At 59.6% G+C, this 55,485-nt stretch carries 58 protein-coding genes (1 of these 58 only partly in view); 24 read left to right on the top strand and 34 right to left on the bottom strand.

Translation table 11 applies throughout. The annotated features are described in order from the left end of the window. Positions 1-334 precede the first annotated feature (334 nt). Positions 335-790: a GNAT family N-acetyltransferase gene (locus tag O8B93_RS22185; RefSeq protein WP_269712061.1), complete on the bottom strand. Its 456-nt coding sequence runs from the start codon at positions 788-790 to the stop codon at positions 335-337. A gap of 106 nt (positions 791-896) precedes the next feature. On the opposite strand from O8B93_RS22185, the gene O8B93_RS22190 reads away from it, so the two are divergent. Next, positions 897-1,316, top strand: coding sequence for a hypothetical protein (locus O8B93_RS22190; RefSeq protein ID WP_269712062.1), 420 nt, complete (start codon positions 897-899; stop codon positions 1,314-1,316). Positions 1,317-1,526: 210 nt separating this feature from the next. On the opposite strand, the gene O8B93_RS22195 is transcribed toward O8B93_RS22190, so the two are convergent. The 3 genes from O8B93_RS22195 to O8B93_RS22205 form a co-directional block, all read right to left on the bottom strand. Further along, positions 1,527-2,681: a DUF2336 domain-containing protein gene (locus tag O8B93_RS22195; RefSeq protein WP_269712063.1), complete on the bottom strand. Its 1,155-nt coding sequence runs from the start codon at positions 2,679-2,681 to the stop codon at positions 1,527-1,529. A 105-nt stretch (positions 2,682-2,786) separates the two neighbouring features. Continuing rightward, entirely contained in the window at positions 2,787-3,404 is a 618-nt protein-coding gene (locus O8B93_RS22200; protein WP_269712064.1) for a flavin reductase family protein, read from the bottom strand. Beyond that, positions 3,404-3,985 carry a nitroreductase family protein gene (locus O8B93_RS22205; protein ID WP_269712065.1) on the bottom strand — a complete coding sequence of 194 codons (582 nt, stop codon included), beginning with the start codon at positions 3,983-3,985 and terminating at the stop codon, positions 3,404-3,406. Before O8B93_RS22205 ends, O8B93_RS22200 begins: the two co-directional genes overlap by 1 nt. Positions 3,986-4,094: 109 nt before the next feature. Between O8B93_RS22205 and O8B93_RS22210 the strand changes: the two genes are divergently transcribed. Further along, the gene (locus O8B93_RS22210) at positions 4,095-5,075 is read left to right on the top strand and encodes a hypothetical protein (RefSeq protein ID WP_269712066.1); all 981 of its coding nucleotides are present in this window, start codon (positions 4,095-4,097) and stop codon (positions 5,073-5,075) included. Positions 5,076-5,277: 202 nt separating this feature from the next. Here O8B93_RS22210 and thrS read toward each other — a convergent pair whose 3' ends face one another. From thrS to O8B93_RS22230, 4 genes are all read right to left on the bottom strand, one after another. Beyond that, positions 5,278-7,281 (bottom strand): threonine--tRNA ligase, encoded by a 2,004-nt coding sequence (gene thrS / locus O8B93_RS22215; RefSeq protein WP_269712067.1) that lies wholly within the window; start codon positions 7,279-7,281, stop codon positions 5,278-5,280. A 126-nt stretch (positions 7,282-7,407) separates the two neighbouring features. Then, a complete protein-coding gene (locus tag O8B93_RS22220) occupies positions 7,408-7,932 on the bottom strand; it encodes a DUF1697 domain-containing protein (RefSeq protein ID WP_269712068.1) in 525 nt (174 codons plus the stop codon). After that, positions 7,929-8,288 carry a membrane protein insertion efficiency factor YidD gene (yidD, locus tag O8B93_RS22225; RefSeq protein WP_269712069.1) on the bottom strand — a complete coding sequence of 120 codons (360 nt, stop codon included), beginning with the start codon at positions 8,286-8,288 and terminating at the stop codon, positions 7,929-7,931. The genes O8B93_RS22220 and yidD overlap by 4 nt, the downstream gene beginning before the upstream one ends. Before the next feature lie 3 nt (positions 8,289-8,291). Continuing rightward, entirely contained in the window at positions 8,292-8,738 is a 447-nt protein-coding gene (locus O8B93_RS22230) for an iron-sulfur cluster assembly scaffold protein (protein ID WP_269712070.1), read from the bottom strand. Between the two features lie 280 nt (positions 8,739-9,018). On the opposite strand from O8B93_RS22230, the gene folE reads away from it, so the two are divergent. From folE to O8B93_RS22245, 3 genes are all read left to right on the top strand, one after another. After that, positions 9,019-9,645, top strand: a complete 627-nt coding sequence (gene folE, locus O8B93_RS22235) for a GTP cyclohydrolase I FolE (protein ID WP_003495569.1) — start codon at positions 9,019-9,021, stop codon at positions 9,643-9,645. A 125-nt stretch (positions 9,646-9,770) separates the two neighbouring features. After that, positions 9,771-10,223, top strand: a complete 453-nt coding sequence (hisI, locus tag O8B93_RS22240; RefSeq protein ID WP_269712071.1) for a phosphoribosyl-AMP cyclohydrolase — start codon at positions 9,771-9,773, stop codon at positions 10,221-10,223. A 94-nt stretch (positions 10,224-10,317) separates the two neighbouring features. Further along, positions 10,318-11,256: a patatin-like phospholipase family protein gene (locus tag O8B93_RS22245; RefSeq protein ID WP_269712072.1), complete on the top strand. Its 939-nt coding sequence runs from the start codon at positions 10,318-10,320 to the stop codon at positions 11,254-11,256. Between the two features lie 219 nt (positions 11,257-11,475). Here O8B93_RS22245 and O8B93_RS22250 read toward each other — a convergent pair whose 3' ends face one another. Continuing rightward, positions 11,476-11,910: a CBS domain-containing protein gene (locus tag O8B93_RS22250; RefSeq protein WP_269712073.1), complete on the bottom strand. Its 435-nt coding sequence runs from the start codon at positions 11,908-11,910 to the stop codon at positions 11,476-11,478. Positions 11,911-12,066: 156 nt separating this feature from the next. After that, positions 12,067-12,804 (bottom strand): rhomboid family intramembrane serine protease, encoded by a 738-nt coding sequence (locus O8B93_RS22255; protein ID WP_269712074.1) that lies wholly within the window; start codon positions 12,802-12,804, stop codon positions 12,067-12,069. A 355-nt stretch (positions 12,805-13,159) separates the two neighbouring features. Here O8B93_RS22255 and O8B93_RS22260 point away from each other — a divergent pair, with 355 nt between their 5' ends. From O8B93_RS22260 to O8B93_RS22275, 4 genes are all read left to right on the top strand, one after another. Beyond that, complete coding sequence (locus tag O8B93_RS22260; protein ID WP_269712075.1) at positions 13,160-13,717, top strand: PAS domain-containing protein; 558 nt, start codon at positions 13,160-13,162, stop codon at positions 13,715-13,717. Between the two features lie 182 nt (positions 13,718-13,899). Next, positions 13,900-14,517, top strand: a complete 618-nt coding sequence (locus tag O8B93_RS22265) for a PilZ domain-containing protein (RefSeq protein WP_269712076.1) — start codon at positions 13,900-13,902, stop codon at positions 14,515-14,517. A 203-nt stretch (positions 14,518-14,720) separates the two neighbouring features. Beyond that, entirely contained in the window at positions 14,721-14,900 is a 180-nt protein-coding gene (locus O8B93_RS22270; protein WP_269712148.1) for a DUF1993 family protein, read from the top strand. Between the two features lie 343 nt (positions 14,901-15,243). Next, complete coding sequence (locus O8B93_RS22275; RefSeq protein WP_111808699.1) at positions 15,244-15,852, top strand: transglutaminase-like cysteine peptidase; 609 nt, start codon at positions 15,244-15,246, stop codon at positions 15,850-15,852. A 257-nt stretch (positions 15,853-16,109) separates the two neighbouring features. Here the strand turns inward: O8B93_RS22275 and O8B93_RS22280 are convergent, their stop codons facing one another. Together O8B93_RS22280 and O8B93_RS22285 are read right to left on the bottom strand one after the other, a co-directional pair. Then, entirely contained in the window at positions 16,110-16,544 is a 435-nt protein-coding gene (locus O8B93_RS22280) for a DUF1489 family protein (RefSeq protein ID WP_269712077.1), read from the bottom strand. A 65-nt stretch (positions 16,545-16,609) separates the two neighbouring features. After that, positions 16,610-18,013, bottom strand: coding sequence for an L-serine ammonia-lyase (locus O8B93_RS22285; RefSeq protein WP_269712078.1), 1,404 nt, complete (start codon positions 18,011-18,013; stop codon positions 16,610-16,612). A 653-nt stretch (positions 18,014-18,666) separates the two neighbouring features. On the opposite strand from O8B93_RS22285, the gene O8B93_RS22290 reads away from it, so the two are divergent. Beyond that, positions 18,667-19,017 carry a hypothetical protein gene (locus tag O8B93_RS22290; protein WP_269712079.1) on the top strand — a complete coding sequence of 117 codons (351 nt, stop codon included), beginning with the start codon at positions 18,667-18,669 and terminating at the stop codon, positions 19,015-19,017. Between the two features lie 9 nt (positions 19,018-19,026). Here O8B93_RS22290 and O8B93_RS22295 read toward each other — a convergent pair whose 3' ends face one another. Both O8B93_RS22295 and O8B93_RS22300 read right to left on the bottom strand, forming a co-directional pair. Then, positions 19,027-19,779 (bottom strand): phosphodiester glycosidase family protein, encoded by a 753-nt coding sequence (locus tag O8B93_RS22295; protein ID WP_405049082.1) that lies wholly within the window; start codon positions 19,777-19,779, stop codon positions 19,027-19,029. Positions 19,780-19,898: 119 nt separating this feature from the next. Further along, entirely contained in the window at positions 19,899-20,060 is a 162-nt protein-coding gene (locus O8B93_RS22300; RefSeq protein WP_004442283.1) for an entericidin domain-containing protein, read from the bottom strand. Between the two features lie 192 nt (positions 20,061-20,252). Between O8B93_RS22300 and O8B93_RS22305 the strand changes: the two genes are divergently transcribed. Both O8B93_RS22305 and O8B93_RS22310 read left to right on the top strand, forming a co-directional pair. After that, positions 20,253-21,029, top strand: coding sequence for a formyl transferase (locus O8B93_RS22305; RefSeq protein WP_269712149.1), 777 nt, complete (start codon positions 20,253-20,255; stop codon positions 21,027-21,029). Positions 21,030-21,119: 90 nt separating this feature from the next. Next, positions 21,120-22,040: a methylenetetrahydrofolate reductase gene (locus tag O8B93_RS22310; protein ID WP_269712081.1), complete on the top strand. Its 921-nt coding sequence runs from the start codon at positions 21,120-21,122 to the stop codon at positions 22,038-22,040. A 52-nt stretch (positions 22,041-22,092) separates the two neighbouring features. Here the strand turns inward: O8B93_RS22310 and O8B93_RS22315 are convergent, their stop codons facing one another. Further along, positions 22,093-23,031 (bottom strand): LysR family transcriptional regulator, encoded by a 939-nt coding sequence (locus O8B93_RS22315; protein ID WP_269712082.1) that lies wholly within the window; start codon positions 23,029-23,031, stop codon positions 22,093-22,095. A gap of 238 nt (positions 23,032-23,269) precedes the next feature. Here O8B93_RS22315 and O8B93_RS22320 point away from each other — a divergent pair, with 238 nt between their 5' ends. Further along, positions 23,270-23,488 (top strand): hypothetical protein, encoded by a 219-nt coding sequence (locus O8B93_RS22320; protein WP_269712083.1) that lies wholly within the window; start codon positions 23,270-23,272, stop codon positions 23,486-23,488. 271 nt (positions 23,489-23,759) lie between these two features. Then, positions 23,760-24,800, top strand: coding sequence for a GlxA family transcriptional regulator (locus tag O8B93_RS22325; protein ID WP_269712084.1), 1,041 nt, complete (start codon positions 23,760-23,762; stop codon positions 24,798-24,800). Between the two features lie 241 nt (positions 24,801-25,041). On the opposite strand, the gene O8B93_RS22330 is transcribed toward O8B93_RS22325, so the two are convergent. Next, the gene (locus O8B93_RS22330; protein WP_269712085.1) at positions 25,042-26,517 is read right to left on the bottom strand and encodes an NAD(P)H-hydrate dehydratase; all 1,476 of its coding nucleotides are present in this window, start codon (positions 26,515-26,517) and stop codon (positions 25,042-25,044) included. Beyond that, on the bottom strand, positions 26,514-26,786 hold the full coding sequence (locus tag O8B93_RS22335) for a hypothetical protein (protein WP_269712086.1): 273 nt from the start codon (positions 26,784-26,786) through the stop codon (positions 26,514-26,516). Before O8B93_RS22335 ends, O8B93_RS22330 begins: the two co-directional genes overlap by 4 nt. Positions 26,787-26,875: 89 nt before the next feature. Between O8B93_RS22335 and O8B93_RS22340 the strand changes: the two genes are divergently transcribed. The 4 genes from O8B93_RS22340 (at position 26,876) to hspQ (ending at position 30,148) form a co-directional block, all read left to right on the top strand. Next, positions 26,876-27,214: a P-II family nitrogen regulator gene (locus tag O8B93_RS22340; RefSeq protein WP_003508042.1), complete on the top strand. Its 339-nt coding sequence runs from the start codon at positions 26,876-26,878 to the stop codon at positions 27,212-27,214. A 71-nt stretch (positions 27,215-27,285) separates the two neighbouring features. Next, positions 27,286-28,695, top strand: a complete 1,410-nt coding sequence (gene glnA / locus O8B93_RS22345) for a type I glutamate--ammonia ligase (protein WP_003508040.1) — start codon at positions 27,286-27,288, stop codon at positions 28,693-28,695. Between the two features lie 115 nt (positions 28,696-28,810). Then, complete coding sequence (locus O8B93_RS22350; RefSeq protein WP_269712087.1) at positions 28,811-29,731, top strand: DMT family transporter; 921 nt, start codon at positions 28,811-28,813, stop codon at positions 29,729-29,731. Positions 29,732-29,818: 87 nt separating this feature from the next. Further along, entirely contained in the window at positions 29,819-30,148 is a 330-nt protein-coding gene (gene hspQ, locus O8B93_RS22355) for a heat shock protein HspQ (protein ID WP_269712088.1), read from the top strand. A 100-nt stretch (positions 30,149-30,248) separates the two neighbouring features. Here the strand turns inward: hspQ and O8B93_RS22360 are convergent, their stop codons facing one another. Next, positions 30,249-30,902: an invasion associated locus B family protein gene (locus O8B93_RS22360; RefSeq protein ID WP_269712089.1), complete on the bottom strand. Its 654-nt coding sequence runs from the start codon at positions 30,900-30,902 to the stop codon at positions 30,249-30,251. A 306-nt stretch (positions 30,903-31,208) separates the two neighbouring features. Here O8B93_RS22360 and O8B93_RS22365 point away from each other — a divergent pair, with 306 nt between their 5' ends. Genes O8B93_RS22365 through O8B93_RS22375 form a run of 3 tightly spaced genes read left to right on the top strand, consistent with a single transcriptional unit; the run spans position 31,209 to position 34,745 of the window. Beyond that, positions 31,209-33,056 (top strand): extracellular solute-binding protein, encoded by a 1,848-nt coding sequence (locus tag O8B93_RS22365; protein WP_269712090.1) that lies wholly within the window; start codon positions 31,209-31,211, stop codon positions 33,054-33,056. 36 nt (positions 33,057-33,092) lie between these two features. Next, positions 33,093-33,761 (top strand): DsbA family oxidoreductase, encoded by a 669-nt coding sequence (locus O8B93_RS22370; protein ID WP_269712091.1) that lies wholly within the window; start codon positions 33,093-33,095, stop codon positions 33,759-33,761. Positions 33,762-33,812: 51 nt separating this feature from the next. Continuing rightward, a complete protein-coding gene (locus O8B93_RS22375; protein WP_269712092.1) occupies positions 33,813-34,745 on the top strand; it encodes a DMT family transporter in 933 nt (310 codons plus the stop codon). 59 nt (positions 34,746-34,804) lie between these two features. On the opposite strand, the gene O8B93_RS22380 is transcribed toward O8B93_RS22375, so the two are convergent. From O8B93_RS22380 to O8B93_RS22390, 3 genes are all read right to left on the bottom strand, one after another. Continuing rightward, complete coding sequence (locus O8B93_RS22380) at positions 34,805-35,134, bottom strand: hypothetical protein (protein WP_269712093.1); 330 nt, start codon at positions 35,132-35,134, stop codon at positions 34,805-34,807. Between the two features lie 390 nt (positions 35,135-35,524). Further along, positions 35,525-39,022: a transcription-repair coupling factor gene (gene mfd / locus O8B93_RS22385; RefSeq protein WP_269712094.1), complete on the bottom strand. Its 3,498-nt coding sequence runs from the start codon at positions 39,020-39,022 to the stop codon at positions 35,525-35,527. A 3-nt stretch (positions 39,023-39,025) separates the two neighbouring features. After that, a complete protein-coding gene (locus O8B93_RS22390) occupies positions 39,026-39,337 on the bottom strand; it encodes an FAD assembly factor SdhE (protein WP_269712095.1) in 312 nt (103 codons plus the stop codon). A 189-nt stretch (positions 39,338-39,526) separates the two neighbouring features. Here O8B93_RS22390 and recG point away from each other — a divergent pair, with 189 nt between their 5' ends. Together recG and O8B93_RS22400 are read left to right on the top strand one after the other, a co-directional pair. Next, complete coding sequence (gene recG, locus O8B93_RS22395; protein ID WP_269712096.1) at positions 39,527-41,632, top strand: ATP-dependent DNA helicase RecG; 2,106 nt, start codon at positions 39,527-39,529, stop codon at positions 41,630-41,632. A 12-nt stretch (positions 41,633-41,644) separates the two neighbouring features. Next, positions 41,645-41,917, top strand: coding sequence for a hypothetical protein (locus O8B93_RS22400; RefSeq protein ID WP_269712097.1), 273 nt, complete (start codon positions 41,645-41,647; stop codon positions 41,915-41,917). Positions 41,918-41,941: 24 nt separating this feature from the next. On the opposite strand, the gene O8B93_RS22405 is transcribed toward O8B93_RS22400, so the two are convergent. From O8B93_RS22405 to pcsA, 12 genes are all read right to left on the bottom strand, one after another. Further along, the gene (locus O8B93_RS22405; protein WP_269712098.1) at positions 41,942-42,232 is read right to left on the bottom strand and encodes a type II toxin-antitoxin system RelE/ParE family toxin; all 291 of its coding nucleotides are present in this window, start codon (positions 42,230-42,232) and stop codon (positions 41,942-41,944) included. Beyond that, complete coding sequence (locus tag O8B93_RS22410) at positions 42,229-42,474, bottom strand: CopG family ribbon-helix-helix protein (protein WP_269712150.1); 246 nt, start codon at positions 42,472-42,474, stop codon at positions 42,229-42,231. The genes O8B93_RS22405 and O8B93_RS22410 overlap by 4 nt, the downstream gene beginning before the upstream one ends. A gap of 115 nt (positions 42,475-42,589) precedes the next feature. Beyond that, a complete protein-coding gene (locus O8B93_RS22415; RefSeq protein ID WP_269712099.1) occupies positions 42,590-43,258 on the bottom strand; it encodes a DUF502 domain-containing protein in 669 nt (222 codons plus the stop codon). Positions 43,259-43,271: 13 nt separating this feature from the next. Then, complete coding sequence (locus O8B93_RS22420; RefSeq protein ID WP_269712100.1) at positions 43,272-43,775, bottom strand: GNAT family N-acetyltransferase; 504 nt, start codon at positions 43,773-43,775, stop codon at positions 43,272-43,274. Further along, positions 43,772-45,598, bottom strand: coding sequence for a glutamine--fructose-6-phosphate transaminase (isomerizing) (glmS, locus tag O8B93_RS22425; RefSeq protein WP_269712101.1), 1,827 nt, complete (start codon positions 45,596-45,598; stop codon positions 43,772-43,774). The genes O8B93_RS22420 and glmS overlap by 4 nt, the downstream gene beginning before the upstream one ends. Before the next feature lie 102 nt (positions 45,599-45,700). Next, positions 45,701-47,062, bottom strand: a complete 1,362-nt coding sequence (glmU, locus tag O8B93_RS22430; protein ID WP_269712102.1) for a bifunctional UDP-N-acetylglucosamine diphosphorylase/glucosamine-1-phosphate N-acetyltransferase GlmU — start codon at positions 47,060-47,062, stop codon at positions 45,701-45,703. A gap of 206 nt (positions 47,063-47,268) precedes the next feature. Then, on the bottom strand, positions 47,269-48,006 hold the full coding sequence (locus tag O8B93_RS22435; protein WP_269712103.1) for a FadR/GntR family transcriptional regulator: 738 nt from the start codon (positions 48,004-48,006) through the stop codon (positions 47,269-47,271). A 212-nt stretch (positions 48,007-48,218) separates the two neighbouring features. Further along, a complete protein-coding gene (locus O8B93_RS22440) occupies positions 48,219-49,292 on the bottom strand; it encodes a BMP family ABC transporter substrate-binding protein (RefSeq protein WP_269712104.1) in 1,074 nt (357 codons plus the stop codon). Between the two features lie 38 nt (positions 49,293-49,330). Beyond that, the gene (locus tag O8B93_RS22445; RefSeq protein ID WP_269712105.1) at positions 49,331-50,251 is read right to left on the bottom strand and encodes an ABC transporter permease; all 921 of its coding nucleotides are present in this window, start codon (positions 50,249-50,251) and stop codon (positions 49,331-49,333) included. Beyond that, entirely contained in the window at positions 50,251-51,342 is a 1,092-nt protein-coding gene (locus O8B93_RS22450) for an ABC transporter permease (RefSeq protein WP_269712106.1), read from the bottom strand. Before O8B93_RS22450 ends, O8B93_RS22445 begins: the two co-directional genes overlap by 1 nt. Then, positions 51,332-52,891 (bottom strand): ABC transporter ATP-binding protein, encoded by a 1,560-nt coding sequence (locus O8B93_RS22455; protein ID WP_269712151.1) that lies wholly within the window; start codon positions 52,889-52,891, stop codon positions 51,332-51,334. The genes O8B93_RS22450 and O8B93_RS22455 overlap by 11 nt, the downstream gene beginning before the upstream one ends. Before the next feature lie 212 nt (positions 52,892-53,103). Beyond that, the gene (pcsA, locus tag O8B93_RS22460; protein ID WP_269712107.1) at positions 53,104-53,829 is read right to left on the bottom strand and encodes a phosphatidylcholine synthase; all 726 of its coding nucleotides are present in this window, start codon (positions 53,827-53,829) and stop codon (positions 53,104-53,106) included. A gap of 210 nt (positions 53,830-54,039) precedes the next feature. Between pcsA and O8B93_RS22465 the strand changes: the two genes are divergently transcribed. After that, the gene (locus O8B93_RS22465; RefSeq protein ID WP_269712108.1) at positions 54,040-55,248 is read left to right on the top strand and encodes a UbiH/UbiF family hydroxylase; all 1,209 of its coding nucleotides are present in this window, start codon (positions 54,040-54,042) and stop codon (positions 55,246-55,248) included. On the opposite strand, the gene O8B93_RS22470 is transcribed toward O8B93_RS22465, so the two are convergent. Next, positions 55,232-55,485, bottom strand: partial view of an AEC family transporter gene (locus O8B93_RS22470; protein ID WP_269712109.1) — the final stretch only. The gene runs 685 nt beyond the window's last position; the window shows 254 of its 939 coding nt (coding positions 686-939); its start codon lies off the right edge, out of view — the gene reads right to left on this strand; the stop codon is at positions 55,232-55,234. The two genes, O8B93_RS22465 and O8B93_RS22470, sit on opposite strands and share 17 nt — an antisense overlap.

Here is a 55,485-nt window from a genome sequence, read left to right on the forward strand (position 1 = left end):
TCTGGGTTGCGGCGTCGAAAAGATCGAGATGTGCTTTTGCAACGTCGCATCCGATGTAAACAGGGTGTACCATGGCAAGCCTCATCCTGTGCTACGAGGTCCGCGCTCACGGCCTCTGTCAACTGTTCAGGTTGGGATTATCAAGAGCGGGCGGAGGCCAAAGCCAGCAAACGGTCTCAATCGACCAGGACCCCGACGGCCTTCCGCCCGCAACCCTTATACCATAACTCCAATACACAGGACCCCGGAACTAGTCCGGGGTGACGTTGAGCGGATGCGGCTGCACCGCAAACCTCCCCGTCACCGGCTCTGCGATCAAGCCGTGCCTTGGCCCTTAAAGCGCCTTCTCCATGAACAGGCTGAGCGGATCGGGCTTATAGGGCGCAAAGGCCTCGATCTCCACAAACCCCGCCTTGCGATATAGACCGATCGCCTCCGGCTGGCTGATGCCGGTTTCAAGCCGGATGGCGGAAAGACCAAGTTCCGCGCCGCGCGCAACAAGCGTATCCATGATGAGCTTGCCGATCCGCAATCCCCGCGCCTCGGGATCAACGAACATGCGCTTCACCTCCGCCGTGCCGTCACCCGCCTCCACCAGCGCACCGCAGCCGACGACGTGGCCGTCATGCCGGGCGACAAAAAACGAAACATTGTCCTTCTCTAGCGCGCCGATATCGACCAGGTGATTGCTCTCGGCGGGGTAAAGCGAGGCCATATAGGCGTTGGAGAGATCGATGAGGCGCAGAACGGCTTCCTGGCGCGGCGTTTCAAGCTTGATTTCGGTTGCCAATGCGATGCCTGCTTTCTTTCAAAAAATGCGTATTTCGTCGTAATGTCACTGCAATCGGGATAGATGAGTTTCTAGAGCATTATTCCCGACAGAGGCAACACACCCCATGAAAACAGCCCTCGTTCTCATGACCTTCCTTGGCTGCGATGACAGCGCCACCGATTGCCATTACCTCGCCACTTCGCAGCAGCGCTGGACGAGCATAGAACTGTGCGACGCCGTGTCGGAAAAGGAGCTGGAACGCTTCGCCAACGCCTCCTATCCGGTCGTGGTGGCCGTGTGCCAGACACCGGGCGAGCAGACCCCGCAGACGGCCGGCACGCAGCCCCCTGCTGCCGCAGCAGCCGATGCACAGCAGGCAACGGCAGAGGTGACGCCGAAGGAAGAGGAAAGCCTCACAAAACAGGCGATCGGCCGCGTCAGCCGCATCCTTCCTTCCACCGAGGGCATAAAGCATTTCCTGGGGACGCCGGTGAGGATGGTCGAGAACAGCTATTCGTGGATTGCCAAGCGATTCGATAAGTGATTGCGGGCAACCAATCTTCCCTCATTCCTGTGCTTGTCACAGGAATCCAGTCGACGCGCGTCTGCGCGGCAGGGAGAGTCCTTCCAGCCCAAGGACTTGGGCTGGAAGGACTCTCCCTGTGACGAGCACAGGGATGAGGATGAGAGGATCCCCCCCCCGGGAAAATTATGACACCCATGCGATTTGTAGCAGCCGAAAATTAACCCGACCTCACGCCGCCTCAACCGAAAGCGCTTCCGCATAATACCGCGCCTTCTGGCGCTCTTCCGCAATGGACAGCTTGCGCACAGCATGCAGCAGTTCGAAAAGCGTTTCGGAACCGCTCACGTCACGGAAATGCGCCAGCAATTCGGCCGAGACGGAAGCCGCGGCCTCCGAAAGCTGCGAGCGGGCGGCGCGGCGCCACATCAGCGTCGCCTCGATGAAGACATCGACGACATCACCCAAAAGACCGATCGACTGGAACAGGGCCTTCAGCGCATGCGGCCGCCCGGTTGCCAGAATGGCGCGCACCTTGCGATCATCGAGACCGGAGAGATTGACCATCGCCGCCGTGAAGAACTCCAGCCGACCCGAACAGACGGCATGGATGAGCAGCGCCGGCGTCAGTTCCAGCCGCTGGCGAAGATGCTCCACCAGCGCCGGCAGTTCCGGTGAAGAAACACCGGCAGCGATGAGAATGGTGGCGGAATCTTCCGCTTCCCGGAAAAGACTGTCGGCGCGGTTACGGGCAATCATCGCATGAACCAGCGCAGAGCCCGCCAGCGCCTCGCTGATGCGGCCCATCAACAGGTGGCGCGCGTCGGCAGGCAGCGCCTCACGGCGAAGCAGAAGGTCGCGAATATCGGCATCCGAACCGTGACGCTCGGCAATGCGCCGCAGCGAAAACGGCGTGATGAAAGCATCGTCATTTTCAAGCAGGATGAGAGTTTCCGGCAGATCCCCGACTTCGGCGAGTGCGGCGCAGACACCGCGCGGCAGGCCCGGCCTTGCGGCGATGAGGGAGCGCGTCAGGCTTTCGCCGCGCCCGGCGAGATCAACCAGATCGGCCTCACCGAGAACCGGCGAACGGGCAATCACCGTGCAGGCGATTTCCGGCTGGTCTTCGGCAAGCGAAACGAGAATGGCGCGCGGCGCATCGTCGGCATCCGCCAGCGCCTCGGCAAGTGCCAGCCGCACACGCGGTGAAGGATCATCCAGCAGATAGGTCATCGCCATATAGGCGGCATCGCGGTTCTCCCGCGCCATGCCGGCCTGCAGATAGGCACGGCCGAGCGCATTGGCGGCTTTTGCCCGCTCGCCCGATCCGGCCTTTTCAGACCAGCGAAGAAATGCCTGTACGATCACATGAGCCTCGAAACACATTCATACAATGGATGACGGCATCATTGCCGCCACCATGTATAAAACTCTAGGCGCAAATGGTTTACGTTTGGTTCACCATAAAATTTAACCCTTGCCGGCGAAGGATTATACTGATGGTGCAGCAGAGGGACGCTGCAGCTGGAATACATCGCTGCCGCCATCGCAGTAATCCATATAGCCCATGCGCGCCACGGGACGCGCAAGCCCCATGTCGATGCGACCATCACGGATGATCGTCTCATCGATATGGATCGCCATGACCTGCCCGATCACCATCCACGATTCGGTCGGTTTGCCGTCGATATCGGTGAGCTGCTGGATCTGCGTTACACGGCACTCCAGAACCGCCAGTGCCTCACGCACGAAGGGTGCATCAACCACCCTCCCGTCAACGGCGGTGAGACCGGCAAGGGCGAATTCATCGACATCATAAGCGACCGGCGCGGAAGAGGCATTCATACGGTCGACCAGATGGCGGCTGACGAGATTGGCGGTGAAAACGCCGGTTTCCTCGACGTTGCGCAGGCTGTCTTTCCTGCCGCTCGAGGAAAACATGACGAGCTTCGGCCGGTCCGAAATCGCGTTGAAGAAGGAATAGGGCGAGAGGTTCAAGACGCCCTCCCTGCCCTTCGAGCCGATCCAGCCGATCGGCCGTGGCGCGACGATCGCCTTGAACGGATCATGCGGCAGGCCGTGCTGGTTGGTGTCGGTCGTGTAGAACATCAGACATCCCCGACCCAGGTAACGACGTCGGCAAGCTCCGGCCGTGGTCGCTCCACCGGCGGAAATGTCGTCGAGCCGATGTGGATATAACCCGCGACCTTTTCTTCCGCGCTGACGCCGATCTCCGCAAGGAACGCCGGATCGAAAGCAAGCCATTCCGTCAGCCAGTTCGCCGCAAAACCATTGGCATTGGCCGCGAAGATGACGTTGAGGCAAACGGCACCGGCGGACATGATCTGCTCCCATTCGGGAATCTTGAAATGCGGTTTTGCGGTGCTGATGACGGCGATGACAACAGGCGCGCGGGTGAAGCGCGTACGCTCCGCTTCCTGCTGCTGCAGATCAAGATCGGGATTTTTTTCGAGCGCGATCCTGAGCGCCGTCTCGCCGAGACGCACCCGCTCCTCCCCGCGATAAACCACGAAACGCCAGGGGGCGAGCTTGCCGTGGTCGGGCACGCGCACGGCAAGGCGCAGGATTTCCTCGATTTCACCTTTCGAAGGTCCGGGTTCGCTGAGTTGCAGGGCCGGTATGGAGCGGCGAACCTTGAGATAATCGAGGAGCTTGATATCGCTGGTCATGGTCAAATATCTTCCATTCTGCTGTCATCGAGAAACTAGGGCCTTGAAATAGCCACGGCATTGGTTTTGAAGTGATCCGGGAAAATCAAGAAGTCAATCGGTATCGAAAATGTCGGCAATCAAAATCGCGGCACGTCTGGTCATTGCGTTCGCCGCGATCGGCGTTTTATCGCAGGTAGCCTTGTCGCAGGACGCCTTTAAAGACTTCAAGCAGCTCGGCGGCACGCCGAAAATGCCGAAACTCAACGCTTTCACTGCCCCCTCCGCTCCCAATGCCCCGACAAGCACCGCCCGCGACATCGCGATGGAAGCGAAGTTGACGAGCGAAGGCGAAGCGGTGAAGGAAGGCCTTTCATGGCGTGTCTTCAGCCCCATTCCCGGCACTGACGGCAAGCTGCCGATGCTGGCAAGCTCCGAGGGCGGTTCGGCGCAGTTCCATCTCGTGCCCGGCGAATATTTCGTCAACGTCGCCTTCGGCCGGGCGGGCGTCACCAAGAAGCTCAACGTGCCGGCCTCCGGCAATGTCCAGAAACAGGTGCTGATCCTCGATGCCGGCGGCTTCGTGCTGAACGCCGTTGCAGGCTCCGACAAGCAGATTTCCGGCAACCAGCTGAAATTCTCCGTCTATTCCTCCGACGCCCGTCCGGATGGCGAACGCGGCCTCGTGATGGCCGATATCAAGCCCAACACCATCGTGCGGCTGAATGCCGGCACCTATCATGTGGTTTCCGAATATGGCAACGTCAACGCGGTGGTGCGCGCCGATATCCAGGTCGAAGCCGGCAAGCTGACCGAAGCGACGCTGCAGCATCAGGCAGCACAGATCACTCTCAAGCTCGTGTCCGAAGCGGGTGGTGAGGCCATTGCCGATACGGCCTGGTCGGTGCTGAACGGCGGCGGCGACGTGGTCAATGAAAGCGTCAGTGCCTTCTCCACCATGGTGCTTGCGGAAGGCGAATATACCGCCATCGCCCGCAACAAGGACAAGGTCTACCAGCGCAACTTCAAGGTCACGTCCGGCCGGGATTCGGATGTGGAAGTGCTGATGAAGGACCAGGCGCCGGAAGACATGACCGGGGATTTTGAATAGGTTTCGCCACTCTTGAAATCATCCTCGGCCTTGAGGATGGTGACTCTCTGCCTTACGCGCGACGTCATCCTTGGGCTTGTCCCAAGGATCTAAACACGTCCAATTCAATCGAGACGTTGCAGATGCTCGGGACAAGCCCGAGCATGACGGAAGAGAGCTTTGCCCGCAAACAAAACGGCCCCCGAAGGGGCCGTAACTGTTATCAGGCAACCTGCTTTTTCGCAGCAAGCTTGCGCTTGACATCCGGCGGCGTCGCCTCGTCCACGAGGCTTGCAATCGCTTCTTCGAGCGACATCGACGTCTGGTTCTGCGAACCGAGACGACGGATGTTGACGCTGCGCTCTTCCGCTTCCTTGCGGCCACAGACGATGATGACCGGAACCTTGGTCACCGAATGTTCGCGGACCTTGTAGTTGATCTTCTCGTTGCGGAAGTCGGTTTCCACCGCCATGCCCGCCTCGCGCAGCGCTTCGGCAACCTCGCGGCCGTAGTCATCCGCATCCGAGGTGATGGTGGCGACAACCACCTGAAGCGGCGCGAACCACAGCGGCATATGGCCGGCGAAGTTCTCGATCAGGATACCGAGGAAGCGCTCCATGGAGCCGCAGATGGCGCGATGGATCATCACCGGCTGCGTCTTTTCCGAATTCTGGTCGATATAGAAGGCGCCAAAACGTTCCGGCAGGTTGAAGTCCACCTGCGTCGTGCCGCACTGCCATTCACGGCCGATGGCGTCCTTCAGCGTATATTCGAACTTCGGCCCGTAGAACGCACCCTCGCCCGGCAGGATACCGGTCTTGATGCGGCCTTCGGACTGTTCCTCGATGGTATCAAGAACCTCCAGCATCACGCTTTCGGCGCGATCCCACAGATCGTCGGAACCGACGCGCTTTTCCGGGCGCGTGGAGAGTTTGACGACGACTTCGCTGAAGCCGAAATCCTCATAGACCGAGAGGATCAGATCGTTGATGCGCAGGCATTCCGCCGCCATCTGCTCTTCCGTGCAGAAGACATGCGCATCGTCCTGCGTAAAGCCGCGAACGCGCATCAGGCCGTGCAGCGCACCCGATGCCTCATAACGATGCACGTTGCCGAATTCTGCAAGACGCACCGGCATTTCGCGGTAAGACTTCAAGCCATGCTTGAAGATCTGCACGTGGCCGGGGCAGTTCATCGGCTTGAGCGCAAACACACGCTGATCGGCTTCCTCGTCATCGGGATGGGTAAAGGCATGGGCGGATTTCACCGCGAACATGTTTTCCTGATACCAGCCCCAGTGACCGGAGGTTTCCCACAGCGATTTGTCCAGCACCTGCGGCGCGTTGACTTCCTGATAGGTATTGGCGAGCCGGCGGCGCATATAGGCCGTCAGCGTCTGGAACATGCGCCAGCCCTTGCCGTGCCAAAACACGACGCCCGGACCTTCTTCCTGGAAATGGAACAGGTCCATTTCACGGCCGAGGCGGCGATGGTCGCGCTTTTCAGCTTCGGCGAGAATATGGAGATAATTGTCCAGCTCTTCCTGCGTTGCCCAGGCGGTGCCGTAAATGCGCGACAGCATCGCATTGTTGCTGTCACCACGCCAGTAAGCGCCAGCCACCTTCATCAGCTTGAAGGCCGTGCCGATCTGGCCCGTGGAGGCCATATGCGGGCCACGGCAAAGATCGAACCAGTCGCCCTGATAATAGATCTTCAGGTCCTGACCTTCCGGGATCGCGTCCACGAGTTCGACCTTGTAGTTCTCGCCCTTGGCGGCGAAAACTTGCCTGGCCTTTTCGCGCGACCAGATTTCGCGGGTAAACGGCTTGTTGCGCTGAATGATTTCCTTCATCCGCTTTTCGATCTTCGGCAGATCTTCCGGCGTGAAGGGTTCGTTCTTGGCGAAGTCGTAATAAAAGCCGTTCTCGATGACGGGACCGATCGTCACCTGCGTACCGGGCCACAGTTCCTGCACGGCTTCCGCCATGACGTGAGCGGCATCGTGGCGGATGAGCTCCAGCGCACGGCCGTCTTCACGCGTGACGATCTCTATTTTGCCATCGGTGATGGTCTCGGACAAATCGCGCACGGTGCCGTCAAGCGCAATGGCGACGGCCTTCTTGGCAAGCGATTTGGAGATGGATTCGGCGACCTCACGGCCGGTCGTGCCGGCGGGGTAGCTGCGCACGGATCCATCGGGAAATGTAAGGGAAATGGCTTCAGACATCGTCTCGTGCTCCTGTCCAGTCCCGCCAACGAATGCGGGTGGTGTTGGAATAATGATTTGCCCGCGACAAGCGGACAGGCAGGCTGATAAAGGCTTTTGCCATTGCAGTCAAAGGTGAAGGGCAGTTCAGCGAAGCATTTCCGCGAGACCATTGACCGTATTGGCGTTGCGGGTCGTGCCGATACCAAGCCTTTTGGTGGTCAGGACCGACAGCAGCCGGCTCTCGCTCGGTTTCCCCTGAAAATCGATCCACAGGTCACCGCCGACCACGGCAACCTCTTCCCGCTGACGGGACTTATCAAATAGTCCAAGAACGTTCCCGTCCAGCGGCTCCCGCATGACCCGAACGCAGACGTCAGGCGGATTGCCGTGCGGAAACGGGTTGTCCGCCGCCAGTTTCAGCCAGTCACTACCCGAACGAACGAGAATATCGACATGTTTGCCGAAACGGGCCTCAAAGGCACGCTCCAGCCTGTCCTCAATCTCGCGAACAGGTACCGCCTCAGTGCGAAAAACCAGATTTCCGGTCGCGACAAGTGTCCTGCATTCTGCAAATCCCAGCTCTTCCGCCAGCGCCCTGAGATCGGCCATGACGAGCCGCTTGCCGGGGCCAAGCACGATGCTGTGCAGCAGGGCCACATAGTCATTCATCGATGTCGGCTCCAGTAACGCCACGGCATCCACCAGCGTTTGCTGCCATCGAGTTCTTCCGGCACCGGGTCCAGCCCGCTGGTGCCGCCAGGGCCGCAACGCGCCACACGAAACAACGTCATCCAGCCGCCGGCCCACAGCCCGTGGCGGGCAATCGCCTCATAGCCATATTCGGAACAGGTGGGGATGTGGCGGCAGGAATTGCCAACGAAGCCCGACAGCGTGAGCTGATACAGCCTGATAAAGCCGACGCCGAAAAGCCGTCCCGGTGTCCTGACGAAGCTGCCCGCCCAGTTGCGGGATCGCCCGGTTTTCACCGCTGTCTGCTGGTGCCGGCAGCCCGGTTCGCCGCACATCGGCTAACCCGCAACGTTGAGAGCCGGCCGGCCTTCGATCTGGTCGAGCGCATCGACCACCGCCTCGAAGGTCAGCATGGTGGAAGCGTGACGCGCCTTGAAATCCCTGACCGGCAAAAGCACGCGCATATCCGCAAAACGGCCCGTCGGCCCTTCACCGTCCTGTTTCAGCATGGCGAGCATATCTTCCCGCGCCTGCCGGATTTCGCCGGTGGAAGCCCCGACAATGTGATGCGCCATGATGGAGGCCGAGGCCTGCCCCAGTGCGCATGCACGGACTTCATGCGAAAAAGCCGTCACGGTGCCGTCTTCGACCTTCAGATAGACCTTGAGTTTAGAGCCGCATAATCGCGAGTGTTTTTCAGCACTGGCATCGGCATCCTCGAGAATTCCCGTCAGTGGAATATTCCCGGCAAATTCAAGAATGCGATTATTGTAGATATCATCCATCGAAAGTGTCCGGCGCGCTCAAAATGCCCAAAACGGGACAGGTCAGATTTTTCAAACACAGCGTTCGTCGCAGTGAAGCTTTCCTGCCCTTCATTCTCATTATATGCTAACGAGCTTTCTGGACATCAAGCCGTGATCAAATTAACGGCTCCGATACCGAAAAAACAGCATCGGCCTTGCCAAAATGCTGTAAAACAACCAGATAGCAGCAGCTGCGAACATGAGTTCGCGATGAAAAACGAATTCAGGTGCGGCCTTTACCCGCATCGGGAGAGACGGAATGGATGCGATCGTGAAGAATTTCCCCGGCGCTGGCGCAAAACCAGACGTGGCCGAAGCTCGCCCAAGCCAGGCCGAAGCGGAAGAAGCCGTGCGCGTTCTCCTGCGCTGGGCAGGAGAAAATCCCGCCCGCGAAGGGCTTCTGGATACGCCCAAGCGCGTCGCCAAGGCCTATCGCGAGCTTTTTGCCGGTTATGAGCTGAATGTTCAGGACGTGCTTGGCACGACCTTCGAGGAAGTCGGCGGTTATGACGATGTAGTGCTGGTGCGCGACATCCCGTTCTTCTCCCATTGCGAGCACCATATGGTGCCGATCGTCGGCAAGGCGCATGTCGCCTATCTTCCGGCTGGCCGCGTGCTTGGCCTGTCGAAGATCGCCCGCGTCGTCGAAATCTTCGGCCGCCGCCTGCAGACGCAGGAAAACATGACGGCGCAGATCGCAAGATCGATCGAAGAAACGCTCAAACCGCGTGGCGTGGCCGTCATGATCGACGCCGAACATATGTGCATGTCCATGCGCGGCGTAAACAAGCAAGGGTCCACGACGCTGACCACCAGCTTCACCGGCACGTTCAAGAACGACCCGGCCGAGCAGGTACGCTTCATGACCATGGTGCGGAACCGCTAAGCATCGGACCGGAAAGTGTAGCGCGGGTTTCCTGAAACCCGCTGCTCAGACAAATTTTGGAGTGGCGGACTGATTCTATTGTCTCCGCCGCTCTGAAACCTTCCGCTTTTCTCCCCGGGGTCGCCATGTCCATTCCCTTTCCGTCCGCGCCTGCGGACAAGGAAGTGCTCGAAAACGCAGGTCTCTTTTCGCCGAAATTCGATGCCCATGGCCTCGTCACCGCCGTGGTTACCGATGCGCGCGATGGCGAATTGCTGATGGTAGCGCACATGAATGCGGAAGCCCTGTCGCTGACGCTCGAGACCGGCATCGCGCATTATTACAGCCGCTCCCGCGACAAGATCTGGAAGAAGGGCGAAACCTCCGGCAACCTGCAGACGGTGAAGGAATTCCGCACCGATTGTGATCAGGATGCCGTATGGCTGAAGGTCTCCGTCGCCGGCCATGATGCGACCTGCCATACCGGCCGCCGCTCATGCTTTTACCGCACTGTCGAGCTCTCCAACGACGATGCTGTGACGAAAATCACCGACGATACCCGCCATTTCGATCCGGCCACCACCTATTCCGACACATAAACGGCCACCTTCCATCGGCCGCACCAATTTGCTACCAATATAGCAGGCTCCGGGGATAGGGTGGAGCCTCGTGGAACTGGCAGGGAGTGCGGTCATGTTGGGATGGGGAAATCGTCACAATCAGCTTGCGGCTGGAAATCCCGAAGCCACCGGCAATGAGCCGCCCGTCACCCAGATCGTCGACAAGCACCGCATTGCGCTCGCTCTTGGCGGCGGTGCGGCGCGCGGCTGGGCCCATATCGGCGTGCTGCGGGCGCTGGACGAAGCGGGCGTGAAGATCGGCATGATCGCCGGCACCTCGATCGGCGCGCTTGTGGGCGGTTGTTATCTCGCCGGCAAGCTCGATGAACTGGAGGAATTCGCACGGTCGCTGACGATGCGCCGCATTGCCGGCCTGCTCGACCTGACGATCGGTGGCGGTGGCCTCTTTGGCGGTATGCGGCTGACCAAGCGCATGCAGGAACATCTGGAAGGCCTGCGTGTCGAAAACCTCGACCACCCCTTCATCGCCGTCGCCACGGAACTGCGCACCGGCCACGAGGTCTGGATCCACCAGGGCGATCTCGTCACCGCGCTGCGCTCGTCCTATGCGCTGCCCGGCATCTTCGAGCCCGTGTTATGCAACGGCCGCACCCTGATTGACGGCGCGCTTGTCAATCCCGTGCCCGTTTCCGTTTGCCGCGCCTATGAGCAGGCGCTGGTCGTTGCGGTAAACCTCAATTACGATCTTTTCGGCCGTTCCGCCGTGGTCAAACACGCGTCCTCACCACATGGCGGCGGCATACCGCCCGCGGAAACCGCGCCGCGTCCCGGCCTGCCGGGCGTCATGGTACAGGCCTTCAACATCATTCAGGACAGGATTTCGCGCTCGCGCCTGGCCGGCGATCCGCCCGATCTGATGCTGCATCCGCGCATCAACGATATCGGCCTGTCGGAATTCCATCGCGCCAGCGAAGCCATCGACCGCGGATATCAGGAAACGCGTGCGCGTATTCCGGAACTCGAGCGCATGCAGCAGGCATTCCGGCGCTAGCGCGCGAGACCCCCGCCCCCCCCCCATTCCTGTGCTTGTCACAGGAATCCAGCAGACGCGCGTCTGCGTGGCGGGAAGAACTCCGCTCAGCCCAAGGACTTGGGCTGACTAGATTCCTGTGACAAGCACAGGAATGAGGGAAGTGAGACGCCTCGCGATCAGAAATCCTTGCCTATCACCAAACATCTAAAATCGTACACCGCCGACGCCAGAAGAACCTCACCCGGCAATATAGGCCTTGATATGCTCCGCTTCGGCTTCGATCTCGCCGATCCGCGCCTTCACCACGTCACCGATGGAGATGATACCGGCAAGACGGCCGTTCTCTTCAACCGGGACATGCCTGAAGCGTCCGCCCGTCATGATTTCCATCAGCTCATCGGTGGTGGAATTGTGATGACAGCGAATGACGTTCTTGGTCATGGCCACCGACACGGATTGCAGGAGGGAAGCGGCACCCTGGCCCGCCACGGCCTTCACCAGATCGCGTTCCGTGAAGATACCGAGAACCACGCCATCGCCATCGGTCACGACGACGGAACCGATCTTGTGCGTATGCAGCGTTCCTGCCGCCTCGCCGATGCTGACGTCCGGACCGACAGTCACGACGTCCCGGCCCTTGCGGTCGAGAAGATCCTTTACGAATGTTGGCATTTCTTCCTCCTCTTATCGGCAATCCGCACCACGCCGCAGCCTCCTCCGGCGGTTGCAAATCATCAGCCATGGTGCGCTGAGGCCCGCATGAATGCAATCCCGGATGGGACGCGCAAAAGCAAATTTGCGTCGCGGCCGACAAGGAGCGTGATCGGCTTAACGTGACGGACGATCGAAAAGGCCGAAGAACAGGAAACCCAGCAGAAAGCCGAAGACATGCGCATCCCAGGCGATCTGCCCGCCGACATCGCCGAACAGCGGCACGCCCACGGCAATCAGCACATTGCCGAACAGCCACATCAGCGTGAAGATCATCACGGTGCGGTTGGAAAGTGCCGCAAGAATGCTCTGCCGCGGCATCAGATGGCCGAAGGAGGCGCTGTAGCCACCGCGCGCGGGAAAGGCAAAGCGACAGGCTGCCCCCATTAGCGCCGAAACGACGCCGGAGGCACCGATCAGCACCGTGGCATCACCCCAGTTCAACGCCGCATGACCAAAGGCCGAAACGGCGGCGGAAATGCACCATAACAGCACGAAGCGCACTGTTCCGATCCGGCGCAGAACCGGCGCGCCGAAGGCCATCAGCCACAGGCCGTTGAAGAGAATATGCTCGACGCCGCCATGCAGGAAAGAATAAGTCACCGGTGTCCAGAGCCATTCCAGCCCCTGTTGGGAAAAAGGCGTAGCATAACGCAACGGAATGAAGCCGAAGGTGAAGATGAACCAGCGCTCACCTTCCTCCGACAGAAGATAGGCGGGAACCACATAAGCTATGACCAGCGCTGCCAATATGCCGACGAGCAGCCCTGGCAGGTTGAAGACGGGATTGTTCGTGTCGTCTTTCGGTTCCGGCGTTTCCGAAACCGGCGGCTGTTCGCCGTCCTCATAGGACATGATCCCATCCCTGTCTTGGTCGAAATTGGTGTTCCCCGAGCAATATAGGAAGCCCGAACGAAAAAAAAGCCGTCCCGCCCTTGTAGCACGCGACGCCGAACCGTAACGGGTTCGAGCGCCGGGCCACGGGCGGTCCGGCTTGTCGGCGCACCCGTGGAATAGCAGGCGGCGCCATCAATTGTGCTGAAGGGAGCATTCCCCCGACATGGCGGCACGGATGCCACGACCATGACCGCGAGGCAATCTCAACCATTTGTTAACCTTAACAAATCCGGTTGGCACGAAAATCGCTACAGGTAGAATTACAGACGTTCGGATGGACATGATGTCCCAAAAACGAACATGGAGAAATGCTATGAAAAGCATGGCCGGACTGGACTTATATGCCTATTGGGATGAATTGCGCGGCAGCAGACCCGCGCCACGTCGCGAGGATATCAATCCCGCAAAACTCAAAACCCATCTTGGCGACCTTTTCATCCTGACGGACAAGGGAGAGGCCACACCTCTCTTCCGCCTTGCGGGCACGCGCCTCTGCGACCTGTTCGGCCGGGAATTGCGCGACCGGCCGTTTTCGGAGCTGTGGCATCAGGCAAATGCCACCTTCCCCTGCCGGGTGGCGCGCGGCATCCTGCAACATCAATTGCCTGTTGTCTTCGATGTCGAAGCGGAAGACGATTATGGCGCAGCACCATTGGCATTCGAAATGCTGCTTTTGCCATTGCGCACGGATGCCGGCGCCGCCCCGCGGCTGCTGGGCGCCCTGCTTCCCGAACGGCCGCGCCAAGAATTCGCGGCACCCATCCGTTACCTGTCGATGAAAAGCAGCCGCCTGCTGCGCATGGACATCGCGCCATCAAAATATCAGACAGACATGGAAACCGCCTCCGCGCCATTTGCGGGACGCTTCTGACGGCCCGTCCCGCCACGCATGCCCAGGCCGCAGGGTTACCGCTGCCGCAGAATTTTTATAAAAATAGGTCAAAGCTGTAACGATTTTACCGATCAGAAGAATTGTAGAGATTAAAGAATACAGTCTGTTAACTCGCGCAATGTAGAAACTCACCATCATCATTCATTATAATTGCGCTGCTCATGTTCTCGTCCCGTTCGGTCAACACCGCCCAAATCCTGCGCCCGGTTGAGGAAGCCCACCTCGACGACGCCGTCCGCGTGTCCTTCACCGGCCGCCTGATGTTGCCCGACCATGAGGAATATGATTGCACCGCGACCGAGATGACCGCCGAACGCGCGCAGTTCACCTGCTCGGGCATGGCCCGCAATGGTGACCGCGTCATCGCCTATCTCCAGCATATCGGCCGGATCGAAGGCACGGTGACGGCCCTGACCCCGGCGGGTTTCCTCATCGTCATCAACGCGCCGGAGCGCAAGCGGGAAAAACTAGCCGCCCAGCTGGCATGGATCGCCAAACGCCAGCTGCTCGGCTTGCCGGAAGACCGCCGCCACGACCGTCTGACGCCGCGCAACGCAAAAGCGCAACTCGTTCTGGAAGACGGCGTACTCGTCGCCTGCCGGCTGATCGACCTTTCCCTGTCGGGTGCAGCCATCGAAATCGAAAACCGGCCGCCTCTCGGCACCCGCGTCCAGCTGGGCAAGAACATGAGCGGCAAGATCGTGCGCCACTTCATGGAAGGCGTCGCGGTCGAGTTCGACCGGGTACAATCGCCCGACGCGCTGATCGAGTTCCTCTAGAACATTCCAACAGATGCGGCGCGTTTTCGCGCCCTGAACCTGTGCGCGGCATTTTCAGCGCGCAGTGCCCTTCACCATGGCCTCATAATTGAGAGTATCTCCGGCTGTGCTGGGCTATATCTTCCGTTGCGGCAGCATAAGACGCAAAGATCGGCGCGCGAAAGCTCCGCTTCACCTCGGAAACCTTCATTCTCTCGTAGTCGCTGCCGAACTTCCATTTCCATGCCGTGACTGCCTACGACATCCAGCGCATGCGCGGCGTGCCGATCGGAAAACGCGATTATGAGGGCCAGCTGCGCACCAGATCGGCCTGGATAACCGCCCCGGGCGGCCACAAAAACCGGCTTTCAAAGATTTTTCCAAGAAAAATGCGATTTTTTTGAAGTTTTTTCGCCGCCCTTTTCAGACTGTTCCAGCCTGAAACACGCATCCCAAAACGGGAAATCACATCTTCGCCAGGCCCCGCCAGCCGACCGCATGCGACCGAAAAAATCGCGGGGCGTGGAAAACCGCTTTAAATCCAGCGGTCTAGATGACTACCAAAAGCCTAAGACGGGAATGCGTAAAATTGTAATAAAACTTGGCTCAAAAACGCGTAAAAACTCACTCAAATACAATTCAAAATAGCCGCTAATTTGCTGAAATTTAAGCTCAAATTGCCCCGCCTAAATTTCCGTCGGCTCAAAATATAACTGCGAATGTCTCCTCACCACGGGGAGACAAGCAATGAACAAGAACAACCGTTTCGTATTCACTCTGATCGCATTCATCGTCAGCGCCTTCGCCCATCAGGCAAGCGCTTCGCCGGCCGCGGTCATGCGCGTGATCGGCAAGGCCAATCCGCCGATCGGCCACTATGAATTCTGCCAGACCTATCAGAGCGAATGCCAGCCGACCTCGCTGGACAATGGCCCGATGCAGCTGACCGAAGAGCGCTGGAAGACGATGCTCGACGTCAACTACACCGTCAACACCACGATCACGCCGATGACCGACATGGAAATCTATGGCGTTGAAGAGCGCTGGGCCTATCCCACCACCGTCGGCGATTGCGAAGACTTCGTGCTTCTGAAGCGCAAGATGCTGATGAACAAGGGCTTCTCCCCCTCCAACCTGCTGATCACAGTCGTTCTGCAGCCGAATGGCGAAGGCCACGCCGTTCTGACCGTCCGCACAGACCGTGGCGATTTCGTTCTCGACAACATGCGCAACAAGGTCATGAACTGGTCGGAAACCGAATATACCTACCTGAAGCGCCAGGACACGGCCAATCCGGGCCGCTGGGTGAAAATTCAGGATGGCCGCGCCACCGCTGCGGTTGGCGGCATCCGGTAAGCCGGGGCAAGCCCGACAGCATACCGTCTCCGTCTCCCCAAATAAAAAGCCGGCTCCGCGAGGGGCCGGCTTTTTATTTGCCGATAAACACCTGACACTCGACGTCATCCTCGGGCCTGTCCCGAGGATCTGATCACGTCCAACTCAATCGAGACGTCGCAGATGCTCGGGACAGGCCCGAGCATGACGGAGGATAGCTTTCAGGACACCATCGACTCGGCCGGCGACACAAGGATTTCGTTTTCATCCATGGAACGTCAGAGCAAACCAAGCTCGGCCAGTTCCCGCCTGAGGTCCAGGGGCATGTCTTCCCCACCACCGCCGCCACCGAGATCGCGTGGCGCCTCGTCGTCCTTCAGGTAGCGCCAGCCCTGAAACGGCCGTTTTGGCGCGGGCGAGGTCTCGATCACCTCGGGGCCGAGAATGAGGTCGCAGCGGGTAATGCCGTCTTCCCCCTTGAAGGAGCGGATATCGAGCAGCTTCTGCCGCGCCTGCACCTGTCCCTTGATGACCCAATAGAGCGAACCGCCTTCCAGCAGCTCCTCGACCCGTTTCGGGATCATCCGGGTGGTGTGAACGCTATGTGGCTCAAGGCCAGCGGCAATTGCGGTCAGGGAGCGATGCGCCACCCACTCCCTCAAATCCTGAAGGGAGTCCGCACCGACGCAGAGTTTAATGAGATGTAGAGGCATGCCCCTATCAATGCCTTTTTGCGACGGGCGTCAAGCATCTGGACGAAGCCTGCCGCCCTGCCCGCTCAGCACTCCACAACGTTGACAGCGAGGCCGCCGGTGGAGGTTTCCTTGTATTTTTCGCTCATGTCGTTGCCGGTCTGGCGCATGGTCTCGATACAGGCATCCAGCGGCACGAAATGTTGTCCGTCGCCCTTCAGCGCCAGCGAGGCGGCTGTTACCGCCTTGACGGCGCCGAGCGCGTTACGCTCGATGCAGGGCACCTGCACGAGGCCGGCAATCGGATCGCAGGTCATGCCGAGGTGATGTTCAAGCGCGATTTCAGCGGCATTCTCCACCTGTTCGGGCGAACCACCCATGACCGCCGCAAGACCTGCCGCCGCCATGGCTGCCGCCGATCCGACTTCGCCCTGACAGCCCACTTCCGCGCCCGATATCGAGGCATTGTGCTTGATGATGCCGCCGATCGCAGCGGCAGTCAGCAGAAAGTCACGCACGTCGTCAACCGTCGCATCCTCATGGAAATGCCGGAAATATCTGACCGTGGCCGGAACGACGCCCGCCGCACCATTGGTCGGCGCAGTAACGACGCGGCCACCGGCGGCATTCTCTTCGTTCACCGCCATGGCGTAAACGCTGAGCCAGTCATTCGCCATGACCGGGTTGAGCCGGTTGCTGCGCCATTCCTCATTGAGTTTCTCATAGATCGAGCGGGCGCGGCGGCGCACCTTGAGGCCTCCGGGCATGATGCCATCCACCTTCAGGCCGCGCTCGATGCAGCCGTTCATCGCGTCCCATATCTGGTCGATCCGCTCGTTCAGCTCGTCGCGAGACAACACCGTTTCCTCGTTGGCGCGCTTCATCTGGGCGATGGTGCGGCCGGAACGGGCAGCCATATCGAGCATTTCCCGGGCGGTCGCGAAAGGATAAGGCACGCGCGGGCCGTTATCGATGGTCTTGCCACGCTGCTTGATCGCCTCCAGTTCCGTATCGGTCACGACGAAACCGCCGCCAACGGAATAATAGATGCGCTTCACCAGCAGCCTGCCCTGATTGTCGAAGGCGGAAAAGGTCATGCCGTTGGCATGGCCGGGCAGCGGGTTCTTCTTGTCGAAGACCAGATCCTCGGCCGGGCGGAACACATAGGACGGGTGGCCGGGCGGCGTTACCGTGCCCGCCTTTTCCACCGCCTCGATGATAGCGTCCATCGCATCGGGATCGACAAGGTCCGGCCGCTCGCCGGTGAGACCGAGAACGACGGCGCGCCCGGTGCCGTGGCCGATGCCGGTAAAGGCAAGAGACCCGTGCAGGCTGACCTTCAGCTGCGTAACGGCCGCACCCGACGGCCGCGGCCACTCATCGCTGAGGATCAGCCCCAGAAAACGGTTGGCAGCCGTCATCGGCCCCATCGTATGGGAACTGGAAGGACCGATACCGATCTTGAAGACGTCGAAGACCGAAAGAAACATGAAGCTTACCCTGCGTAATGGATTCCTGCATATCATATCCAAAGCTGGAGCGGATCGCCACAAAAGAGCGTCACCGGCTTTTGCAGCTGCGACATGAACGTCCCGGAAACGAAAACAGCACGGTTTCCAAAGGAAAACCGTGCTGTTTCAAAACCTGTCATTCAGGAGAGAGGCTTATGGGCTGCCAAAAATGTACGTCAATGCGAGAAATGCGGCAAAGCCTGCAAGTGCGCGAATGGTAACGCCCCAGCAGGATTTCTGAGCGGTTTCTTCCATGATTACTCCAGCTATTCACTCTCAGGGGGATCTTCAAGACCCGGCCCGTTGAGGCAAGCATTTATTAAAATCCGGAAGCAAACGCAAATACAAAAAGCGGCTAAATGAAGGCGTTTTCGACAAGCTGCCATTCGTCTCGTGCATAGGTCCATGAAAAAACAAGGTGTTAGCAGAAGGCCCGAAACGGCACTGGTTGGGGCTTCGCCGCAATTTAGGCTAAAGTGTAACCGTTTTTTAAAGCTTTCCTACAAACCCCTGTTGAAAACCCTTGCTGCCAGCACGTTGTAGTCGAATTTCTTCCGCTGAAGCACCGCGTCTTGAAAGGCCGCCAGCGCTGCTTTATCGACGATGGCAATGATAACGGCGCGAGTCTTTCCATGCAGCAGGCATCCTCTTTTCCCGACCGCGAGACGGTCGCGTCGAAACTCACCGCGCTGACAAGCGAAGACAAGGCGTGGGTGTTGCTGTTGATGGAAAACGCCCTGCAGGATGAAAATCTGCTGACTGGCCTCAATCTTTATCTCGACCAGCAGACAAGCGCCCGTTTCCTCAACAGCCTGAAACTGGAAACGGCCGGTGAGTGGCTGGGCGGCAATGCCCCTGCCCGCCTGCAGATCCGCATCACGGAAATTGCCAAAGCGAGCCAGCATCCCGCCTATCTCGCCTTCCGCAAGGGGCTGACGGCATCGGCCGGTCTCGAAAAAGCCTATCCCAAAGCGCCGATCTGATCCTTCCGGCTAGTCCGGCACCCTGTCGACGACGGCGATGATCGGCCCCATGGGAAACAGCTGGTCCCGGCGGTTCATTGCGGGAATATCGACGCTGGATATCGTGCCGTCGAGATAAAGCGCATTAGGCGCATCCAGCACATCCCTGAACAGCGTGCCGAAATCATAGAAGCGGACGGTCGTTTCCGAAATTGCGAAATGCACCACGCCGTCGCGAGAGATACCAACGCCGTTGCGGCGTTTCAGACTGTCGCTATCGGGCAGGAAGCGCGGATGCAGCTTGCCGTCGATCACCAGCATCGGCCCGGACTGGGTGGCGAAATCGGGTTTCGGGTCCGCGGCCAGATAGGCCTCCGTGTCCAGCACCCCGGCCGCATTGTCTTTCAGATAAAAAACGCCATTCGGCAGGAGGTGGAAATTTCCCCAGCCGCCCCGCGTGCTGATCGGTGAGCGCTCCACGCCGTTTTCGACGAAGAGGCCAACGGGCGAATAGTCGGAATGATACATGCCGCCATTCATGGCGAAGACGCTGAACATGTGCTGGCGCCACAAAGCTGAAGAGAGATCGGCAAAGTTCCGATATCCCTGCCCGGAGACATGATCCTGGTCATAGATACGGATGGTGTTTTTTGCCGGGTCGAAACTGCACACGGTGTAACGGCCGCCGGCATGGTCGATGATCTTGCAGAAATCCGGCTGCGCGCCTGCCTCAGCCGAAAACGGCAGCAACAATGGCAGCAGCAACTGCGCCAGTTTCTTCATCGATACGATCATGCCCGCCCCTTTGATTCTTGTCGGGCGAACATTCGCAGGGAAATTCGGTCAAAGAAAAGGCGTCACCCGACTTTTCGGGTAACGCCTTTCCGGGAGGGGAGCCTTGATTAACGACGCGCTGCGCGGTCCACGCTGCGACCGGCATCCTGTGTGGCGTCAACGGCGTTCGCCGTATCCCGGCCCATGCCGCGAATGGTGTTACCGCAGGAGCTGAGGGTGACGACAGTCAGCAAAGCCACGAAAACGGTCGAAAGAATACGTGTGATCATGTGAAACTACTCCCCTATGACTTGCCGTCCAAAGGCAAGCGCCAATGTGATATGCGTCACAATAACGTGAGTCCGAAAAAACGGTTCCCGCTGCATTTCAAAAAATCCTGTCGATGAAAATTAACAGGGTTTTGAAGTTCGCGAGGGAAACTCGGCGCCAGGATCGTGGCTTAGGAAAATTCCGTGGGTGATATGACTGACATCAACAATCGGCTTCTGGTGATGACCGCAGGTGGCGTGAACCCTAACGTCATGATCAACGCGTTGGCCGCGCGCTTTGCCGATATCCACGTCTTCATGGAACAGCCGGAAAACAAATCGGCCATTCTCAAGCGCCGGGCACGACGGCTCGGCTGGTTTGCCGCCGCGGGCCAGATAGCGACGATGGTTGCATCCCGCCTCGGTAAACGCTTCACGGCCCGAAGAAGCCATGAGATCATCGCCGAACACGGTCTGTCTCCCGATCTCCATCACGGCCTTCCTGTCACGCACTTCACCTCGCTGAACGATGAAGAATGCCACAACGCCGCCAATCTGCTGAAACCGGCGGTGATCTTCACCATTTCCTGCCGCCTGTTGACGCCGGCGACGCTGCGGGCCCTGCAATGCCCGGTCATCAATTTCCACGCCGGCATCAATCCCGCCTATCGCGGCCAGATGGGCGGTTATTGGGCGCTGGTGGAAAAGGATCGCGGCAATTTTGGCGCGACCGTGCATCTGGTCGACAAGGGCGTGGATACCGGCGCCACGCTTTATGAAAAACGGCTGAAACCCTCGCCGTCCGACACCATCGCCACCTATCCGCTGCTTTTGACCGCCGCCTCGGTGGATATCGCCGTCAGCGCCATAGAAGACGCCCTGTCCGGCAGCCTGGCGCCACAGCCGCCCTCACCCGGAAAATCGGTGCTGCGCTTTCCGCCACCGATCTGGACATGGCTGTGGAACGGCCTGACGAAACGGATCTGGTGAAACCCCGCGCAGGCACTTGCAGCCAAGCCTCGTCGCAGATGCAAGCCTGTCTTGCCGCAACAGGCACAGACTTCGGCAGAAAAACGGTGCATGGTAATAAAAAGGAACACGCACAAATTGCCCGATATTTCCGCCACCTCCCTCATCCCCGCCTCCATCGAAGCCTCGCCCGCGCAGGTACTCGGCCCGGCAAGCCTCGCCGGGATATTTCCTCGGGGTGTCCGCGTCTATCTGACCGACACGGGAGCCGCCTCGCAGGAAAAGCTGGTGGATGCCGCCACACATCTGCGCGATCTCGGTTATGAACCGGTGCCACATCTTGCAGCGCGCCGCATCCCCTCGCGCGTGGAGTTTGAGGAGCAGGTCAAGCGGCTGGCGGGTGAAGCTGATGTTACGGATGTTCTGGTTGTCGGCGGTGGCGTCGACAGGCCGGCTGGTCCTTTCGCTTCCAGCATGGACATGCTGTCGTCGGGCATTTTCGACCGTTACGGCATCAAAAAGATCGCAATCGCCGGCCACCCCGAAGGCAGCCCCGATTTCAGTGAAGAGACGGCCATGGCCGCCCTGAAGCTGAAACGCGACTTCGCCGAAAGAAGCGATGCCGAAATGCGCATCGTCACCCAGTTCGGTTTCGATCCCGCCCGTTTCATCGCCTGGGCGGAAGGCCTTGCCGCATCAGGCATCGATCTGCCGGTGCATATCGGCGTTTCCGGCCCGGCCAAGATCACGACGCTGCTGAAATATGCAGCACTCTGCGGTGTCGGCAATTCCATCGCCTATCTCAAGAAAAACGCGCTTTCCCTGACGACGCTGGCCAGAGGCCATTCGCCTGACAGCATCGTCGGGCCGATCGAACGGCACTGGCAGGCCAATCCGCAGGGGCCGATCCAGCAGGTCCACGTCTTCCCCTTTGGCGGATTGCAGACTTCCGCCGACTGGCTGGTCAGCCGCGGAAGCTGGCAGACCGGTGATACAGGCAGGTCGGCGCCAGCAGATTCGATGGCTGGCTGAAAGCCGCCTTCAACACGGCGCGACGGGCGATGCCGTCGCGCGGACCTCTGACCTAAGCGGCCTTGGCGACCTCGACAAAGGCATTGCGGATGCTCTCCGCAACAGCAAGAACCGGACGCGACGCCTTGTCGCCCATGATCAGACGAATATCGAAAGAGCCAAGCTCCGGCAGCCCTTCCTTTTCGCCCAGAATGACCATGTCATTCTGCACATAGGAGCGGGGCAGCGGCGCAATGGCGAGATCAGCGGCAATCGCCGCGCGCTGTGCCATGGTATGGCCGCTGAGATAGGCCACCCGGAAATTGCGCCCGCGCTTTTCCAGCGAAACGATCGCCTCCGAGCGCCAGATGCAGCCCTCTTCCCAGATCGAGATCGGTAGCGGATCGCGCAGATAGGCCGTGCCGCATTTGGCGCCCGCCCAGACGAGACGTTCGCGCATCAGCACCTCGCCCGTGTCCCGCAGCGGGTGCGAAGCGCAGTTCACGAGGGCAAGGTCAAGCCGCTGCTCGTCCATGCGCTTGTAGAGATTGGAACTGGAATCAATGGTGACATCGATCATGATGCCGGGGAAAACATCGGCAAAACGCTTGAGAATGCCGGGCAGCAGGCCGCGCTCGCCAATATCCTCGGGCGCGCCGAGCCGCACGACGCCGGAGAGTTCCGGCATGACGAAACGTGACACCGCCTCATTGGAAAGCGCAATCATGCGCCGCGCATAGGTCAGAAGCGTCTCGCCATGCGCCGTCAACGTGACCGAGCGGGCATCGCGCAGGAAAAGCGTCGTCTTCAACTGCTCTTCGAGCTTCTTGATCTGCATGGAAACGGCCGAGGGCGTTCTGAACACGACTTCCGCGGCGGTGGAAAAATTCCCCGTTTCGGCAATGGCGACGAAGGTTCTCAATATGTCGTTATCCAGCAACGGCAGCGGTTGGCGGAAAGTCACGGTCATGGCACGCACCTTCAAATATTTTGATTTATAGATGGATATCATTTCGTTTGATTGAATGTCAACAAGCGCGCACCATCCGGGACATTGATAAACGGGGCGGATGAGCCCCGCGGGAAATGAAGCAACACCATGGCACGGACTGAAATGCTCCCACGGTCGCGGCCATCAATTCATTCCCGACATTGATGAATGACATAAGATTCATTCGCTTGCCTGATGGGAAGGGCGAGCACATACCGAAGTCATAAACAGGATCGTGGTTCACGAAAGGATCAAAGACATGACCATGATACATTATCTGCCGGTGACGAACCGCTCTTCACTCCGCCCGTCGCCCAGCGGCTGGCTTGATCGCCTGTCCGGCCATTTGTCCGCCCGTTATGCAGAATGGCGCCGCGAAAGAATGCTGCGTGCACTGGAGGCGCTGCCGCCTGAAACATTGAAGGATATCGGATGGCCGACAGCCGACACCACCCGCATACGCGCCCTCCGCAAATGATGGCCGGCCGATGGCTCGCAACCAATAAATGTGTTGCGAGCCACCACGGACGACCCTGAGTTACATGACGAAAGGCGCAAATATACCTGCCTGTTTTGCATGCGACACACCGCCCGTTTTAAGGGCTTGTCGCAAAATTTGCATATTTCAAAAGCTATTTTTTGACAGCTCCGATTCCGAGGCGTATTTTTCGTTAAAGATGTCGTAATCAGGACATCCAGAAGACCAATTCCAAGGGAGGAATTGCGTATTCGCAACGGAGCACGGGCAAATGAGCAGAAACTCCCAGAAGAAACGCTCAATCGTCTTTTTTCTCATTCCGCAATTTACCATGCTGCCGTTCGCCGCAGCGGTTGAAACGCTTCGCATCGCCAACCGAATGTTGGGTTATGCCGCCTATGAATGGCGCCTCTCCTCACTCGACGGCCAGAAGGTCATGTCGTCAAGCGGCATCTGTCTTGAGGTCGATACCTGTCTTGCCGACGAACGGCGATACGTCAGCGGCGAAAACCGCCCGGAAATGGCGATCATCTGTTCGGGCATCGATGTGGATCAACACATCAACAAGTCAGTCAATGCCTGGCTGCGCGAAGCCTATAATCGCGGCATCGCCATCGGCAGCCTCTGTACCGCCGCCCATATCCTCGCACAGGCGGGCCTCCTTAACGGCAAGCGCTGCGCGATCCACTGGGAAAACCTGCCGGGCTTCTCCGAGGCTTTCCCGCAGGTGGAAGTCTACGCCGACCTCTTCGAAGTCGACAGCAACATCTATACCTGTGCCGGCGGTACGGCCTCGCTGGACATGATGCTGAGCCTGATCGGCCAGGATTTCGGCGAGAACCTCGTCAACCGCGTCTGCGAACAGCAATTGACCGACCGGGTCCGCAGCCCGAACGACCGCCAGCGCCTGCCGCTGCGCGCCCGCCTCGGCGTGCAAAACAGCAAGGTCCTGTCGATCATCGAGCTGATGGAAGGCAATCTCGCCGAACCGCTGTCGCTGCTCGATATAGCCGACGCCGCCGATCTGTCGCGCCGGCAGGTGGAACGTCTTTTCCGGCAGGAAATGGGCCGCTCACCCGCCCGCTATTACCTTGAAATCCGCCTCGACCGCGCCCGCCATCTGCTCGTGCAGTCGGCCATGCCGGTGGTGGAAGTCGCCGTTGCCTGCGGTTTCGTGTCTGCCTCGCATTTCTCCAAGTGTTATCGCGAAATCTACAATCGCACGCCACAGCAGGAACGCGCCGAACGCAAGCTTTTGATCAGTGCCTCGCGCATGGCAATGGCGAGCCAGGGTGGCAAAGCCGCGCATTGAAGGCGCGGTAAGGGCTACAAACACGACGGAACTTGTTTCAGGATAAAAACCTCTTCTCGGTCATGCCGGACTTGATCCGGCATCCAGCCACAGCGCGTCTGCGCTGTGAGAAGACTCTTTCGCGATCAAGGACTTGATCGCACTGGACCCAGGATCAAGTCCGGGGTGACGGGAGTGGGGATGATGGAACTTTGCTAAACCACCGAATCTGTCAGCAGCCAGCAAACATAATCAGACCAACTCACCCAACCGGCCGAACCGCATGGACAAGGTCTTCCGCCGTCATGCCGTCACCTGCCCTGTGGCCCGCCTCGCCGTGCAGCCAGACACCGGCCGCAGCCGCTTCGAAAGCGGGCGCGCCCTGTGCGAGCAGCGCGCCGATGATACCGGCCAGCACATCACCCGATCCGGCGGTCGCAAGGCTTGCCGGCGCATTGGTGTTGACCAGCGCCCGGCCATCAGGCGCAGCAATCACCGTGTCCGCACCCTTATAGACCAGCGCCGCGCCGCTGCGGGCCGAGGCGACCTGCGCCTTCTCGATCTTGCTGAGCGTCCTGTCGGCAGCGAGATCGGGAAACAGCCGGGCAAACTCGCCCTCATGCGGTGTCAGCACGAATTTGCCCGTGCCGGATGTGATGCGCTCGAACAGGGTTGCCATATGATCCTTGAAAGCGGTGATCGCATCGGCATCCAGCACGACCGCTCTGTCTCCAAGCAGGGACACGAATTGCCGCGCCTTTTCGAGATCACCGAACCCTGGGCCGAGAACGAAGGTGCCGTGACGCCGGTCGTCCAGCCAGAGCCGCAGATCATCGGCATTGTCCATCGGCGCATTCATCACGGCCGTCAGCGTCACGGAAAGCACGTCGAGCGCCTGCTTCGGCGCCGCGACGGTGACGATGCCCGCTCCTGCCTTAAGCGCCGCAAGCGCCGTCATGCGGCTTGCCCCGGTCGCATGGGCCGGGCCTGAAAAGACGGTGAGATGCCCGCGGCGGAATTTATGAGTCTCGAGATCGCTGGCCGGCAAGGCATCGCGCCAGACAAGCGGATGGTTCTCCGCAACGGAACCTGCGTGATCGGCAAGGATGCGGGAGGGAATGCCGATATCGAATACCTCGAGCGTGCCGCAAAATTCCCGCCCCGGCACCAGCAGATGGCCGGGCTTGCGCGCCATGAAGGTCACCGTCCGCTCGGCCCTGAACGACCCGCCGAGAGGTGCGCCCCGCCGTCCGCAGAGGCCGGAGGGCAGATCGACGGCGAGCACCGGCACCCTGGCGCTGGTCACCGCTTCGATTATCCGGACAAGCACCTGGGGCACATCGCGGGACAATCCGGCCCCGAAAACCGCATCGATCACCACATCGCCAGTGAGAGGCGTATAGTCGCCAAGCGGCAGCGGCACGATCCCGCTCCGTTCGAATGCCATCCGCGCATCGCCCTTGAGGGTGCCGGCATCGCCGAGATGGTGAACCGTAACCGCCGCCCCGCTTTGCACAAGCGCCCGCGCCGCCACGTAACCATCACCACCATTATTGCCGCCGCCACAGAGCACGACGAAACGCAGCGCCTGTGGATAGTGCCGTAGCGCAGAAGCGGCGACTGCCTGCCCCGCCCGCTCCATCAAATCATAAAGCGGTATGCCGGATTGCCCGGCCGCAGCGTCGATGCGCGCCATCGCCGCAGGGTCGAAAAGGGAAAGCTGAGAGAGGGATGTCATGCCGCGATCATCCCTTCAAAACGCCGGAAAGGCAATCGATACAAAAATAAGCAAATCCTCAAGTCCAAATAATAGTCAAATGCATAAAATATAAACAGTTGACCTTTGCCGCGCCTGCGCATTCTCAAATATTCAAAACAACTAAAATAATAAGAATTCGCAGAAATGCTGATGGATTTTTCGGGTTGCCGAGAGAAATTGGCTGGAAAACCGCCAAAACCGAATGCATTTTGTGCCAGAAAGCGGAGCGAGCGAAGTTTTTTCTTCACGCCCGCTTCCGATCTGGCACAATACGTGCATTCTTGTGGCAGAGCGGGAATTACCTGCTTTAACGGGAGAAGCGGAGAGATATTTTCTCATGAAAAAGATCGAAGCGATCATTAAGCCCTTTAAGCTCGATGAAGTGAAGGAAGCCCTTCAGGAAGTCGGACTTCAGGGCATCACGGTCACGGAAGCAAAAGGCTTTGGTCGTCAGAAGGGCCACACGGAACTCTACCGCGGAGCAGAGTACGTCGTGGACTTTCTGCCGAAAGTGAAAGTCGAAGTCGTATTGGCGGACGAGAACGCGGAAGCCGTCATCGAGGCGATCCGCAATGCGGCCCAGACCGGACGTATCGGCGACGGAAAGATTTTCGTTTCCAATATCGAGGAAGTCATCCGCATCCGTACCGGTGAAACAGGCGTGGACGCCATATAATCAAGAACGTCCCGAGCCGGGGAGGCTTGGGTTTTCACCTCGTCATCATCACACTCAAGGAAAACGTTTAAATGACGACCGCAAACGATATCTTGAAGCAGATCAAGGATAACGACATCAAGTTCGTGGACCTGCGCTTTACCGACCCCAAGGGCAAGCTGCAGCACGTCACCATGGATGTTGTCTGTGTGGACGAAGACATGTTCGCCGATGGCGTCATGTTCGACGGCTCCTCGATCGCCGGCTGGAAGGCCATCAACGAGTCCGACATGGTGCTGATGCCCGATCCGGCCACCGCCCATATCGACCCGTTCTTCGCCCAGTCCACCCTGGTCGTCCTTTGCGACATTCTCGACCCGGTCTCGGGCGAAGCCTATAACCGCGATCCGCGCGGCACCGCCAAGAAGGCCGAAGCCTACCTCAAGGCATCCGGTATCGGCGACACCGTCTTCGTCGGTCCCGAGCCTGAATTCTTCGTCTTCGACGACGTGAAGTACAAGGCAGACCCCTACAACACCGGCTTCAAGCTCGATTCGTCCGAACTGCCGTCCAACGACGACACCGACTACGAGACCGGCAACCTCGGCCACCGTCCGCGCGTCAAGGGCGGCTACTTCCCGGTTCCGCCGATCGACAGCCTGCAGGACATGCGTTCCGAAATGCTCACCGTTCTGGCCGAAATGGGCGTCGTCGTTGAAAAGCACCACCACGAAGTGGCTGCCGCACAGCACGAGCTGGGCGTGAAGTTCGACACGCTGGTTTCCAGCGCCGACAAGATGCAGATCTACAAGTACGTCGTGCACCAGGTCGCCAATGCCTATGGCAAGACGGCAACCTTCATGCCGAAGCCGATCTTCGGCGACAACGGTTCGGGCATGCACGTTCACCAGTCGATCTGGAAGGGCGGCAAGCCGACCTTCGCTGGTGACGAATATGCCGGCCTGTCTGAAAATTGCCTCTACTACATCGGCGGCATCATCAAGCACGCCAAGGCAATCAACGCCTTCACCAACCCCACCACCAACTCCTACAAGCGTCTGGTGCCGGGTTATGAAGCGCCGGTTCTGCTCGCCTATTCCGCGCGCAATCGCTCCGCATCGTGCCGTATTCCCTTCGGCTCCAACCCGAAGGCAAAGCGCGTCGAAGTCCGCTTCCCGGACCCGACCCAGAACCCCTATCTCGGTTTTGCGGCCATGCTGATGGCCGGCCTTGACGGCATCAAGAACAAGATCCACCCCGGCAAGCCGATGGACAAGGACCTTTACGACCTTCCCGCCAAGGAACTGAAGAAGATCCCGACCGTCTGCGGCTCGCTGCGTGAAGCGCTGGAAAGCCTCGACAAGGATCGCAAGTTCCTGACCGCCGGCGGCGTGTTCGACGACGACCAGATCGATAGCTTCATCGAGCTGAAGATGCAGGAAGTCATGCGTTTCGAAATGACCCCGCATCCGGTCGAATTCGACATGTACTACTCGGCCTGATCGGCCTTCGGAGCGCTCCCTCGGGGCGCTCCTTCCATGCCGGCGGTTTTCCCTGGAAAGCCGCCGTTTTCTTTTAAAGCCCAGCCATATCGTGAAGCCAGCCATATTGTTAAGAATGTCGAACAAGCCAGCCTCTCAGCAAACGCGCCCCATGGACTGGCTCATCTTTCTGGCGGTGCCGCTCTTTTTCTCCAGTAACGTCATTTTCGGCCGGGGCGTCGTCGGCGAGGTCTCGCCCTTCATCACCGCCTTCATCCGCTGGATGGGATCGACCCTAATCATCGCGCCCTTCATGATCGCCGACTGGCGCAATTGCCTTGCCTTCCTGCGGCGGAAAACGCTGCTCTGGCTGGTGCTCGGCATTCTCGGCATGGGTATCTGCGGCGGCGTGGTCTATTGGGGCCTCACCATGACGACGGCCGCCAACGGCACGCTCATCTACACCACCTCGTCACTGTTCATCATCCTGTTCCAGCGCATTTTTCAGGGCCGGCCAATCCGCAAGCTTGAAGTGGCGGGCATGGTCATCGCCTTTGCAGGTGTCGCGGCCATCGTGCTCAAGGGCGATATCTCCGCTCTCCGGCACATGAATTTCAACATCGGTGATTTCGCGATTTTGACGGCGGCGATCGCCTTTGCCGTCTATTCGCTGCTGCTGCGCGATCCCGCGGCGCGGCAGATGGCATCCTTCAGCCTTTTCGGCCTGATCGCCTTTTCCGGCGCGCTGGTGCTTCTGCCGCCGGCCGCGCTGGAACTCGCGCAGGGCGGCATGCTGCCCGCCACGGGCGCCGCCTGGGCGAAGATCGGCGGTATCATCCTCTTCGCCTCGCTTCTGGCGTTTTATTGCTTCACCCATACGGTGCGTGTTTTCGGCCCCGCCACAGCCGGCATCACGCTTTACATGATGCCGCCGGTCTCGATCCTCATGGCCACGTTTTTCCTTGGGGAGAGCTTCGAAACCTATCACGCCATCGGCATCGTGCTTGTCACCGGCGGCGTCATTCTCGCCACCGCGCCGATTGGCAGAAAGCGCTGAGCTTTGCGGCAGACCGGCACTTGGACCGCTAGGTCTTGATATTTCGCATTCCGACACCAACTAATATTGGGAAAGGAAGTTCATGCCATGAAACAAAGAGACGCAAAATTCACGCTTGGCGAGATCGTCCGCCACAAGGTGTTTCCGTTCCGCGGCGTGGTTATCGACGTGGACCCGGAATATGCCAATACCGAGGAATGGTGGAACGCCATCCCCGCGGAAATCAGGCCGGAGCGCGACCAGCCCTTCTATCATCTTCTGGCCGAAAACGAGGAGACGGAATATGTCGCCTATGTTTCCGAACAGAACCTCGTGCACGATGAAAACGATACGCCGCTGAGAAACCCCAATATCGGCCGCATCTTCGACAAGGCGCCGAACGGCGAATGGCGTCCGAAAATGTCGACGGCGCATTGACGCCCTCAATCGTTTCCCCGCCTCCCAGGGGTATGAAACGGACATAAAAAAACCGGTCTGTCGCCAGACCGGTTTTGTCATTCTTGATGCTTTGCAGCGATCAGGGCTTGGGCGCCTTGGCAGCGTCCTGAGCGGCTTCCAGCTTCTTGCGGGCCTCTTCAGCCTTCTTCTGCATGCCTTCCTGCAGGCTGCGCTGGCTTTCGGCCAGCTGCGACTGGGTGATGGCAGCACCGTCGTAGGCACCGGTGAAACCGGAAAGCGCAATCTTGATGGGGTTCGGCGCGCGGCGGAAGTTGATCGAGGTGAAGACGATCTCGTTGCCCTTCTTCAGCGAAGCAATCATGGCGTCCGTCAGCGGAACTTCGGCCGTGCACTTGTCGGGAAGGCAAACGGCGTAATCGAGCTTCTGGCCCTTGCCGCCATCGATCTGCATCATCACACCAGGAGGAATGAGACGCGCGGTCGGAACGGAAACCTGCAGCAGCTTGCGGTTGACCTTGCCTTCAACGGTGATGAGGCCGACAGCGGTGATCATCTGGCCGTTCTGGGCGAGAACCACGTTCTGCACGACGCAGACATCGTTGTCTTCCTGCTTGGAGCAGGTCTTGAACCAGCCGAGCGGCGGGGCGCCAGCGCCCTGAGCGGCGGGAGCAGCATCCTGCGCTTGCGAAATGGCCGGAGCGGAAACCGCGCCCAGAGAGAGGACCAGAGCGGACAGAGCCGTCCGGGTGAATGTGTTTGCCTTGTGCATCATAAGAGTTCCGTCTCCTGAATGTCTGCCAGAACAGAGCCTATCAAGGCCCTGTTCGTCGATGGCGGTATCCTTCTGCCCGTTCAACTGTCGTTTAAATGAGGCAAATGCGTGACCCGTCTCTTCCGGCCACCCTGTTACATGCCGATGGCGGCGATATCCAGCACTTCTTTAACTTTTTCTTGAGCGGACCCAAGATTTCCCGCCCTCGCATGGGTCATGCGATGTCCGTATGCTACATATCTGCCAGAATCATGACGATAAACCGGTTGTACGCAAACCGGACGGACAGTTAGACAGGATAGTGACATGCGCAACCTTGCGGCCCTCCTCCCCGCATTGTTCCTTTTGGGATCATCCCTGCTTCCCGGCGGGACCGCCCTGGCGCAACCGCTGCACGGCATCTCCATGCATGGCACGCCGGAGCTTCCCGCAGACTTCCACCACTTCCCTTATGTCAACCCGGACGTGAAGAAGGGCGGCCGCATGTCCTATGGCGTCGTCGGCACCTTCGACAGCCTCAATCCCTTCGTTCTCAAGGGAATGCGCACCACCGCGCGCGGCGTCTGGGACCCGGAATTCGGCAATCTCCTCTACGAATCGCTGATGCTGCGCTCCAGTGACGAACCTTTCAGCCTTTATGGTCTGCTCGCCGAAACGGTGGAGTGGGATGATGAGCGAAGCTTCATCCAGTTCAACATCAACCCCAGGGCTAAATGGTCTGATGGCCAGCCGGTGACACCTGATGATGTGATCTTCACCTTCAACCTCCTGAAGGAAAAAGGCCGGCCTCCGTTCAACAGCCGTCTGGACGGCGTGGCGAAAATGGAAAAGGTCGGTGATCGCGGCGTGCGTTTCACCTTCAATGACAAGGCGAACCGCGAAACACCGCTCATTCTCGCCTCCTCCACGCCGATCCTGCCGAAACATGCGATCGATCCGGAAAAATTCGAGCAGGCCGGGCTTGGGCCGGTTGTCGGCTCGGGTCCATACCGAATCAAGACCCTGCGGCCGGGTGAGCGAATCATCTGGGAACGCAATCCGGATTATTGGGGCAAGGACATTCCCGGCAAGGTCGGCTTCGACAATTACGACGAGATCAGCGTGACCTATTTCCTTCAGGTCACCACCATGTTCGAGGCCTTCAAAAAGGGCGATATCGACATCTATCCCGAAGGTGACGCCATCAACGGCACCTCGGATACCTCGCATTGGGGACAGGCGTATAATTTCCCGGCCGTCCATCGCGGCGATATCGTCAAGGACGTCTTCCAGCCGCGCCTGCCGACGGGCATGTTCGGTCTCGTATTCAACACCCGCCGCGCCGTCTTCTCCGATGAAAAAGTGCGCGAAGGCCTGTCCTATGCGCTTGATTTCGAGTGGCTGAACAGGAACATCCTCGGCGGTTCCTTCAAGCGCACCCAGAGCTATTGGCAGAATTCCCCGCTCGGCGCCTATGGCAACGCCGCTGATGCGCGCGAACTTGCGTTGCTCGGCGACGCTGCCAAAACCATGCCCCGGGAATTGCTGGCGGGCACCTATGCCATGCCGACGACCGATGGCACCGGTGCGGACCGCAAGGTATTGAAACTGGCCGTCGATAAGCTGAAAGAGGCCGGATACAGTATCAAGAATGGCAGGATGTCCGACGCCAACGGCCGTCAGCTCGCCTTCGAGATCATGACCCAGAACCCGGCGCAGGAACGCATCGCGCTTGCCTATCAGCGCTCGCTCAACCTGATCGGCGTCGCCATGGGCATCCGCTCGGTGGATGACGGGCAATATCAGGCCCGCTCGAACAGCTTTGATTACGATATGATCATCCGCTCCCTGCCCTCATCGCTTTCGCCGGGCATGGAACAGCTGAACCGCTGGAACTCGCTTTCGCGCAATGCGCAGGGCAGCTTCAACTACGCGGGTGTTGCCAATCCCGATATAGACCGAATGATAGAGGCGCTGTTACAGGCCCGCTCGACGGAAGATTTTCAGGCGGCCGTGCGCGCTTATGACCGTCTGCTTGTGGCCGGCCATTACATCATTCCGCTCTATTACATCGGCGCCCAGTGGGTGGCGCGCTGGAAATATATCGACCGCCCGGATATGACACCGATATCGGGCAATCAGAAACAGACCTGGTGGGATGCGCGGGCGCAATAACCCGCCGCCGCCGGTCGAATATAAGGAATGGAAGCCATGGAACGCATCGTTGTCGACGTCGTATCGGACATGGTCTGCCCCTGGTGTTATCTCGGCAAGGCAAGGCTCGATCTCGCCATTGCCGAGGTTCAGGATGAAATCAGCGTCGATGTGAACTGGCGGCCCTATCGCCTCAATCCGGACTATCCGCCTGAAGGCGTCGACCAGAAAGCCGCTCTCGAGGAAAAGCTCGGCAAGGAGCGTCTGGAACAGGCGCATACCTCGCTGGTGCAACTCGGCAAGGAAGTCGGCATCAACTATGATTTCGATGCGATCAAGATCGGCCCGAACACGCTCGACGCCCATCGCCTGGCGCTCTGGGCCCATTCGGAAGGCCGCGACATTCAGGAAAAGGTCGTGACCGGACTGTTCAAGGCGAATTTCGAGGAAGGCCGCAATATCGGCGATCACGCCGTATTGGCTGACGTCGCCGCGAAGGCTGGCATGGATGCGAAAGTGGTCGAGCGGCTGCTCGCCTCCGACGCGGACAAGGACACGGTCGTTGCAGAAATAGACGCCGCGCAGCAGATGGGCGTCGCCGGCGTGCCGTTTTTCATCCTCGATCAGAAATACGCCATAAGCGGTGCACAAACGCCTGAAGTCCTGATTGCTGCATTGCGGGATATTGCAAAAATCAAGGCGGACGAGCATAGATCGATGAACTGACGGTCGAACCACCGGCGGTTTTCAGCAACTCGATTTTTCGCCGGTGTTTCCGTGTCCGACAAGACCCTGAAAGGCATTCTGCTCGCCTTTGCCGCCTTCGCTGCCTACGCCTGGAGCGATGCCAGCGTTAAACTCATAGAAGGCCAGATTTCGCCGATCGAATCGGCCTTCTTCGGCGCCCTTTTCGGCCTCATCGCCCTGCCCTTCATCCGCAAACGCAATGATCGCTGGGTGGATGTGGTGAAGACGACCAACCGGCCTTTGTGGATCATCCGCTTTTTTGCCGCCGGCACGGGTGCCGTCGGCAGCGTCACCGCTTTCACCCATCTTTCCATGGCCGAAGCCTTCGCGCTGATCTTCCTGCTTCCTTCCTTCGTCACCATCATGTCGGTGGTATTTTTGAAGGAACAGGTGGGCATCCGCCGCTGGTCGGCGGTCATCATCGGTTTCCTCGGCGTGCTGGTCATCCTGCGTCCGGGCTTCCGTGAACTGGGCATCGGCCATCTCGGCGCCATCATCGGCGGCTTCAGCGGTGCACTCAGCATCGTCATCTTCCGCGCCATGGGCCCGTCGGAAAAGAACGTCTCGCTTTATGGGGCCGGCGTGCTGGGCTGTCTCACCATCAGCGGCATCGCCATGGTGCCGACCTTTGTCATGCCCGGCGGCGAGCAATGGCTGCTGCTGGCGGGATACGGCCTGCTCGGCGCGCTTGGCAACGTGCTGGTCATGTATGCCGCCCAATATGCGCCCGCCGCCATGATCGGCCCGACACAATACAGCCAGATGCTTTGGGCCATTTTGTTCGGTTATCTGATTTTCGGAGACCGCATCGACGGATGGATGCTCTTCGGCATCGCCCTGATCGTCGGCTCAGGGTTGCTGACGCTGATCCGTGAGAAGCAGAGAAAAGTGCCGCTGCCCGCCTCCATCGCCGCAACCGACCAGAACGTGGCCATCGGCATCACCCCGGAAGACGTGCGCTGACGCCTGAAGAATGCATGAGAACCGGCGACGCCTATTTGCGTCGCCGGCATGGCATTCGATCAATCACAAACCCTGACCCGATACATGTCGCCCCAGGCATTCTGCCTCCAGGCAACATGGCAGCGTGGATAAACGGGCTGGTAAACCACCGGCGGACCGTAGACGGGCGCAGCATAGGCCGGAGCGTAATAGGCGGGGCCATAAGCGTAACCGGGATGTCTTGCCCCGGCGATAAGAGCTCCGCCGATGATCGTGCCGGCAATGCCGGCGGCAAGGCCGCGGCCGAAATTATTGCGCGCTTCCGCCTGGCTGGTGGTGGCAATTGTGGTGCCCGCAATTGTCAAAGCAACCAGACCAGCGGTGGCAAACCTGTTGATGTTGGTCCACATCGTCCTGCTCCTTCATGACCCGGCGGCATCCACTGATCCGCCGCACCGGGTATGAAGCTGAGACTACGCCCGCGAAGACTACCGATACATGTCCGTTTCGTTACATCGCGGTAATTTTCGCTGAAGGGAGCGGGTTGGGTTTTCGGCTATTAGATATTCGGCCGAAGGTGGGTGGGGTTTACCCCCTCTGCCCTGCCGGGCATCTCCCCCTCAAGGGGGGAGATCGGCAAGGCGCGCTTTCACCACTCCATCCTCAGACATCAAGATGGCCGAGACATCGCCGCGAGTCGATCTCCCCCCTTGAGGGGGAGATGCCCGGCAGGGCAGAGGGGGGTAAAGCCACACCCACATTCGGTACGTTGCCAAATGGGCAACCCCTAAAGCTCAAATCTACGACCGCGCCAGCTCCGCCAGCTGCGTCATGATCATCGCCGCACCCGTCAATCGTTTTTCCGGCGTCGGCAGATCGCGGTTCAGGAACAGGCTGTGATCAGGACGGATTTTCGCCATTGACCCCTGCTTGCCGATATAACCGACCAACGCCGCCGGGTTCGGGAATTCCTTGTTGCGGAACTGCACGACGACACCCTTCGGCCCGGCATCCACCTTCTCGACATTGGCAATGCGGCAGAGCGACTTGATGTAAACGATCTTGAGGAGATGCTGCACCTCCTTCGGCAAGGGGCCGAAACGGTCGATCATCTCAGCACCGAAACCGTCGATCTCGCCGATATCGGCAAGCTCACCGAGACGGCGGTAAAGGCCCATGCGCAGATGCAGATCCGGCACATAATCTTCCGGGATCATCACGGAGGTGCCGACCGATATCTGCGGCGACCAGCCGCTGTCGCGTACCTCTTCGTCGCCCTTCACCTCGGCAACGGCCTCTTCCAGCATCTGCTGGTAAAGCTCGAAGCCGACTTCCTTGATATGGCCGGACTGTTCCTCACCGAGCAGATTGCCCGCGCCGCGAATATCGAGATCGTGGCTCGCCAGCTGGAAACCGGCGCCAAGCGTATCGAGCGATTGCAGCACCTTCAGCCGCCGCTCCGCCATCGTCGTCAGCACCTTGTTGACCGGCAAGGTAAACAGCGCGAAGGCGCGCACCTTGGAGCGGCCGACACGGCCACGCAGCTGGTAAAGCTGTGCGAGACCGAACATATCGGCGCGGTGCACGATCAGCGTATTGGCGGTCGGCACATCAAGACCGGATTCGACGATAGTGGTCGACAGCAGCACATCATATTTGCCGTCGTAAAAGGCGTTCATGATGTCTTCAAGTTCGCCCGCCGCCATCTGGCCATGCGCCACCGCCACCTTCAGCTCCGGCACATCCGATTGCAGAAACGCATGGATATCCGCGAGATCGGCAAGCCGCGGGCAGACATAAAAGCTCTGGCCGCCGCGATAATGTTCGCGCATCAGCGTTTCGCGGATCACCAACGGATCGAAGGGCGAAATGAAGGTGCGCACCGCCATGCGGTCCACCGGCGGCGTCGTGATGAGCGACAGTTCGCGTACACCCGTCATGGCCAATTGCAGCGTGCGCGGAATGGGCGTTGCCGACAGCGTCAGCACATGCACGTCGCTCTTCAGCTCCTTCAGCCGCTCCTTGTGCTTCACACCGAAATGCTGTTCCTCATCGATGATCAGCAGGCCGAGATTGGCAAAGCTGATGCCCGCGCCGAGCAGCGCATGGGTGCCGACGACGATATCCGTCTTGCCATCGGCCACTTCCTTTTTCGTCAGCGTCAGCTCCTTGGACCCGACGAGGCGCGAAGCCTGCTGCACCCGGATCGGCAATCCACGAAAACGCTCGGAGAAAGTGCGGAAATGCTGGCGGGAAAGCAGCGTTGTCGGCACCACGACAGCCACCTGCACACCGTTCATCGCGGCAAGGAAGGCGGCGCGCAGCGCGACTTCCGTCTTGCCGAAACCAACGTCACCGCAGATCAGGCGATCCATCGGCCGGCCGGCGCCGAGGTCTTCGCGCACCGCCTCGATGGCGTTCAGCTGGTCCTCGGTCTCGTCATAGGGGAAACGGGCGGCAAACTCATCATAAAGCCCGTCCGGCGCGACCAGCGCGGGCGCATGGCGCACCAGACGCGCTGCCGCAATGCGGATAAGCTCGTCTGCCATGTCGAGCAGGCGCTTCTTGAGCTTGGCCTTGCGCATCTGCCATGCGCCGCCGCCCAGCTTGTCGAGCGTCGCTTCCGCCGCATCGGAACCGTAGCGAGAAAGAAGATCGATGTTTTCGACCGGCAGGAACAGCTTGGCGTCGTCGGCATAATGCAGTTCGAGACACGCACGCGGCGCACCCGCCGCCTCGATGGTCTGCAAGCCGACGAAACGGCCGATGCCGTGTTCGGCGTGGACAACCAGCGACCCCTCGTCCAGACCCGCCACTTCGGAGATGAAATCCGCGCCGCGCTTGCGGCGTTTCGAGCGCCGCACCATGCGGTCGCCGAGAATATCCTGCTCGCCGATGACCGCCAGCGTTCCGGTTTCAAACCCGGCTTCGAGGCTCAGAACCGTTGCGGCCGCCTCACCCTTGCCGAGCTTTTCCACCTCTTTCAGCGATGTCACCGGCTTGATGTTCTCAAGCCCGTGTTCGTTCAGGACCTGCAAGAGCCGGTCGAGCGAACCTTCCGACCAGCCTGTTATCAGCACCTTCCAGCCCTTGGCGCGGCGATCCGCAATATGCTTTACCGCCAGATCGAAAACATTGACCCGCTCCTCGCTCTCGCCTTCCGTTGGCGGACGCGCCCAGCGCGGCCCGACATGCGCATCGAGCGTTGCGACCGGGTGGCCTTCGCTATCGTGTTCATTGAAGGGCGTCAAACGCACCGCGTTGACGCTGGCAAGCATCGCATCGAAGCTTTTGCCATCGAGGTAGAGCTGTCCCGGCGATACCGGCTTGTAGGGCGCGCCCTGCGTTGAACCCTTGGTTTCACCGGAAGCCCGGCGCGCCTCGTAGTAATCAAGTACCAGCTTGGAGCGCTCTTTCGCAGCTTCCCTTGCTGTGTGATCGGTGACGATACGGAAACCCTTCAGATAATCGAAGGCGGTTTCCAGCTGTTCGTAAAACAGCGGTAGCCAATGCTCCATGCCGGCATATCGGCGGCCCTCCGAGACGGCCTGATAAAGCGCGTCGTCACGGGTCGCAGCGCCAAACAGCGACAGGTAGTTCTTGCGGAACCGACCGATCGTATCCGGTGTCAGCGTCACTTCGCTCATCGGGTTCAAGTCGAGCGAACGCGCCTGGGCAATGGTGCGCTGGCTGGCCGGATCGAAGGTGCGGATGCTCTCCAGCGTATCGCCGAAGAAATCGAGCCGCACCGGCTCTTCCGTACCGGGAACGAAAACATCGAGAATACCGCCGCGCACGGCAAATTCGCCCACTTCGCGCACCGTCGCCACCCGGTCGAAACCGTTGCGCTCCAGCCGTGCGGCAATCTCTTCCATGCGGATCTGGTTGCCGGGCTTCGCCGAAAAGCCGAGGCTCCCAATGATATCACGCGGCGCCATCTTCTGCAGCATGGCGTTGACGGTGACCAGCACGATGGCCGGATGCGGCTTTTTCGCGTGGGCGATGAGGCCGGAAAGCGCCGCCAGCCGGCGCGCCGAGGTGTCAGCACTCGGTGACACGCGGTCATAGGGCAAACAGTCCCAGGCCGGCAGCGTCATGACAGGAATATCAGGTGCGACGAAACCGAGGATCTGTTCGAGATCGGCGACCCGCTGGCCATCCGACATCACATAAGCCACCGATGTGCCTGCCCGCGCCATATCAGCAAGCAGCAGGGCTTCCATGCCTGATGGTACGTTTCCGATGGTCAGCGGCGTATCGGCCGACGACACCAGCTTTGCATCGAATCCGGCTATCATGCTTCAGGCCTTCAGAGTTTCTGATGTGACGAGATCGAAATCGGGACGATAGGAGGCGATTTTCTCGAACAGCGGCGTGTGGAATTTTTCCGGCACAGGCTGCGCCCCCGTCACCATCTGGACGAGATCGTTATCCTCTTCCGCCATGATGATCTCAAGCTCGTCGAGCTGATCATCGGAAAGCCCGGCAATATTGTCTTCCGCGAATTGCCCGAGCACCAGATCCATCTCGCGAATGCCCCGGTGCCAGCAGCGGTAAAGAATCCGCCGGCGTCTCGGGTCGAGATCGGCACTCGTGCGCACCAGTCCAGTCATCGCATTCACCTTTCGGTTGGCTATTCAACAAGATGTTGACTGCGACCTCCTATAGAACAAGAAGCGAACGCTTGGGAACCGGTTTTTATCGAAATAATGCCACGGCAACGAAAATCTGCCGGTGATAACCCGCCTTTGTCAGCCCCCAAGTCTTGCATAACGCGTCCCCTTCCCCGATTTTGCTGACCCATGCGCCCGGCCATTCTCGATCCGCTGTTTGCCTCCGTCTCCACCCTTGCCGGTGTGGGGCCGAAGCTCGCCGATCTTCTGGCCAAGCTATTGAGCCGGGAAAGCGCCGACGATACCCGCGTGATCGATCTCCTGTTTCACGCGCCATCCAACGTCATCGACCGCCGCAATCGCCCCGGCATCGCGCTCGCCGCACCCGGCGCCATTGTCACCATTCAGGGACGCGTTGACCGCCATCAGCCGCCGCCCGCAGGCAACCGTTCCGCGCCCTATCGCGTCTTCTTGCATGATGAGACCGGCGAACTGGCGCTGACCTTCTTCCGCGCCAAGGGAGATTGGCTGTCCAAGGCCCTGCCAGTGGACGAAGAGGTTCTCGTCAGCGGCAAGGTGGACTGGTTCAACGGCCGCGCCTCCATGGTGCATCCGGATTTCATGGTGAAACTATCAGAGGCGGAAAACCTGCCTTTGGTGGAAGCCGTTTATCCCATGACCGCCGGGCTGTCTGCCAAGGTGCTGCGCAAGGCAATCGAAGGCGGGCTTTCAAAGCTGCCGGTATTTCCCGAATGGATCGACGAGACACTGAAGACGAGGCAGGGCTTCGGCGATGTCGCCTCAAGCTTCCGCGAATTGCACGACCCGCGCGACAGCGCCGATATCGATCCGCAAGCTCCGGCCCGCAGGCGGCTGGCCTATGACGAATTCCTTGCCGGACAGCTGTCACTGGCACTGGTGCGCCAACGGCTGCGCAAGGTGGCGGGCCAGCCGATCCGCGCCAAGGGTGATATCGCCGCAAAAATCCTGTCGCAGCTGCCCTTCTCGCTGACGGCAAGCCAAAGCGCTGCGGTAAAGGATATTCTCACCGATATGGCCGGCGAAGACCGTATGTTGCGGTTGCTGCAGGGCGATGTCGGTGCGGGCAAGACACTGGTGGCGCTGATGGCCATGGCAACCGCCGTGGAAGCCGGCGGACAGGCGGTGCTGATGGCACCCACCGAAATCCTTGCGCGCCAGCACTATGCCACCATCTCCAAACTCGCAAATGCGGCGGGCGTCACCGTCGAGGTTCTCACCGGACGCACCAAGGGTAAGGAGCGCCGCGAGATCGAAGAACGCGTGGCGTCAGGCGAAGCGCAGATCGTCATCGGCACGCATGCGCTGTTTCAAGACAGCGTGAGTTACAAGAACCTCGTGCTGGCCGTGGTGGATGAGCAGCACCGTTTCGGCGTGCACCAGCGCCTGCGCCTTACTGCCAAGGGCATCACGCCACACATGCTGGTCATGACCGCCACGCCCATTCCGCGCACGCTGGTCCTGGCCGCATTCGGTGACATGGATGTCTCCAAGCTCACCGAAAAACCGGCCGGCCGCAAACCCATCCAGACGGTAACCATTCCAACCGAGCGCATCGGCGACATTGTCGAGCGGCTGCGCGCGGCGCTGAAGGATGGCAAAAAGGCCTACTGGATCTGCCCGCTGGTAGAGGAAACGGAAGAATCCGATCTGATGTCGGCGGAAGAGCGGCATGCGGTTCTATCGCAGATGCTCGGCGCCAATATCGGCCTTATCCATGGCCGCATGGGCGGTCCGGAAAAAGACGCCGCCATGCTCGCCTTCAAGAGCGGCGAAACCCGGCTGCTGGTGGCGACAACGGTGGTGGAAGTGGGCGTCGACGTGCCCGACGCGACAATCATGGTCATCGAACATGCCGAACGTTTCGGCCTTGCCCAGCTGCACCAGCTGCGCGGTCGCGTGGGGCGCGGCGGCGAGGCCTCCACCTGTATCCTGCTCTACAAGGGACCGCTCAGTGAAAACGGTCGTGCGCGGCTCTCCATCCTGCGTGACAGCGAGGACGGCTTCCTGATCGCGGAAGAAGATTTGAAGCTGCGCGGCGAAGGCGAACTGCTCGGAACCCGCCAGTCAGGCACGCCGGGCTTTCGTATCGCCAGCCTTGAGGCGCATGCCGACCTCTTGGAAATCGCCCGCAAGGATGCGGCCTATGTCATCGAGCGCGATCCCGAACTGACGGGCCCGCGCGGCGAAAGCCTGCGCACCCTGCTCTATCTGCACCGCCGCGACGAAGCGATCCGCTTCCTGCACGCCGGCTGAAAGTGAACGCCCATGAACATGATCGACCCACGCCGCCCGCCACCCGCCTTCCGCAAGGGCTACGCACTCTGCTCTCCGCAGAATGTCCTTCAGCCCGAGACATTTGCGAAAAGCGAGAAAAAGGCGATCGGCAAGGCGTTCAAAAAGCCCGGCCGCAAGAAGGCCTGGGCAGAGGCGCTGGAACAGGGCTGGAGCGTGCGGCTGGTTTATATGCGGCTTTTCGTTCCCGTGTTCCATGCCACGACCACTGGGACGGAGGTGGATGATCTGGATGACGAGGATTGATCGAGGCGTCTGAGAAATAGTTGGTTAAAGTGCCGATGGCCATCGCCGCGAGGTGTGAATAACCGTCAGAATTTCAATATCACGGCCGACACGATAGACAACGATGTAGGAAATGTCGGACAGCACGGCTTCCCGCGTTCCTCTGATGCGCCCGACCCGTCCCATAGACGGTTGCTCTACCAACATATCGGCCACTGAAACAATACGGGAAATCACGCGGGCGGCAGCGGCAGGATTGTCCGTTTCGATATGTCTGCCGATTTCATCGAGCCGTTGCAACGCCCGTACAGTCCAGCGAATTCTCCGGTCACTCATGACGGGCGAGCGGACTTTACATATTTTCCGACAATATTTGCCAGATCGTCTTGCGTTCCAAATTCCCCGCGATCCGCTTCTGCCAAACCGGCCTCGATTTCCGCAAGCTGCCACTCTTCGCGCGCGACAAAGTCCTCAATCGCCCGTGCCGCCATATAGGACCGCGAGCGATCAAGCTTTTCCGCCAGCTGTTCAAGCTTGTCCGCAACGTCGTCCGGCAAGCGCACCGTGAATGCAGTCATGATAGCGACCTTTCGTGGTTCTCTGTGATTATCGGTGAACCACATTGGGTCGTCAACCGTGGGCACTCAAAACTCAAGGAGGAACAGAGCAACAAACAGTACGTCGCGAATATCCTCAAACCGGCGCGAGCGTCTTCGGTGGTGTGAAATCCGGTGCCACCAGGCCGCCCGATATCAACAGTTTCGCCGCATCCTCGGGCGTCATGTCCAGCATAACGATCTTGTCTTTCGGCACGAACAACAGGAAACCCGCCGTCGGCACGGGTGTGGGGGGCAGGAATACGGCGACCATCTGCTGGCCCATCTCGTTGAAGCGGTGGGCAAGCTCGCCCTTGACTTCCGAAGAAACGAAAACCATCGCCCAGGTGCCGGATGACGGAAATTCGATCAGACCAACTTTCTTGAAGGAATTCGAATGTTCCTTCAGCACGGATTCAAACAGCTGCTTGATGCTTTTATAGATCGGCCGCACCAACGGCATGCGGTTGAGAACGGATTCGCCAACACCGAATATCCATTTGCCGATCAGGTTATTGCCGAGAAAGCCGATAAGCGTGATGCCGATGACAGCGATCAGCAGGCCGAACCCGGGGATCGCCACATCGAAATATTGCTCGGGATCGTAACGGGCGGGAATATAGGGCTTCACCCAGCTATCCGCCCATTGCAGGAAGCTCCACACCAGCCACATGGTGATGGTGACAGGTGCGAGGATCAGAACACCGGTGAGGAAACTATTGCGCAGGCGGGCTGCGAATGAGATTTTGACTGGAATATCGGTCATTTACCGTTCGGAATTAAGCGTTGTCGCTATCGAAACCCGGATGAAAACCGACAATGCCGGATGGAGTTCCACCATGCAAGCGAAGAACTATGAAATATTCGTCAGGAATCCCCTCGGCACTCAGGCCCTCGACGGGACGAAAACCGAAGCGGCCGTAATAGGCGGGATCGCCGACAACGACGCAGCCGGCAGCGCTCAACCGCTCCAGCGCGGCAAGCCCTTCACGCGCCAGCTTTGACCCGACACCTTCGCCCTGCCTTTCCGGTGTGACGGAGAGCGGCGCGAGGCAGAACCAGCCGGTCTCGCCGCTCGACAGCGTCACCGGCGAAAAACCGACATGGCCGATGATGCCTTCGCTATCTTCCGCAACCAGTGAGACCGTCAAAGCGCCCGCTTCCCGCAGCCGCGTGACAATCAGTTGCTCTGTCCCGCTGCGGTGTTCGACGTTACGGAAGGCATCTTCCGTAACGCGAGCAATCGCTTCCTCGTCACCCTGCTGTTCGGGCCGGATGATCATTCCACCGTTACCGACTTCGCCAGATTGCGCGGCTGGTCCACATCCGTGCCCATGAAGACGGCGGTGTGATAGGCGAGCAGCTGGATCGGCAGCGAGAAGACCATCGGCGCGATCAGCTCGTCGACATTGGGCAGCGTGATCGTCGCCATGGTGTCGAGCTTGGAGGCGGCAGCCCCCTTCTCGTCGGTGATGAAGATGATGCGGCCACCCCGCGCGGCGACTTCCTGCATGTTCGACACCGTCTTTTCAAAGAAACGGTCGTGCGGCGCAATCACGATAACAGGCATGTTCTCGTCGATGAGCGCGATCGGCCCATGCTTAAGCTCACCAGCGGCGTAACCTTCGGCGTGGATATAGGAAATTTCCTTGAGCTTCAGCGCGCCTTCCAGCGCCAGCGGGAAGCTGGTGCCGCGGCCGAGATAAAGCACATCCTTGAAGCGTGACAGATCACGCGACAGCGCCTCGATCTGCGGCTGAATGACATTCAACACCTTGCTCATGATGCGCGGCATCTCGATCAGATGCTGCACCAGCTGCTTTTCCTCACCCGGTTTCAGCGTTCCGCGGGCCTTGGCTGCAGCAACGGCAAGCGAAGCGAGTACGGCAAGCTGGCAGGTGAAGGCCTTGGTGGACGCGACACCGATTTCCGGGCCGGCGAGGATCGGAAAGATCGCATCCGATTCGCGCGCCATGGTCGATTCCCGCGTATTCACCACCGCGCCGATCTTCAGCCCCTCCTGCTGGCAATAACGCAAAGCCGCCAGCGTATCGGCGGTTTCGCCCGATTGCGAAATAAACAGCGCCGCCTGCGTGGGGACGAGCGGGATTTCGCGGTAACGGAATTCCGAGGCGACATCGATTTCCACCGGCAGGCGCGCATAACGCTCGAACCAATATTTGCCGATCAGGCCGGACAGATAGGCCGTGCCGCAGGCGGAGATGGCAAGACCGGAAAGCTTTGAGAAATCGATCGCTTTGTCGGCGTCTTTGACGGTCTTGCTGGCGAAATCCACGTAGTGGCTGAGCGCGTGGGAAATGACTTCCGGCTGCTCGTAGATTTCCTTTTCCATGAAGTGGCGATGGTTGCCCTTGTCGACCACATAGGCCGTCGCCTGCGAGATCTGCCGCTCGCGCTTCACCGGCTTGCCGGAGAAATCGATGATCTCGGCACCCTGCCGGGTCACGATGGCGCAATCGCCATCCACCAGATAGGTGATCTCGTTGGTGAAGGGCGACAGCGCGATGGCGTCGGACCCCAGGAACATTTCCCCTCGGCCATAACCGACGGCGAGCGGCGGGCCGGAGCGCGCCGAAAGCAGCGTACCGGGATCATCCTGGAACATCACGACCAGTGCATAGGCGCCGGTGACTCGGTTCAGCATCTTCAGCATCGCCTCGCGATGGCCGAGACCCTCACGGGTATATTTCGCCAGAAGCTGCGCCACCACCTCGGTATCGGTCTGGGTAGTGAAGGTCGCACCCTCGGCGGTCAGTTCTTCCCGCAATTCGGCAAAGTTTTCGATGATGCCGTTATGGACGACGGCAACACCATCGACGAAATGCGGGTGGGCGTTGGTCTCGTTCGGCACGCCATGGGTCGCCCAGCGCGTATGCGCAATGCCGACAACACCCGGCAACGGCTTTTCCGAAACCAGCTTTTCCAGATTGAATAGCTTGCCTTCCGCCCGGCGGCGATCCATCGCGCCATTGTCGATGGTGGCGACACCAGCCGAATCGTAACCGCGATATTCGAGACGCTTCAGCGCATCGACAAGCCGTTCAGCAACGGGCTGGGTTCCGACAATTCCGACAATTCCGCACATATATTTCTCCAGACGGCGATCTCTTCGCCGAAACTACTAACCGTTTCCGTGAAATCGGCAATTATGCCGCCGGTCACTTTCGGTATCGCTTGGTAACGTCTTTCAAGAGGACTTTTTCTTCGCTTCTTTCAGCGCTTTCGCCCGCTCGCGCACAACGGTCGCCCGGCCCGGCTTCACTTCCTGGCGCGCACGCCCGAAAGCCAGAGCATCATCAGGCACGTCATCGGTAATCACGCTGCCGGAAGCGATATAAGCCCCCTCGCCAATCGTCACGGGAGCCACCAGCGACGAGTTCGAACCGACGAAGCTGTTCGCACCGATCCGCGTTTCCGCCTTGTTGTAACCGTCGTAATTGCAGGTGATGGTGCCGGCACCGATATTGCTGCCGGCGCCGATGAAGGCATCGCCGATATAGGTCAGGTGATTGACCTTGGCACCCTCGCCGATCTCGGCTTTCTTGACCTCGCAGAAATTGCCGACCTTGGCATTGGCATGCAGGTTCGCACCCGGACGCAGCCGCGCATAGGGACCGACGGTCGCGCCCTCAGCGACATAAGCGCCTTCAAGATGCGAGAAGGCATGGATGACAACACCCGGTTCGATCGTGACGCCAGGTCCGAAGACGACATTCGGTTCGATCAGCGCATCCTGCCCGATCTTTGTATCGAAGGAGAGGAATACCGTTTCGGGTGCGATCATGGACACGCCGTCCACCATCAACTCCTGACGTCGTCGCTCCTGCCAGAGCTTTTCGATGAAAGCCAGTTCCGCGCGGTTATTGCAGCCAACCAGCTCAGCCTCTGGAGCATCGATAGCGACGGCGCGACGGCCAAGCGAGCGGGCGATCTCGACCACGTCGGTCAGATAATATTCGCCCTTGGCGTTGCTATTGCGGATGCGGTCAAGCAGATCAAGCGCGTTGCGGCCATTGATCGCCATCAGGCCGCTATTGCACCAGGTGACCTTGCGTTCCGCATCGGTCGCGTCCTTCTCCTCGCGGATAGCCACGAGTTCACCATCCTTGACGAGCAAGCGGCCGTAACCCGTGGGACGCTCGGTGTGAAAACCGATCACGGCAACGTCGGCACCGGCAGCAATCGCCTCCCGCGCCCTGTCGAGCGTTGCCGAGGTGATGAGCGGCACGTCGCCATAAGCGACGATCAGGTCGTCAAAACCACGCTCGATGGCGGCGCGGGCAGCGAGAACGGCATGGCCGGTGCCCTTGCGTTCCGTCTGCAGAAAGGCTTCGACCTCAAGGCCCGGCAGGCTCGCGGCCGCAGCAACATTTTCGGCATCGCGCCCGACGACGAGCGCCACCGTACCGACACCCGATCCAGCCACCGCCTGCACCACATGCGTGATCATCGCACGCCCGGCGACCGGATGCAGCACCTTGGATTTCGACGATTTCATGCGCGTGCTGTCGCCCGCTGCGAGAATAACGGCTAGAGAGCTGCGCTCCATGAGACCTCCAACACCTGTCACCCGCCAAACCTGGAGAGGACAAGGGCATATGTTTGACTTGACGCCACCCGGCCAGGCGGAAAGGCGCATCGCTAATGTTTTACGGCATTGCTATAACGGCGGCCCGCTTAAGAAACCATGCAAATCCCAACCAAAATTTCCGCAGCGATTTTCATCAAACGTGATCGGCGGTGGCAGGCTGTGGCCTATTTGCGCGGGTTGCGGGCGGTGAATTGCAGGATCTGCTGGCGGCCGTTTTCAATCAGCCTCTCCATTTCGCGGCGCGCGCCCCCCTCGTCATGCATGCGAAATGCCTCGACGAGCCGGAGATGAGAAGCAGACACGTCGGAAATTTCATGGGGGTCGGCCTCCGGGTTGCTCATGCGGAAAATGCCCACAAGCGCCGCCTTTATCAGCGAACCGACGGTGCGCATGAACGGGTTGCCGGACATTTCGGTGATGAGCACATGGAAATTCATGTCCGCCAGCGCCCGCTTTTCCTTGGAATAGGCCGTATTGCCCATCTCGTTGGCATAAGCGGCAAGCTTGGCGATATCGGCGTCCCTTGCCCTCACGGCGGCCAGTCCCGCGCCATAGGGTTCGAAAGCCTGACGGATATCGTAGAGATGCAGCAGAAATTCATCGCTGACGCCGGCCTCGAAATGCCACAGCAGCACTTCGCTATCGAACATGTTCCAGCTTTCGCGCTCCGTCACGCGGGTGCCGATACGCGCCTTGGGCGAAATCATACCCTTGGCGGTCAGCGTCTTCATCGCTTCGCGCAGTACCGTGCGGGATACTTTCAGCCGTTCCATCAAATCGGCATCACCCGGCAGAATGTCACCCGTCTTGAAGGTGCCGGAGACGATATCGAGACCGAGCTTGTGAACGACCTGTGCATGATTTGTCCGCAGCTTTCGAAAACCGATCGCTGCATCGAGCATTCCGCGCTGCAAATGTCATGTCCTTCCGTTCGGCTGGCGATCGCAAAAATCGCGCCAGACGTGTGTATCTCAAGTCAGACTATAGTGAAAAACATCAAGTCGCGTGAAAAGCAAAGGCAAACTTCATCCGCACAGTAAAACGCGTAAAAATAAGCAAGGCCGCACATGAATTTCATGTGCGGCCTGTCATCAGTAATGGAAGAGAATCCGCATTATTGCGGCAGCTTGTCGTCCACGCCGGCAACGTAGAAGTTGAGGCCGAGCAGAACCTTGTCTTCTGCCTTTTCACCCGTCTTCAGCCATTCCGAACCGTCCTGCTTCTTCACCGGGCCGGTGAAGGGGTGCAGTTCGCCCGACTTGATCTTGGCTTCGGTTTCCTCGGCCATCTTCTTCACGTCGTCAGGCATGTTGGTGTAGGGCGCCATGGTCAGGATACCGTCCTTCAGGCCGTCCCAGATGGATTCGGACTTCCAGGTGCCGTCGAGAAGAGCCTGCGTGCGCTTGATGTAATAGGCGCCCCAGGTGTCCTTGATCGCCGTCAGCTGGGTCTCAGGACCGGCCTTGATCATGTCGGAAGCCTGACCGAAGGCCTTGATACCGCGTTCGGCCGCAACCTGCATCGGCGCTGTCGTGTCGGTGTGCTGCGTCAGGATATCGACGCCCTGGTCGATCAGCGCCTTGGCCGCATCGGCTTCCTTGCCGGGGTCGAACCAGGTGTTGGCCCAGACGACCTTGACCTTGAACTCCGGGTTGACGGACTGCGCGCCGAGAACGAAAGCGTCGATACCCATCACCACTTCCGGGATCGGGAATGAGGCGATGTAACCGGCAACACCCTTCTTGGACATTTTCGCGGCGATCTGGCCCTGAATGTAACGGCCTTCATAGAAGCGCGAATTGTAGGTGGCGACGTTTTCAGCCGTCTTGAAGCCGGTGGCGTGTTCGAACTTCACCTTGGGGAACTTCTGGGCAACCTTCACGGTGGCATCCATGAAGCCGAAGGAGGTGGTGAACACCAGTTCGCAGCCGGAACGGGCCATGCGCTCGATGGCACGCTCGGCATCCGGGCCTTCCGGAACGCTTTCGAGGAACGGCGTTTCGATCTTGTCGCCGAAATGCTTCTGCAGCTCTTCGCGGCCGATTTCATGCGCCTGCGTCCAGCCGCCATCGGTGCGGCTGCCGACGTAGATGAAGCAGACCTTCTTGGCGTCGGCGGCTTCAGCGGAGGAAACAACGCCTCCGAGCGCCGCGACGGACGCGGCAAGTGCGATGACCAGTTTTTTCATTTTTACCCCTGTTGGTTTGGAGACTTGAGGATTCTTCTTCACCTGTCCGGCACGAAGGATTTGCCCAGCGATGCCGGTGTGTTGATCAAGGTCGTGCGGCGATTATGCGAGATGATCACAAGCACGACAATAGTTGCAAGGTAAGGTAGCGCCGAAAGCAGCTGCGACGGTACGCCGATGCCGAAGGCCTGCGCATGCAATTGGCCGATGGTGACGGCGCCGAACAGATAACCGCCCGCCAGCAGGCGCCATGGACGCCAGGAAGCGAAGACGACGAGTGCCAGCGCAATCCAGCCGCGCCCGGCCGACATGTTTTCCACCCATTGTGGAGTGTAGACCAGCGACAGCTGCGCCCCTGCAAGGCCGGCACAGGCGCCGCCGAACATGACCGCCAGATACCGCGTGCGGATGACATTGATGCCGAGCGCATGGGCCGAGGCGTGGTTATCGCCGATGGCGCGGATTTTCAGGCCAGTGCGGCTCTTGAACAGGAACCAGCTGATACCGAAGACCAGCGCGATGGACATGTAGAAGATCAGGTCCTGCCGGAAGAGCAACGGCCCGATAAAGGGGATTTCCGACAAGACCGGAAACACGATCGGCTGCAGCTTGATACCAGGCAGGCCGACGAAACTTTCGCCCAGCATGCCGGAAACGCCAAGCCCAAGAATGGTAAGCGCAAGGCCAGTCGCCACCTGATTGGTGACAAGCGTCAGCGTCAGGAAACCGAACAGCAGCGAAAACACCGCGCCGGAAGCAATGCCCGCCAGAATGCCGAGATAGGGAGATCCCGTCATATGCGTCGCGGCGAAGGCGCAGACCGCGCCCATGATCATCATGCCCTCGACGCCGAGATTGAGCACACCTGCGCGCTCCGTCACCAGTTCGCCCGACGCCGCGATGACAAGCGGTGTGGCAGCGGTGATGACGGTGAGAAGAATGGCCTGAAGCATATCCATCATACCGCTCCTTCTTTACGATGTGTCTTGCCGGCAAAGACCACCCGGATGCGATAGAAGATTAGCGTATCGCAGGAGAGGACGAAGAACAGCATCAGCCCCTGAAACACCCGCGTCACCTTGTCCGACACGCCGATGGAGAGCTGCGCCGCCTCACCGCCCAGATAGGTCAGCGCCAGTACCAGCCCGGAAAGGATGATACCGAGCGGATTGAGGCGGCCGAGAAAGGCGACGATGATGGCGGTGAAACCATAACCCGGCGAAATGCTGGGCTGCAGATGGCCGATGGAACCGGAAGCTTCCGAAATGCCGGCAAGACCGGCCAGCGCGCCCGATAGCAGCAGCGAAAACCACACCATGCGGCTGGAGGAGAAACCGGCAAAGCGCCCTGCCCGCGCCGACTGGCCAAGCACGGTAACTTCAAAGCCCTTGAGCATGTAACGCATCATGAACCACAGGGCGATGGCTGCGACGATGGCGAACACGAAACCCCAATGCGCCCGGCCCGAGGCCAGCATTTCCGGCAGCACGGCGCTGTCGTTGAAGGGCTTGGTCTGCGGGAAATTGTAGCCGCCGGGATCGCGCCAGATGCCGCGCGTCAGCCAGTCGAGGAAAAGCTGCGCGACATAGACCAGCATCAGGCTGACGAGAATTTCATTGGTGTTGAATTTCGTCTTCAACAGCGCGGGAATACCCGCATAAAGCGCGCCGCCGACAGCGCCCATCACCATCATCAGCGGCAGGATGAGCGGCGAATGCCAGTCGGGATAAAGGACCGGTATGATTGAGCCGGTAATCGCGCCGATGGTGAATTGCCCCTCCGCGCCGATATTCCAGTTATTGGAGCGATAACAGACCGACAGGCCGACACCGATCAGGATCAGCGGCGCAGCCTTGATCGCCAGCTCATGCAGCGACCAGACCTCCAGCAGCGGCTCGACGAAAAAGGCGTAAAGCGCGTGCGCCGGATTTTTGCCGAGCATGGCGAACATGACGGCCCCGACAAGCAGCGTCAAAACCAGTGCCAGAAGCGGCGAAAGCAGGGTGAAAAGCCGCGAGACCCCTGCCCGTTTTTCAAGCTCAATGCGCATGCTGGGCGGCTCCCGAATGTGACGTGTGAATGCCGCCCATCAAAAGGCCGATCTTTTCTAGCGTCATCTCTTCCACCGGATGGGCCTCAGAAAGCTTGCCGTCGGAAATGACTGCGATATTGGTGGCGACCTCGAAGATTTCATCGAGATCCTGACTGATGACGATGACGGCCGAACCGGCCCTGGCAAGATCGACCAGCGCCTGGCGGATGCGGCTTGCGGCACCCGCATCCACACCCCAGGTCGGCTGGTTGACAACAAGCACGGAAGGCTGACGGTCAAGCTCGCGCCCGACGATGAATTTCTGCAGATTGCCGCCCGAAAGCGATCCGGCCAGCGGATCGGCTCCGCTTTTGCGCACATCCATGGTTTCGGAAATACGCCGCGCGGCCGCCTTAATGGTCGAGCCCCTGACGATGCGCAGGAAACCACCGGTTAGAAACGCCTTACGGTCGGACCGCGCCCGCGCCAGCAACAGATTGTCGGAAAGGCTCATGCCGGGAACCGCCGCATGGCCATGCCGCTCTTCCGGCACGAAACCGGCGCCCATCAGCCGCCGGCCATTGATGCCGATACGGCCCACCGGCTTGCCGCGCAGATGGATGGCATCATTATTATAGACGGGATATTCGCCCGAAAGCGCATCGAACAGCTCGCCCTGCCCGTTGCCGGCCACACCGGCAATCGCCAGCACCTCGCCGGCGCGGACCTGCATTGAAACGGACTTCAGCGCCACGGCAAAAGGCGTGCGCGGCGCAACCGACAGCCCCATGACCTCGATCTGCGGTGCGCCGAGCGCTTCGCCCGTTGCGCGCGAGACGCTGGCGACATCGCTGCCGACCATCATCCGCGCCAGCGATGCCGGCGTTTCCTTGCGCGGATCACACGCCCCCGTCACCTTGCCGTGACGCAGGACGGTGGCGCGGTCGCAAATGCGCTGCACCTCTTCGAGGCGATGGCTGATGTAAAGCACCGAGCGGCCTTCGGCCTTCAGCTTTGCCAGCGTCTCGAACAGCTTGTCGGCTTCCTGCGGCGTCAAAACCGAGGTCGGTTCGTCGAGAATGATGAGGCGCGGGTTCTGCAACAAAGCGCGCACGATCTCGATGCGCTGGCGCTCGCCCACCGAAAGATCGGCCACATGCGCATTGGGGTCGAGCGGCAGACCATAGGCCCGCGACAGCGTTTCCGCTTCCCTGGCGATTTCCTTTAGTGAAATTTTCGGATCGAGCGACAGGGCGATGTTTTCAGCAACCGTCAGCGCCTCGAACAAGGAAAAATGCTGGAACACCATACCGATACCGAGCCTGCGGGCCTCGCTTGGCGAGCCCACGGAAACCGGCTGGCCCTGCCAGATGATGTCGCCTTCCGTCGGCGCAAGGACGCCGAACAGCATCTTGACCAGCGTCGACTTGCCGGCACCGTTCTCACCCAGAAGCGCATGGATTTCGCCCGGCGCTATATCGAGATCGATGCCGTTGCAGGCGGCGAAATTGCCGAACAGCTTTGTCAGCTTGCGAACCGACAGGAGAGGCATGGCCTCTGGCACCAGATTTCCAGTCACTGATCCCCTCTTTCACCGGCTGTCCACGCTTTCTTCGAAGCATTTCAACAACAGTGGTCATTGTTCCCAATCCGGCGGCAATGCGTATGCAATGCTGCGGGACCATGATTTATTGATAACCGTTTTGCTGCTGCGCACAACAGAAAAAGAAACTGCTTAAATGCAATTTGCACAAGCAATAAACGGCTTTACCTTTTTTCTTATTTCGCACCCAGCGAGGGGAAGAACTGCAATATTCCACCGATGCAATAAAGATAGATGCCGCTCGCCACGAAGGCGATCACCGCCCATGTCGGCGTTTCGAAATGCATCAGCAGCGCATAACCGCCAAGCGCACACCAGATGGCGACGACGAGGAGATTAAGCGGCCGCAACCGCTTCACCCGCACCGGATGCAGGAAGTTGATCGGTAGGAACGTCAGGAACACCGAGACGGTGACGACGGTCATGGCCGTGGTTGCGCTCGCATCCATGACGAACAGCGTGAAAACCACCATGTTCCACACCACCGGGAAGCCGGAGAAGAAATATTCATCCGTCTTCATACCCATATCGGCATAATAGATTGCACTCGAGACCACGATCATGCCGGCCGCCACGAAGGACAGCGGCTCGCCGATCATGCCGCTCTGGTAAAGCGCAAAGGCAGGCAACAGCACATAGGTAACGTAGTCGATGATATTGTCGAGCGTGTCGCCGGACCAGTTGGGCAGCACTTCCTTCACCCGCACCTTGCGGGCGATAGGTCCGTCGATGCCATCCACCAGAAGCGCAAGCCCCAGCCACCAGAACATGTCGACAAAACGGTGTTCGGCAGCCGCGACGACGCCGAGAAATGCCAGAAACGAACCGGATGCCGTGAGCATATGAACGGAAAAGGCGCGGATTTCCGCATAGGGAACACGCTTGTAGTTGAAAACTTTCATGGTCAGCGCCTGCGCCCCGTTTTTTCATCCGCCCTGTTCATTCCGGTATGCGGCCATTCACCACGCTTTGCAACCGGCTCAATCCGCTTATCCTAAGACTAATATAGCGTCGCAACCAACGAATGTTTGTGTGCGGATGTTCCGGCGCGAAAGTGGATTTACCCGCCCAAAGCCTCTATGATGTTTTGGAAATAACAATGGAATACGACCATGAGACACTTCGATATCGCCATAACAGGCGCGGGACTTGCGGGCCAGATCGCGGCCATCGCACTGGCGCGGGCCGGCCGCCATGTGGCGCTCATCGCACCTTCAAGCGAAAAGAAGGATCAACGGACCACGGCGTTGATGGACCAGTCCATCCGTTTCATGGACCGTCTCGGCCTCTGGTCACGCGTAGCACCTTCCGCCGCACGCCTTTCTACCATGCAGATCATCGACGGCACCGACCGCCTGCTGCGGGCGCCGACCGTGCAGTTTCGCTCCTCCGAAATCGGCCTCGATGCGTTTGGCTGGAATATTCCGAACGAGGCGCTGCTCGGCGTTCTCGGGCAAGCAGTGGAGCAGGAACACAATATTACCCGCCTGGACACGACAGCCGAGACGATCGACATCGGCAATGACCGGATCTCGGTCACGATTGCGGATGGTGAAGTGCTTTCCGCCGATTTCCTGATCGGCGCCGACGGCAGGAAGTCGATGGTGCGGGAAGCGGCCGGCATCGGCGCCAAATCCTGGTCCTATCCGCAGACCGCCGTGGTTTTGAATTTTTCCCACAGCCGCCCGCATGGCAATGTCTCGACGGAATTCCACACACCCACCGGACCTTTCACCCAGGTCCCCCTGCCCGGTGATCGCTCCAGCCTCGTCTGGGTCGTCACACCGGAGCAAGCAAAGGAACTGACGGCCTTGCCGTTGGAGGCGCTGAGCCTGAAGGTCGAGGAGCGCATGCAATCCATGCTCGGCGCCGTCTCCGTGGAGGACAGCGTGCAGGCATGGCCTCTCTCTTCCATGACCGCGCATCGTTTCGGCAAGGGCCGCGTCGCCCTGATCGGCGAGGCCGCACATGGTTTTCCGCCCATCGGCGCACAGGGCCTGAACCTCAGCCTACGCGACATCATTGCCCTGACCGAACTGCTCGGTGCCGTCTCCGACCGGCCGATTGCGGCGGACGCCGGCAGCAGCTTCGATCGCAAGCGACGCGCGGATGTCTATAGCCGCACGCTGAGCGTCGATCTCCTGAACCGCTCGCTTCTTTCGGATTTCCTGCCCATCCAGATGGCGCGCGCGGCCGGCCTGCATGTGCTCTCCGGCATCGGCACGCTCAGAAGCATGGTCATGCGCGAAGGCATCGAGCCGGGTCGTGGGCTGAAGGCCCTGCCCTCGCTGCTGTTCGGCAGCTTTAAAAAGGCTGGATGAAATACACCACGCCCGTCAGCGTAAAGACCGACAGCACCGTCGAAATCAGGATCGTGGCTGACGCCCGCTCCTGCCAAACATGGTATTGCTGGCCGATGACGAAGACATTCGTCGCGGTCGGCAGCGCCGCCAGCAGCACCGCGGAATAAATCCACACTGGCTCGAACCGCCCGAGCGACGACAGGACCAGATAGGCGGCAAGCGGATGCAAGATCAGCTTCGCCGGAACGATATAGC

Source organism: Martinezella rhizogenes (genome assembly GCF_027460065.1).
GTDB classification, from domain to species: Bacteria; Pseudomonadota; Alphaproteobacteria; order Rhizobiales; family Rhizobiaceae; genus Agrobacterium; species Agrobacterium rhizogenes_C.

What these genes read in the sequence shown, in the direction of transcription:
- O8B93_RS22210 (WP_269712066.1), top strand. Translation starts at nt 4,095, where the DNA reads ATGTCGGCAATCAAAATCGCGGCACGTCTGGTCATTGCGTTCGCCGCG.
- O8B93_RS22410 (WP_269712150.1), bottom strand. Translation starts at nt 42,474, where the DNA reads ATGACTGCATTCACGGTGCGCTTGCCGGACGACGTTGCGGACAAGCTT.
- glmS (WP_269712101.1), bottom strand. Translation starts at nt 45,598, where the DNA reads ATGTGCGGAATTGTCGGAATTGTCGGAACCCAGCCCGTTGCTGAACGG.
- O8B93_RS22315 (WP_269712082.1), bottom strand. Translation starts at nt 23,031, where the DNA reads ATGATATCCATCTATAAATCAAAATATTTGAAGGTGCGTGCCATGACC.
- O8B93_RS22290 (WP_269712079.1), top strand. Translation starts at nt 18,667, where the DNA reads ATGCAGCAGGCATCCTCTTTTCCCGACCGCGAGACGGTCGCGTCGAAA.
- O8B93_RS22190 (WP_269712062.1), top strand. Translation starts at nt 897, where the DNA reads ATGAAAACAGCCCTCGTTCTCATGACCTTCCTTGGCTGCGATGACAGC.
- O8B93_RS22230 (WP_269712070.1), bottom strand. Translation starts at nt 8,738, where the DNA reads ATGGATGATATCTACAATAATCGCATTCTTGAATTTGCCGGGAATATT.
- O8B93_RS22465 (WP_269712108.1), top strand. Translation starts at nt 54,040, where the DNA reads ATGAGACACTTCGATATCGCCATAACAGGCGCGGGACTTGCGGGCCAG.
- hspQ (WP_269712088.1), top strand. Translation starts at nt 29,819, where the DNA reads ATGAAACAAAGAGACGCAAAATTCACGCTTGGCGAGATCGTCCGCCAC.
- O8B93_RS22420 (WP_269712100.1), bottom strand. Translation starts at nt 43,775, where the DNA reads ATGATCATCCGGCCCGAACAGCAGGGTGACGAGGAAGCGATTGCTCGC.
- O8B93_RS22305 (WP_269712149.1), top strand. Translation starts at nt 20,253, where the DNA reads ATGACTGACATCAACAATCGGCTTCTGGTGATGACCGCAGGTGGCGTG.
- O8B93_RS22330 (WP_269712085.1), bottom strand. Translation starts at nt 26,517, where the DNA reads ATGACATCCCTCTCTCAGCTTTCCCTTTTCGACCCTGCGGCGATGGCG.
- O8B93_RS22440 (WP_269712104.1), bottom strand. Translation starts at nt 49,292, where the DNA reads ATGAAAAAACTGGTCATCGCACTTGCCGCGTCCGTCGCGGCGCTCGGA.
- O8B93_RS22275 (WP_111808699.1), top strand. Translation starts at nt 15,244, where the DNA reads ATGAACAAGAACAACCGTTTCGTATTCACTCTGATCGCATTCATCGTC.
- O8B93_RS22280 (WP_269712077.1), bottom strand. Translation starts at nt 16,544, where the DNA reads ATGCCTCTACATCTCATTAAACTCTGCGTCGGTGCGGACTCCCTTCAG.
- O8B93_RS22255 (WP_269712074.1), bottom strand. Translation starts at nt 12,804, where the DNA reads ATGTCCTATGAGGACGGCGAACAGCCGCCGGTTTCGGAAACGCCGGAA.
- O8B93_RS22435 (WP_269712103.1), bottom strand. Translation starts at nt 48,006, where the DNA reads ATGCTCGATGCAGCGATCGGTTTTCGAAAGCTGCGGACAAATCATGCA.
- O8B93_RS22250 (WP_269712073.1), bottom strand. Translation starts at nt 11,910, where the DNA reads ATGCCAACATTCGTAAAGGATCTTCTCGACCGCAAGGGCCGGGACGTC.
- O8B93_RS22350 (WP_269712087.1), top strand. Translation starts at nt 28,811, where the DNA reads ATGTCGAACAAGCCAGCCTCTCAGCAAACGCGCCCCATGGACTGGCTC.
- O8B93_RS22400 (WP_269712097.1), top strand. Translation starts at nt 41,645, where the DNA reads ATGAACATGATCGACCCACGCCGCCCGCCACCCGCCTTCCGCAAGGGC.
- O8B93_RS22340 (WP_003508042.1), top strand. Translation starts at nt 26,876, where the DNA reads ATGAAAAAGATCGAAGCGATCATTAAGCCCTTTAAGCTCGATGAAGTG.
- O8B93_RS22220 (WP_269712068.1), bottom strand. Translation starts at nt 7,932, where the DNA reads ATGAATGACTATGTGGCCCTGCTGCACAGCATCGTGCTTGGCCCCGGC.
- O8B93_RS22360 (WP_269712089.1), bottom strand. Translation starts at nt 30,902, where the DNA reads ATGATGCACAAGGCAAACACATTCACCCGGACGGCTCTGTCCGCTCTG.
- O8B93_RS22300 (WP_004442283.1), bottom strand. Translation starts at nt 20,060, where the DNA reads ATGATCACACGTATTCTTTCGACCGTTTTCGTGGCTTTGCTGACTGTC.
- hisI (WP_269712071.1), top strand. Translation starts at nt 9,771, where the DNA reads ATGTCCATTCCCTTTCCGTCCGCGCCTGCGGACAAGGAAGTGCTCGAA.
- O8B93_RS22295 (WP_405049082.1), bottom strand. Translation starts at nt 19,779, where the DNA reads ATGAAGAAACTGGCGCAGTTGCTGCTGCCATTGTTGCTGCCGTTTTCG.
- O8B93_RS22320 (WP_269712083.1), top strand. Translation starts at nt 23,270, where the DNA reads ATGACCATGATACATTATCTGCCGGTGACGAACCGCTCTTCACTCCGC.
- O8B93_RS22370 (WP_269712091.1), top strand. Translation starts at nt 33,093, where the DNA reads ATGGAACGCATCGTTGTCGACGTCGTATCGGACATGGTCTGCCCCTGG.
- O8B93_RS22450 (WP_269712106.1), bottom strand. Translation starts at nt 51,342, where the DNA reads ATGCGCATTGAGCTTGAAAAACGGGCAGGGGTCTCGCGGCTTTTCACC.
- mfd (WP_269712094.1), bottom strand. Translation starts at nt 39,022, where the DNA reads ATGATAGCCGGATTCGATGCAAAGCTGGTGTCGTCGGCCGATACGCCG.
- O8B93_RS22195 (WP_269712063.1), bottom strand. Translation starts at nt 2,681, where the DNA reads ATGTGTTTCGAGGCTCATGTGATCGTACAGGCATTTCTTCGCTGGTCT.
- O8B93_RS22380 (WP_269712093.1), bottom strand. Translation starts at nt 35,134, where the DNA reads ATGTGGACCAACATCAACAGGTTTGCCACCGCTGGTCTGGTTGCTTTG.
- O8B93_RS22445 (WP_269712105.1), bottom strand. Translation starts at nt 50,251, where the DNA reads ATGGATATGCTTCAGGCCATTCTTCTCACCGTCATCACCGCTGCCACA.
- O8B93_RS22285 (WP_269712078.1), bottom strand. Translation starts at nt 18,013, where the DNA reads ATGTTTCTTTCGGTCTTCGACGTCTTCAAGATCGGTATCGGTCCTTCC.
- thrS (WP_269712067.1), bottom strand. Translation starts at nt 7,281, where the DNA reads ATGTCTGAAGCCATTTCCCTTACATTTCCCGATGGATCCGTGCGCAGC.
- O8B93_RS22205 (WP_269712065.1), bottom strand. Translation starts at nt 3,985, where the DNA reads ATGACCAGCGATATCAAGCTCCTCGATTATCTCAAGGTTCGCCGCTCC.
- O8B93_RS22200 (WP_269712064.1), bottom strand. Translation starts at nt 3,404, where the DNA reads ATGTTCTACACGACCGACACCAACCAGCACGGCCTGCCGCATGATCCG.
- glnA (WP_003508040.1), top strand. Translation starts at nt 27,286, where the DNA reads ATGACGACCGCAAACGATATCTTGAAGCAGATCAAGGATAACGACATC.
- O8B93_RS22265 (WP_269712076.1), top strand. Translation starts at nt 13,900, where the DNA reads ATGTTCTCGTCCCGTTCGGTCAACACCGCCCAAATCCTGCGCCCGGTT.
- O8B93_RS22405 (WP_269712098.1), bottom strand. Translation starts at nt 42,232, where the DNA reads ATGAGTGACCGGAGAATTCGCTGGACTGTACGGGCGTTGCAACGGCTC.
- O8B93_RS22310 (WP_269712081.1), top strand. Translation starts at nt 21,120, where the DNA reads ATGGTAATAAAAAGGAACACGCACAAATTGCCCGATATTTCCGCCACC.
- yidD (WP_269712069.1), bottom strand. Translation starts at nt 8,288, where the DNA reads ATGTGCGGCGAACCGGGCTGCCGGCACCAGCAGACAGCGGTGAAAACC.
- folE (WP_003495569.1), top strand. Translation starts at nt 9,019, where the DNA reads ATGGATGCGATCGTGAAGAATTTCCCCGGCGCTGGCGCAAAACCAGAC.
- O8B93_RS22390 (WP_269712095.1), bottom strand. Translation starts at nt 39,337, where the DNA reads ATGACTGGACTGGTGCGCACGAGTGCCGATCTCGACCCGAGACGCCGG.
- pcsA (WP_269712107.1), bottom strand. Translation starts at nt 53,829, where the DNA reads ATGAAAGTTTTCAACTACAAGCGTGTTCCCTATGCGGAAATCCGCGCC.
- O8B93_RS22260 (WP_269712075.1), top strand. Translation starts at nt 13,160, where the DNA reads ATGAAAAGCATGGCCGGACTGGACTTATATGCCTATTGGGATGAATTG.
- recG (WP_269712096.1), top strand. Translation starts at nt 39,527, where the DNA reads ATGCGCCCGGCCATTCTCGATCCGCTGTTTGCCTCCGTCTCCACCCTT.
- glmU (WP_269712102.1), bottom strand. Translation starts at nt 47,062, where the DNA reads ATGGAGCGCAGCTCTCTAGCCGTTATTCTCGCAGCGGGCGACAGCACG.
- O8B93_RS22325 (WP_269712084.1), top strand. Translation starts at nt 23,760, where the DNA reads ATGAGCAGAAACTCCCAGAAGAAACGCTCAATCGTCTTTTTTCTCATT.
- O8B93_RS22415 (WP_269712099.1), bottom strand. Translation starts at nt 43,258, where the DNA reads ATGACCGATATTCCAGTCAAAATCTCATTCGCAGCCCGCCTGCGCAAT.
- O8B93_RS22245 (WP_269712072.1), top strand. Translation starts at nt 10,318, where the DNA reads ATGTTGGGATGGGGAAATCGTCACAATCAGCTTGCGGCTGGAAATCCC.
- O8B93_RS22365 (WP_269712090.1), top strand. Translation starts at nt 31,209, where the DNA reads ATGCGCAACCTTGCGGCCCTCCTCCCCGCATTGTTCCTTTTGGGATCA.